This window comes from Candidatus Melainabacteria bacterium (genome assembly GCA_003963305.1).
Classification (GTDB): Bacteria; Cyanobacteriota; Vampirovibrionia; order Obscuribacterales; family Obscuribacteraceae; genus PALSA-1081.
This window is the reverse complement of sequence record RXJR01000013.1, coordinates 1-57,671: the sequence shown is the minus strand read 5'-3', so window position 1 is coordinate 57,671 and position 57,671 is coordinate 1. Positions and strand designations below refer to the sequence as shown.

Sequence of the window (57,671 nt, the reverse complement as noted above, 5' to 3'; positions counted from 1 at the left end):
TCTGGGAAGTGGAAACAAAGATCCTGGAGCATATTGGGGTATGCCGCGCCCAGACCGGGCATGACGAAGGCTAATTTGCCTTTGCCGACGCTTGAGTCTTTGACGTGATATACATCGGCCAGGCAGGGCGATTCGTCTTTGCTCAGTGCTTGCAAAACGCCGTCTATTTTGTTTTTCAGGTCAGCTAGAGAAGAAGCGACTATGGCTGCGCATTGTTTATCGCCGCGAACCTTTCGTGCTTTCGTGGCTAGTGTGTAGGCAATATTGCGCAGAGGCTGAGTGGTTTCGCCAGCGAGATAAGTTTGCACTTCTTTCAAAACGCTTATTAGATCTTGCTGTGTTTGACCGGCAAAAAGGCAAAGTTCCGTTTCCCATTCCTGCAATAAACTTTCTGACTCGCTCTCAAAATCGCTATCGTGCTCTTCCAGAATTGTATGCGCGTTTACACCACCGAAGCCGAAGGCGCTTACGGCAGCGCGGCGAGGTGAACTGTAGCGAGCCCATTTCGCTTGTTCAGTCTCTCCAACATTGGCCGGTGTTTTGGAATGAATCCAGGTTCTCGTCTTTGAGTTGATATAGCAAGGCGATTTCTGCCAATCAATTTGTCTGGTTGGAGTCTCGACGTTGAGTGTTGGAGGCAATATCTTGTGATAAAGCGCCAGTGCCGTTTTGATCAGTCCTGCCACGCCACTGGCTGCCTGTGTGTGACCGATCATCGATTTGACGGAGCCGATTGCGCACCAGGGACTGTTGGTGCTTTCACCGAAGACTTTGTGGATGGCCTGGATCTCGGCTGCGTCACCTGATGGAGTGCCCGTCCCGTGCCCCTCGAGGAGCCCTATTGTAGTCGGCGAAACGCCTGAATTTTCGTAAGCTCGTTTCAGCGCCAGGGCTTCTCCATCCACAGACGGAGCCAACATGCTCGTGCCCTGCCCGTCGCTTGAGCTGGCGATGCCGGCGATAACGGCATAAATTCTGTCACCATCTGCAATGGCGTCTTCATAGCGTTTGAGAACCACCATTCCCAGACCTTCGCCAAGCAGTGTGCCATCAGCCTTATCATCGTATGGACGAATCTTTTCTTGTTTGGAAAGAGCGCCCAGTCCACAGAACATCTGATAGAAGACTGCGAAAGAGTTGACGTGTATGCCTCCGGCAAGAGCCAGATCGCAGGTGCCGGAAAGTAAATCGTTGACGCCCATCTCCACCGCAATCAAGGACGATGCGCAGGCTGAGTCGAGAACGGTGCTTTTGCCTTTAAATCCAAGACGCCCGGCGATTCGCCCAGCCAGAATGTTCGGCATGACGGCCGGTATCGTATCTGAACTGCAGTTCTTGAGCGTTGCGCGTAGCCCTTGCTCAAGCAAAATCATTTGCTCTGGCGAATACTCCGGATGCAGGCTCTTAACTACATCCAACACCTGGTGAACGGTTTCCCCGTGATAGATCATGTTCATGCTGCCGCCGCCGGGAGCGGATGTGCGGCCTAAAATTACTTCGGCGCGGTTGCCGTCATATTGCTTATTTGCGTAACCGGCATCGGCCAGAGCTTCGGAAGCAACACGCAGCGCCAGCAGTTGGTCCGGATCTGAACCGGAAATACTGTTTGGCATGACACCATACTTGAGCGGGTCGAAATCGGCCAGCTCGGTTATGAACCCGCCTCGCTTGCAATAAATCTGTTCGAATGCTGTCGGGTTGGGGTTGTAGAACTTATCCGGGTTCCATTCTTCGGCGGTAGCATCTCTGGTGGCATCGAAACCGTTGACGATGTTTGCCCAGAACTGAGCCAGATTGGCAGCGCCAGGAAACAGGCAGGACATTCCTACTATTGCGACTTTATTGGTTTTCGCGGAGGCTTGCGTACTGTTCGCCTGCCTTCCTGCCGGTTTCATTTGGTCGTACCCAACGGGCTGGCCTGGCTCGCCAGTCTGTTCAGTGACTTGCTGCCAACGCCGCCGAGACCTTCTACCAGCATTACCATCTCTCCGTTCTTACGGTAGATAGCCAGCTCGCAAGTCAGTTCTCTTGCCGATGCACCCGGATTGATGAAGATGCGACCGTACAGCTCTTCTCCGCTGCGGATCTTGCCGAGCAAATGAAGTGTGCGGAAACCGGTCGGCAGTACCGTTATATCAAGGTGTTGTCGTGCCCAGACACCAGCGAGTTGCATTGAACTGTCAAACAGAACCGGATCGATAATCCAGTTGTCGCCGTTGGTTTCAGCGAAGCAGGTGCGCTCATCGGCCGCTTGCACGGTACCCAGGATGCCTGTGCTGCCCAGAGCACGGATGTCCTTGATACCCTGGAAGATCGGGCCATGGAAGAGCCAGTTGCCGTAGATGTCTTTGGTGGCTGGAACCTCTTCGATTTGATCTGCGATGTCGGCTAGTTCATTTACATCGTTGAACTTTGTCACCACATCTGGTGGGCAGTGTTCTAACCGTTGTACTTCACCTGAGTCAATTCTGGACAATTCCATCACAGCTTTGAAGTTGGTGCGCTTGAGAGGAGCACCTGTATTCAAGGCGACCTTGACCTTGACACCCAGCTCTGAGCGACTGACTTCGTCGGTCACAACAGTGATCTGTTTGGTTGGAGCATCGAAGACTATTCCTGATGGAATGTCCATTCGATGAACCTTGCGCACTCCGTAGCCAGGATAAGCTGCCGTGGCGGCTTCAGCCATGAGTTCGAGGGCAAAGGCCATCGGCATTACTGGAATGCCGTCGAAGGTGTGGTCGTTTAAGTAGAGGTCGTGTTCAGGATTCAAATCGAACGCAAACTCGAAGCTGCCAGGTTCGGGCATCGTTACTGTCGATTGATAGAGGCGCGGTCCGACCGGGGTCGGCAGTGCGGCGTCTCCAAGCAATTCGGCGACGAGCAGTACTTCCACATCGCCTTTCTTGCCGAACTCGATCTCTTCTATGAAGTACGAGCGTCCAGCAGAAGCGTCTATCATCGCCCAACCATATTTGGCGAAGATGCTCTCCAGTTCAGGCTGAGCCATGCCACCTTTCCATGGTCCCCACATGATCGAGGCAACGCGAGCTTTAGTCTTCTTGTCGAGGACCATAGCCAGTTTGTTCACTGTTTCATTGGCTGCGACGTAGTCAGTCTGACCAGCATTACCAGTGCGTCCGACCACCGAGGAGAAGAGGAACATGAACTGCAGGGTATTCAGATTGAGTTTCTCGCTCAAAATGAAGCTGCTGTCGATCTTTGTGCTGACGACTTTTTCAAACGACTCGACTGTTTTGTCTTTAGTGAAGCCATCTTCGATGATGCCGGCTCCATTGATGACGCCGTCGATGTTGCCATGACGCTTGTAGATGTCTGCAATCAAGTTGCCGAACGTTTCAGGATCGCGTACATCGAGAGAGTGGTATTCAACTGCCGAACCGAGTCTCTTCAGCTCAGAGAGCGTGTCTCTTATTTCTCTTTCTTTGAGCAATTTTTGATAAACAGTTTCTACTGCGGCAATGCTTACTGCTTTGCCTTCAGCTTTGAGCTGTTCCATGATTGCCGCTTTCAGCTCTTTTGTCGACTCAAGACCGGCTGTGGCTGGGTTTTCCTGCGCTGATGGTTCAGGCAGGCGTCCAACCAGAATCAACTTGGGTTGATATTTTTCTGCCAGCTCCAGTGCCAGTTCCGCGGTGATACCACGAGCGCCACCCGTGATTAAGATAACTTTTGAGGAGTCTAGTTTGATATTGCTGCACTCAGCATTTTCCAGGCTGACTGCAAAGCTCTCTACGGCATAGCGTTGGCGCTTTTCGTCATACCCGGTTTCAACATGGGGATCTTTGTTCGCTAATTCTTTTACGAGAATTTCGGCGACAGCAGCTGCTGAAAGCTTCGCTGAAAAGTCGATTGCTTTGCAATTTGATTGAGTCCACTCTTTGGCGAGCGACTTCATCAGACCAATCAGACCAGCTTGCAGAGGTGAGAACGAAGTAGTTTCGGTGAGTCCGAATTGACCGTCGATTCTGGCTGCCGTGATGAATTGTTTCTTGTTATCTGACTGCTTAGGATTGAAGTCAGGTTCCAGAGCTTTGGCTATTGCAAACAACTGGCTGAGAACTTTTATGTCTTTAGCCTGGTCGTTGACGTCGAAAGCTCGCAGATCGATGAAGGCTGCGATCTCACCATGCTCTTTCTTCACCTTCTGTACTGCGGCAGTCAGTTCTTCCACATTGTGGAAGTCTGAGACTGTAATGTCTGCGCCTTTAGCAGTGCCGAGAACAACCGCTTTCTGGTTTTGTTTCGTCAATGCTGCGGAGACCGCCTTGCCGTAACCGGAAGCATCGGCGGCGATGAGCACCACTCCTGAGAGATTCAGGGGCTGGTTTTCTAGCGTTGGCAATCTAAATGTCTGAACCAATCCGCGTCGAAGAATGCCACCAGAGACAAGCTCTTCCGACGATTCTGTGACGAGGTGCAGACCACCGTGCCCGTTGCCATTGCCGTTATGTCCGTTATGACCATTTCCACCGTTGTTCAGAGTGGGAAGGTGAAGCAATTGACCTTTGCCGATCTCGGTTGTGTGTCCGTGACCATTGCCGTTGCCATTTCCGTTGCCGTGACCATGACCGTTGCCATTGCCATTGCCGTTGCCGCCTGCATAACCGTTTCCGTTTCCGTTACCGTTGTGGGTAGGAGCTTTTTCTTGCGGTGCTCCCGAGGGCGCTTTGCAAATCCAGTCGATGATGCCTTGCAATGTCTTGGTACCGGCGAGGTCTTCCAGACCGCCTTCCAGTTCAAGCTGTCTTTGTTCCGGCAACATTTTTCGGAAGCTATTCAAAATTTCGACACGCTTAATTGAGTCGATTCCGAGATCTGCTTCCAGGTCAAGGGTCGGATCGAGCATGTCGATCGGGTAGCCGGTGCGCTGGCTGACGATGTCCAGCAAGGCGTTGACGAGAACTTGTGGGTCCTCCTGACCTGCTGCATCATCATTCTGGGCTGTGTTCGCAGTCGTGTCGGTGACCGATGCATCTACCGGAGCAGGTACAACAGCGCTTGCTTCAACTTGCGAGAGTGTATTCAGCAGCTGGGCTGCAGGTACGTTTGGAGTTCCTGCAACGCTTGCAGCTGGTTGCTCGACAGGAGCTTGAGCGTACTGTTGCACTGGAGCTTGCGCATACTGCTGCACTGGTGCTGGTGCATACTGCTGCACTGGCGCTGGTGCATACTGCTGCACTGGCGCTGGTGCATATTGCTGCACTGGAGGCTGAGCAAATGCGGATGGGTAGCCGGTGGCCTGATCTTGCCAGGTTGCCTGTGGTATCGCCTGAGGTGCAGCCTGATAAGGCACAGGCGCAGTCATTCCGCTCTTGTTTTGCAGATACGCCAACATTACTTGCTGCTGCGTTTGCAGGAAGCTGTTGGTCATTTGAAGCATCGTCTGTTGGAACTGCAACATAACCTGATCGACATGCTTGCCTGAGACCGCGGTTGGCATCAGAACCTGCTGCGGCATCACTGGCAAAGGCGGCGGAGTCGGCACCGGCGTTCTCGCTGCTTCTGGCTGGATTTGTTTTGGCTGATCTGCTGGTTTAGATGTATTCATGGATGAGGCTGTTGGGTTCCTTGTTTCGGTTTGAGAGCTGCCCTGGGGCTTGGATACCTGAAGGGATTGGCTGATTGGTTGGGTTGGCGCAGCGGCTGCGGGGGCTGCCTGGTTGCGCTGGGGTTGAGCAGCCTGATTGGCTGCCGATTGGGTTACCGGTGCGGCAGCCGACGATGTCGACGCGGCTGCGCTCTGGGAAATCTGCTTGGTCGCGGGTTGCGTTGCTGCTGTTGCTGCTTGAGCGACTTGTTTTGGTTTGGCGGTTGCTCCAACTCGCTTGATGTGGGCGCTATTGACCAGATACATCAATGAACGGCTGCGCGGTGCTTCATTAGTGCTGAGCGTGCGTCCGAACTTGCGAGCTGCTTCGAATGCCCTGGTGCGGGCGCTGAACAATCTGCCGATATCTATTTTCTGACCATTGGCAGCCAGAGCAGCCAGGCAGTGCAGGAAATTAGTCAAACCGGCGCGACCGGAGTTGACGATTACATACTTGTTGCCTTCTTTGTGAGAGAGAGTGGCATCTGTAAGTCCGCTGAGAACGGCTCCAGGTCCTACCTCTACGAATATTCTGGCTCCGTCGTCGTACATCTTTTGCAATTGAGTGGCAAAATCTACTGGTTCGACGATGTGTTTGGTCAGTCTGGTTACGACCGATGCTTTCGAGTAGATCTGCGAATCTGTATTGCAGTAGACGGGGATGCCTGGTTCGGCCAGAGGGATATTGGAAAGTGCGGTTTCAAGCGGTGCCTGAGCGTGCGTCATATGACTGGAGTGAAATGCCTGCGATACCGGTATCAGTTTCGCTGCCACACCATGTTTTTTGAAAGCCTCTAAGGCATTTTGAACGGCAGACTCTTCGCCTGCTACAACACACTGCTTGGGTGAATTGATGTTGGCGAGCGTGACTCCGGGAACTTCACGCAATACGTTGGTCACTTGTTCTATCGGTCCAGAGACCGCAGCCATTGTGCCTTTGCCGCCGCCGTTCTTTTCGGACAAAATTCTGCCTCTGATTTCAGAGATTTCAAAGAGTGCAGATTCTTCGAAGACACCAGCGGCGTGCAGAGCGACATATTCTCCGTAGCTGTGACCTGCAACCATATCTGGTGCTACGCCAAACGAGCGCAACAACTTGAACATGCCCAGGTCTGCGGCTCCGATTGCCGGTTGCGCCACGTGAGTGTTAGTCAGAGCTTCCGACTGAGCTGCCTTTTCTTCATCGGTGAAGGAGGGAGGTGGATAGATGAGCGTATTGAGAGGCTGACCAAATTTATCCGCCAGCACTCTTGAAGCTCTTTCGATCGTGTCGCGTACTTCTGGAAACTGGGTCGCCAGTTCACGCAGCATATCTACACTTTGTGAACCTTGACCGGGGAAAAGAAAAGCGACTTTGCCTTGAGCAATTTCCGGTTTCTGTTCCAGATCTACAAAATAGATGCCACGCGGATCTTTGATTTCCGTGCAGTTGGCGTTGAGCAGATCGCTCTTGGCGCGTGAGATCTTGTCGAGCAGATCCTCAGCACTTGTGGCGACGATGGCCACGCAGAGTTCTTGAGTCTTGGCGTCAGTGTGACGCTCAAGCTGCCTCAGATAGGCAGCCTGCGCAACTTCTCGCAGAACAACTGTCTCTTCGGCCTTAGCGGCACGTTTCACTATGTCAGCTACAGACTCGAGCGACTTCATCAGTTCGAGTCTGTTTTTGCCGTGCAAAACGAACAGCTCGGACGGCCAGCCGTAAGTGGCTGCTTTAGGAGCGCTATTGGTGGTTGGAACATATTCTTCGAGCACGGCGTGGAAGTTAGTGCCGCCGAAACCGAAGGCGCTTACGCCAGCGCGTCTGGCGCTGTCTTTGTTATTGATCCACGGACGAGTCTCGCTGTTGATATAGAACGGACTGTTTTCGAATTCACAGGATGGGTTTGGTTTTGTTACACCGATAGTCGGTGGCAAGACTTTGTGGTGCAGAGCTTTAGCCACTTTGATTAGTGACGCCAGCCCGGCTGCTGCTTTGGTGTGACCGATCATTGTTTTGACGGAACCAACTGCACAACCTCGTTTTGGTGCTCCATGCCGTTCGAAGACTGTTTTCAGTGCTTCTATTTCTGCTCTGTCACCAGCCACGGTACCAGTGCCGTGTGCTTCAACCAGCGATACGGAACTCGGCGAGAGACCGGCATCTTCGTATGCTCTCTTCAGTGCCAGCATCTGCCCGGCTGGACGCGGTGCTGTGAGGCTCAAGTCTCTGCCGTCGCTTGACCCGCCAATTCCTTTGATTACGGCGTAGACGCGGTCACCATCACGTTCAGCGTCGCTCAGTCGCTTTAAGACCAGCATGGCGATGCCTTCACTGATTACGATACCATCTGCGGTGACATCGAAGGTTCTGCAGCGTCCCTTGCCTGAGAAGGCGTGGGTTTTGCTGAAGCTCAGGTAGTCACCCGGCTGGTTGTGCGTGTCAGCCGCAGCGAGAAATACAACATCGCTCTGTTTGTTGCGCAGTTCACCAATGCCTACATGTAATGCAGCCAGAGACGATGCGCAGGCCGCATCGATTGAGAAGTTGACTCCGCCCAGGTCGAATCGATTCGCTACCCGACCGGCGGCTACGTTGCCGAGGTAGCCTGGGAATGAATCTTCGGTCCACTCGGGCAATGCTTCTTGCAGTTCAGCCTTGGCACTGTCGGAGAGGTTGTTGAGCTTCCATCCCAACATCGAACGCAATGAATAGAGCGCCGTGATCGGTCCGTGCCCGGCGTTTGCCAGCACAACTGAAGTTTTTTCGCGGTCGAAGCCTCTTTGCGCATAGCCGGCGTCTTCGATGGCGGCTCTGGTTACTTCCAGGAGCAGCACTTGCATCGGATCGATAGAGTCGAGGCTGCTTGGTGGAATGCCGTACTTAGTCGGATCGAACTTCAAGTCTTGCAGGAAGCCGCCCCACTTCGAATGAATTTTGTCGCGAGCGAGCGGATTGGGATCGTAGTAGTTTCTCCAGTCCCATTGCTCAATTGGAACTTCAGTGATTGTGTCTACCTTACTTAAGATGTTTTCCCAGTAAGTTTCCAGGTCATTTGCTTTTGGAAACAGGCAGGCCATGCCCACGATGGCAACGGCTTCAGAGGCTGTTTTGCCGCCATTGCCGTTCGATTCGACGCTGGTTACAAGCGGCTTGCGAGCAGCCACGTCATTGATGATATCGGCACCACCATTGGCGACAGTCTCGTGCAGGTCGGCTATCGTGCACACCGAATCGTGCATGGTGGCTATCTGCCCGATCATATACATGCCGTCAGCCCACTGTTTTTCGGGAGCCAGAGTTTCCAGATTGCTGGCCGTCTTGTTCTCATTCGTGAGTTCGGCGATTGTGTCTTCTTTGCTTGCGCTGGCTTTGCGTGTCAGACCTTTGCTGGCGATGCGCAGGCGCCCTAAATTCATCAGTTCGAGCTCTTCACGAATCTCGTCTCTGTTTGTGTTTTTTAGAACCAGTTCCTGGCGTTTGTCGTCAAAAGTCTTTTTGTATGGTGAGTTGATGCAACGAATGGCATGCCCCGGTCCTGTTTCGAGTAGCACTGTTTTGTTGCATTCAATAGCAGCTTGCTGGAATTTCTCTACGATGGCACCAGTCTCTACTGCTTCTTTAGTGAACAGGTAGGCTGTACCCATCAAAGCTCCCACGCGCACTCCACGTGCTGCCAGGGTGGCTGCCATGGCTGCCACCATCGCGGATGACATGGCATCGTGTACGCCGCCGGCGAACAAGACGTGATAGAGAGAGGCATCGTCACGGGGTCCCAGCGAACCGAGAATGCGATCGATCATCGCTTCCCAGAGCGTGAAACTGGCGCGCGGTCCAACGTGACCACCACACTCCTTGCCTTCGAATATAAAGCGTTTCGAACCCATCTCGATGAATGATTCGAGCAACATGGGCGAAGGTACATGCAAATAAGTTTTGATGCCCATGTCTTCAAGCGCTTTAGCTTGATCTGGGCGGCCGCCTGCAATCAAGGCGAAAGGCGGTCTGTATTTGCTGACCACTTCCATCTGTTCCTGACGCAATTGTTGCGGCACGAAACCAAGAATGCCCACGCCCCATGCCAGAGCGCCCAGCTTTTCCTTTGTTTCGGAAACGAGCACGTCACATTCATTTTTGCGCATCAATGCCAGGGCAAGAAATGGCAGCCCGCCTTCCTTTGAAATTGACAGTGCGAAATCTGCCGTGTCTGAGACCCGAGTCATGGCGCCCTGTACGATCGGATAAGTGGTGCCGTGTGATACTGCCAGTGGTGAACCCTGGCGCAGCGGTTGTTTCTCGGCTGCCAGTTTCACATGTTCGCGCACGGAGGCTTTAATAGCTTGTGAGACGCCGGCGACGGTGGAGAACTTCTGTCCAAAATCAGTGGCAAAACAGATGTCTTGTCCGAAATTCCAGACGCGGTCGAGCGGACGCGATTGTTGATTGTAATCGGCGATGTTTTTCCAGATGGAGTTCTGCTTGCCTTGAACAGACTGTTCGATTGCGCCCGCGACTCTTGAGTAGAGGCGATATTGCTCATCGCCTGATGTGACGATAGCGGTCTCAGTTCCGTCCAGATTGGCAATTTTCTGCTTCAGCTCGAGCGGCAACGATGATTCTTTGGTGAACAATAGCTGCGAGTCGAGAACAACCCCGACTGCTCCGGCTACATAGGCTGCTGCGGCAGTGTGGATGCCCATGCCGCCCTGTCCGTAAAACGGTAACTTGACTTGCTTGGCGAATTGTTGAAGCAGTACGAACGATGTTTCGTCACCGATTCTGCCACCGGCCTCGTGCCCTTTGGCGATTACGGCATCGGCACCAGCCTGCTGAGCCAGCAGAGCTTCTTCGACTGAAACAGTCTCGACGATCACCTGCAAATTGTGTTTGTGCAGTGCTTTGATTTTTTTCCTGGCGTCTTCTGCTTTTGCAGGCAGGTTAGTGATTACTGCAGCAAGCTGGCGTTCTTCCAGTTTGCTTTCCAGCGCACTCAATAATTTTTCTACCGCTGACTCTTGTTTGGTGTCGTATTTGATACCAGTCTTGCCGTCGCCGGAATTGATTATAGTTTCCAGCACTCGGGCAATCACGTCACGCACATTGCTGTCTTCGAGATTGACTAGTTCGAGATTGAGAACACCCAGATCGCCTGCTCGAACGGCGGCGGCGGCGATGCCTGCGTCAGTCAGGTAACTCTCGAAGTTCTCCTGCCGCTGACTCTCTGCCACTCCATTCAGCCCTAAGGCGCTGTGGTTTATGGCGATGATTCCAAAGCTCGACATCTGCGCTAGCCTCTTGTTGGTCTCTTACCTGGCAATAGGGTGGGTCAAGCCTTTGTGATCTCTTCGATGACAGCGGTCTGGGCCAGGTAATAAACCTAAGAAGTATAGAGGGCCTGCAAGGTCGGTCCATTGGACAGTTTTTAACAAGGTCAGCTGATTCGATGCCCATAGTGACGGGCATACACGCTCGTCTTAACGCGGTTAAATAATCACTACTTCGCTGGGGCTTCTCAGCTCGTAATCGATTCCGCGCCAGCGAATTCTGTTCGTTAATACAGAATATAGCGTCATCCACGGCAGAACGATATGCGCAAGTGGTAGAACGAGTGAAAATTTCAAAAGTGAAGATTGAAAAGCATGCTCCATAAGAGCGCGCTCACTTGATTTTTGAGCTGAATTTAGACCATTAAAGTCCTCTTCTTTTGCGCTTAATGAAAGTACGCGATACCAGAGGCGTTGGGCTTTGAGCAAGAAATAGACTTCGATTGGCAATAAAATCAGCCCGGCTATGCTGGCTGCGATTAATTCTGTCGAACCTGTTAGAGCTGCGGTCACGATTGAACCGACCAGAGCCAGCAGCCAGACCACTAAAATCACCGCTCGGCGAATGGCGCGACGCCAGAGTTTTGGGTAGTAAACCTTCGTTAATATGAGCTGCCGATTTGTCCATTCAACAATTTCTGGAATGGTCGCATCTCCGTCACTGGCTACCAGGCATTGTGGTACGAAGCGCACTTTCAGCCCTATATCTTTTACTGCTGTTGTCAAAGATAGGTCGTCATCAGCCGATCGGTCCCAGTGTTGTGCCACTTTGGCGTCGTCAAAGGTCTTTCTGCGAGTCGCCATGGCGCCGCCCCAGGCGAACGCGTAGTTGGGGTCAGCCAGCTCCCAGGCTGACATGCGGTTCCACAGCGAGCGTAACAGTGATGGCCAATCGCCTTTAAAGGGGATGTAAAAACGATATCCCGTGGTTACGCCGACGGTCGGGTCTTGCAAATGGGCGACAAGATATTGAATGAAGTCATGACGTGCAATCACGTCGGAATCAACGAATACAAGAACTTCCGTGTCGTCTGATATTTCTTGCAAGGCACGTAACTGATTGTTGATTTTTTGTCCGCGAGCTTGATTTATGCCTGCGACTACCAGTTTTGTCGGGATTGCCTTCTGTGATTCGCAGACTCTCTTGAGCACTGCATAGGCGGGGTCGCTTTCCTGCGCTACAGCAAAAATGACTTCAAATCTGGGTTTTCCGTCGATACCTATATATCTCTGCTCGAGGAGTTTGACCATATTTTCTTCGAAGCCGCGATCCAGTCCTTTGCAAGGCAGGATAACCGAGACTTTCGGCGCATATTCAAGCGGCGGTTTGAATGCCAATTCTCTTTGCACATAGCTGAACATTCTGTTGAATGAGACGATCTGTGCAATCGTTGCAGCAAGAGTGATTAGAGCCAGTAAGGGAAGCATTTTTAAAACTGCGCGAAATAATTTTGGCGTCTGGGAGCGCCATAAAACGTATAGTCAAGTATAGTGCTAGACTTTCGGATGCTCATTGGTGTTGAGCTAACAAACATTTCAGACAAATTTTTCGAGCATGTTTCGCACTTTGCTTTATTCGGCATTCGGTATCCTCGGCTCGCGCGAGGCAAAGGCTTTGGAACAAGCCAGTCTCGACCCGGCTTCTGCTCAACTTGAAAAGTTGATGGAGATAATTTCTGCCAATGCAGAAACCGTATACGGAAAAGAGCACGGTTTCGCATCAATAAAAACAGCAGCCGACTTTCAAAATGCTGTTCCCATCAACGAATACGACACCCTGCAACCTTACATCACGCGTGTTTCGGAAGGGGAGCAAAATGTGCTCACCCGTGAGATGCCATTCATGTTTGCTACTACAAGTGGCACTACAGGCGCTCGTAAGCTGATTCCAATTACTCGCAGCTATGTCAAAGAGTTTCGCAAAGCCTCTGTGTCGTCCGGGTATCACTTGTTGCGGAGTTTTCCGGGTGTTGCTAAGGGTGTGACGCTGTCAGTCTTTTCGCCAGCCGAAGAGGGGCGCACCCCGGCTGACATTCCGTATGGTGCAATCTCAGGGCGCCTTTACCTGGAGGAGCCGCCCCTGGTGAAGAAGTATGTGTCTCCGCTGCCCTACGAGCTTTTTTTGATAAAGGATTATGAGAGTCGCTATTACAGTTTATTGCGTTGTGCGCTCATGTTGCCGATCAGTTCTATCTATACATTGAATCCGAGCACAATCGTTGTTCTGGCCAGACGCCTGAATGTATATGCCGACCGTCTCATCGCCGATGTCGAGCACGGCACTCTCAAGCCGCCTGCCGAGTTGCCCGAGCAGATCATGGTTGCCTTGCAGAAATTCTTGAAACCAGATGCGAAGCGCGCCGCTGAATTGAAGCAACTGCTCGCCACTGGTGATTTCAAGCCTCGGAAAATTTGGAAAAATCTCAGCTTGATTTGTTGCTGGACCAAGGCCGCAGCAGCGTTCTACTTGCAAGATTTGCCGGAATTTTTTGGCGACCTGCCTGTCTGTGATATCACCTATGGTGCAAGTGAAGGGCGCGGTACAGTCTCGATAGCACCGGGTAAACAGTTGTTGGCGCTGCGCTCACACTTCTTTGAATTCGTGCCGGAAAACGAGATGGGGTCTGGAAAACGACCACTTCTGGCGCACGAGCTGACGACCGGCGAAAACTACTTCATTTTGTTCACTACAGCCGGTGGTTTATATCGATACAATATCAATGACATTGTCAAAGTAGCTGGATGGCACAATAAAGCGCCTTTGATCGAATTTTTGCATAAAGGCGGAAACATCAGTTCTTTTACGGGCGAAAAGTTGACCGAGTCGCAAGTAACTGAAGCCGTTTCCGCAGCGATCCAGAAGTGTGGTTTGAAATTGCGGTTTTTTACCGTCATTCCGAAGTTTCGCCCTGAGCCTCACTATGAGCTCTGGTGTGAATCGTTCGATGAAGATTGCGCCAGGCTGCTAACGCCTGAAGTGACTGAGTCTTTGCGTCAGGAATTCGATAGACAGTTGCGTTTGAAGAATATCGAATATGATGCCAAACGGCAATCTGGCCGACTTGCCGATACTACTGTCGAGTTCTTAAGAGTGGGCGCTTACGAAGAGTTGCGCAAACACCTGGTAGCCGGCGGGGTTCCGGATGCGCAGGTGAAGATAAGTCACCTCAATCCTAAAGAGGATATTCTCAAGTTTCTCGAGAACCTCAAGCAGAATCAGCTTGCCGTAACTCAATAAGGTTGCGATCCGGTTGCTATCCGACTGCCAGGTTTGGACATGATATGACTGAGTTCTGATTTCCAGTCGACTGTCTACTGTATGCCGAAAAAGTTCTTGAACCCGTATGTGATCATGTTTGGATTCTCACGCAGTCTGCGTCTGCAATAAGCACCTGAAACTTTGGCTGTGCCGAAGGGAAGATACATGCGCACAGGAACGCCAGTCGACTGCAGCTCTTTCAAATACGGCTGATCGGCTAGAGCGGCACTGGCAGCCAGGTCTGTGAAATATTCGCCGCTGCGCAATTTTTGCTGCACGTTTTGACGCGGTACGCCTTGCAGCATCTGATGCTCGAAAAGTGTCGCAGGCACTTTGTCGGGAACAGCAACGCTTTGATAGAAATTCTCGATGCATTTTGTGTCGTGCGTTGCCAGCTCTGTGTATACGCCTTTGCCGAGCAACTCTTTTGCGTATTGCACGACCAGATCTTTCATGACGCGTTTATCTGTGTGCGCAATTTGGGTTGGTTCATTGTATATGCCGATCACTAACCGTACACGCATGCGTTCATCGAAGCGCTTGATGTCATTTTCGGTTCTGAACAGGCGTGTTTGCAGCACTGTGCCGAGATTTGTATAACCGGCGTTGATCAATGCGAAAAATGCTTCCAAATGAAAGTTTGTCCAGCGGTGATCTTCGGCTTCGAGTGTGACTTGAATATCTTTCTTGTGAGCATAGTCGACGACTCGTGTGATGCGGTCGAAAGCATCTTCCTGCGCCTTTTCGCTTTCTCTTCCATGTTGTGGAGCCATGGTGCTGAACATAGATGGCTTCATTGATACTGTCAGGCGATCGCGAGGATTGGTCGCCTCTATCTGATTTGCTTGCACAGCGTCGAAGAGCTCTTTGTAGGCGTCTACGTAGCCTTCGCAGTGCGCTGGAGTTGGTGCGTCTTCTCCGAGAATGTCCAGGGTGCCGCAAAATTTGTTTTCGGCGTAGATGCGGTGGGCGATTTTAATGGCTTCGTCGGCACTCTGCCCTGCCAGATAGGGCTTGGCTAGGGTCAAAACTAACCCTAGCGGGATCGTGTCGAATATCGTCTTCGGCGGCGGTGTGAGCTTCTGCTCCATTTCAACTGTTGACTCTGCTGACGGTTTCGGAGGTGATTGCACTGGCATACTGGAAGCTCCTGAGACACAAATGCATAAGACGCAAACGCATTATATGGCCTCGGCGCTTGATAGCCTTCCTCTATATGTTTTTGTTTAGGTCTCCATGCGATTTTGTTGTCTAGATTACATCAATCCTGGTCCGGCAGTCCCAGCGCGGAATACAAGAACTTCATCATGGGCGCCCGCCTGATTAGCTCGGGCATCATAGATGGGGTATCTCCGGTGAACCTGGAGAGGATGAGAATGTAGTTATTATCTTCACCTGAGCTTTCCCTGGGAGCGACATAGCACAGCCGGTAACCGGGTGAATCCATGCTGGTAAGGAGTATGCGGCGAATTTTCTGTTCTGAAAGTTGCTGATATTTCACCGATTTATGTGTGTGCTCAAGGGCTGCTCCGCGCATTTTGCCTGCCATGGACTTTGCAACGGCGACTATCTGGGCCTCAGATTGAACGATTTCGGCCGGAACTCTGGCGACAATCAAATCTGCTTTGCTGGCGGTGCCTTTAGCGCCGACATATACGTCGATGGCAGGGTCCTGCTTGCTGTACTTGATCCACGACCAGCCTTTGTCTTTGATCGAGGCGCCTACCGGGCGCCCGTACATCTGTTCGAATTCTAGAAATTCGCTGCCTAAACCCGGCACTTTCGGTTGTGCTGCAAATTTGGTCAGTGCCGATCTTGTATCCGTTCCGGTCGCGGGTGTCGATTGTTTGCCGCTTGCTGAGAGCGAGAGAGCCTTTGCCGTCATCGGTGGTTCCGGCTTCTTGTATTCAGGCTTACTGTTGTCGGCTTTGTAGTCAGACTTACCTGATTCAGATCGGCTGTGGCTGTCGGGTTTGTATTCAGATCGAGAAGTATCGCGATGGGCTGTCTTTGACCGGTTGCCCTTCTTTGACGACTGGTAAAAGCCCCGAGATAAGGCAGTGACAGCTTCATCGTCTGTCATTGTGACTGATTCCAGTTTGGGCAGGATGAGCAAATCTTCGGTGCCGGAATCATCGACATCGCCGACGCGACTCATCAACTTGCATTCCACTATTGGCCACTGATACTGGTCGATCGGTAATTCGTATGGCTCAGGTCCGTGAAAAATCAAGTTCAGAGCTTGATTTGGAGCCAGCTCGTAGCGTAATTCGCGGCGCGCGATCATGACATGGCCCAATCGCAGATCGACAAAACGGCACTGCATTTTGATTGCTTTGCCGGTTAAATCGTTGCCGCTGATATTTTCTACTCGCACGCAAAGAGACGGATGGTAACCAGTTGCGTCGTGCGCCCAATAAGCTACTGCGTTTGTGACGGCAAGTTTCTTCGGCTGATTTGTGTCGCTCTCCTGGGCCACGGCGGCCAGGCATGTTGATGGGGCAAGTTGCCAATTCCGGCTGCCGCGCATTATCTGATTTGTCAGTTCTGTCGCCAGGCCGGTGCTGATCAGGAGAAGCGCTCCTGATGATGTAAGAATTTTGCCAGTCAGTATCGAGCTCTTCTTTTGCATTAACTACGACTTGTTTGGAGGGTTTTCGAAATCAATTACTTTGGGCAGCCCCGGATCGCAGAATTGTGCCTGCTTGATGTCCTCAGTTGCAAGGACGTCGGTGCCGATCAAGTGATATACGAGCGCTCGGCAGAGGTAGTAGGAGGCGTTATTAGGGTTGTTCATCAGCGCGTCGGATAAGTCATTGACGGCATTCTCGTATTTTTTTAGTTGAATATAGGCCCGCGCTCTTTTGTAGAGGAGCTGCGGATTTTTCGGATCAAGTGAAATCGCCGAGCTGATGTCACCAATCTGGTTTGCTCCGGCAGCGAACAGTGATGCACGCAAATGTAGAGCCGGAGGCGTGTTTGCGCTGGCTGAGCCTGGTGTACCGGTGGACGAACTGTCGGGTGTTGTCGTATCGGTGCCGGATGTGCTGCTGGATGTGCTGCTGGATGGCGTTGCACCAGATGCCGTCACATTTGGCGCTGACGAAGTGGCACTCGCTGCTGATGTTGAGGCGGAAGTGGAGTCATCATCAATTGAATTAGTCAGTCGGCCTGAGGTAAAGACTGTTTTCTGACTGACAAGTGCAATCTTGATGGGGTTGAGAAGCAGCAGTGCTTTGTAATCAGTCAATGCTTTGTCAGCCTGGCCTAGTTTGGCATAGCTGTTGGCTCGCCAGAGAAGGGCATCTTCGTTGCGTGGTTTCAGGTTCAGTACCTGGTTGAAGTCGGCAATCGCCAGCTTGTAGTCGCCCAGCTCATACAGGCACTGACCACGCTTTAGAAAAGATCTGAAGTCGGTACCGTCATTGGTGACGGCCTGATCGAAGTTGTAAATTGCCGACTGTATGTCGTTGAGCGCCATCGATTTTATGCCGGCCAAGTATTGAGAACTCTGCGCCAGAACCGCCTGCGTCTGGAAGAGAGCCACCAGCGTTACCGCCGGTAAGATTTTTTGCCAGCTGTTTTTTATTGTCATGCCGTTGCTGCACCATTTGTTCGTCAGTATTATCCTAACCCGCATCGTCTTCGCATGCTTATTCTTGCCAGTTTATCGTCACTCTCGCTTACCTGTTTGGGGCTCTGTGGATGCCTCGCCAAAGCTACCAGGCAGATTCCGGCAGTTCCAGGCAACGCCAGAGGTACCAGCTTGCTAGAGTGCGGTAGGGCTTCCATATTTCAGAATGCTCAAGAATTTTCTTGGGCGTAGGTAAATCGGGCAGTCCATAAGTCAGACCGAACCCCTTGCGAATCCCGTAGTCAGTGGCTGGCATGACGTCCATTCGCCCCAGGCGAAAGATAAGCAACATCTCGACGGTCCACTTGCCTACGCCTCGTATACTGACAAGGCGATCGATGATTTCCTGGTCCGGCATTTTGTGCAGCTGCGATTCGGTTGGCACCACTCCTGATACCGTCTTTTCGGCCAGATCGATGAGTGCCACTGCTTTAGCGTTCGAGCAGCCTGCTCCGCGCAAAATTTCGACGGGTGTTTTCAGCACTGAATTTGCGGTCATTCCGCCGGAATCGGCATACAATGCCTCTACTCTGCCGAAAATTGTCGCGGCAGCTTTTCCTGAAAGTTGTTGATAGATGATTGACTCCGCCAGCGCCAGAAAAGGGCTCTGTATGTCGTTAGGCTTGAGCGTGCAGGGTCCGACATTTTTGATTACTCGAGCCAGCTGCTTGTCAGCCTTCTTCAGTGACTTCAGCGCTTTCTCAAGCTCGGCATCAAACTCAACTGCTTTGCTATTTTTCGCCGTGCGCGACATGGTGCGCCCATCCGTGTTTGTTGCCGAAGGTCTCGTAGTTGTATTTTGTTTTGACAGGAAGTTTTCTTCCAGTCTTTCGTTCAAAGGCTTTTGGCGCAATCCGCAAAATCGCTTCAAACTCTGTCTCTTTAGGCATGTGCTGAGGCTCGGCTACAACTTCCTGGAAGAAATCGCGTCCGTTTGCGACCACGCAGCAGCGAACGCGCAAGAACCAGTTACGTGCGAAGCGATGGGCGGGACCACGGTAGGCATCTTTTCCTAACTGTCTGGCAAAAATTTCACCGTCGAGGCGATGCAATTTTTCCGAGAGAATGTCATTGAAGGTGGAGATATCTTTCTCGGAACGCTTGCTCAGATAATCGACCGCCGGCTCGATGACGGATTCATCGTCACCCGCACGCTCCCAATCAAGTAGATCAATCACGTTCCAGAAGTCGTGCTCGCCAAATTTGCCGTTTTCCGAAGACGAAGGTGTGCGTTCGATGGGCAGATCAAGCATTGAGCGCAAGCCGTCCGGCATGACGGAAAAGTCGTCGTCACCACCACTGGTGTCATCCCAATCCCCTTCCGGAACGAACGGCTGCGCGGGCTTCCACTTGGCGCGGCATGTGGGTGCCAGTTCTCTGAGTTTCTCAGTGCCTTCCTTGGTGACTGCAGTATTGAAAACATAGAGGCGAACCAGTGATTTGATTTTTGCCAGGGTCAGCAAACCTTCATTTGTAATCTTCGTGCCGCTCAGACCAATCTGCACTAGATTCTTCAAAACAGTGATGTATTCGAGTTCATCATCGGTCAAATCGGCGCCGCTCATCCACAGTTCGCGTAAATCCTGCAGTTTCGACAGTTCTTTGACGCTCTGACCGGTTACGTGACAGTGGCTCAATCCGAGCCCCTGCAATGAGGTCAGGTCTTTGAGATGTGTCATGCCGGCGTCGGTGATATTAGTGGAGGTCAGCTCCAGCACTTTCAAACCGGAGAGGTGCTCGATATGCGAGAGGCTGATGTCTGTTATCTCAGAGCGACTCAAATCGAGAGTATGTAAATCATCGCGGTGCAAATCAGCCAGCGGTGCCAGGCTTCCCGAACCTTTGCCGCTCATCTTCAGTTTCAGTTTTTTGCCGGCCGGCACAACAACGTTCGCGCGTGCTTCTTCGAGCCATTCCCACTTGATAGGCTGGTTTTCGGGCGTCACGATGAGCCCTCGAACCTGGCTCAGCAACTGCCATTCTTCGGGCTGCGATTCGTCAGCGACGAATAAACTGCCTATCGAGCGACGGTGTGGAAATTTGACCGTTTTCTCAGGTATTGTCATGGCGCTCATTATCCGATCTTCCAGTGCGTTTCGTCCTTAATACTCGGCTGACAAAAAGAAATTCTCGCACCTGACAATTGGAGTAAGGTTGGAGCAACATTGTCGGCCAACATTGTCAGGCTTGTGCGTCCTGTGATGATATGCTTTTACAGGTCGGAGAGGGGAAGTCTAAATGGATGAAATTGACGCACAGGGCAGGCAGCTGTTAGTTGATAGACCTGCTTTGACTCGTGGACGGCTCAGCGTTTATCGTGAGGCAACTGGCGAAGATCACTGGTTCCCACGCCTGAACGTGACTTTGAAGAAGGCTGGAACCGACGACGTGCTCTGGCAGTGGACTACACATACTCTGCCCATCGACGATGAAGAACCGCCACCCTATGGCGAAGATGTTCTGCTGGAAAAATATTTTGAACTGGAAACCCCGATCAAATCGCCGCGCGGCTTGGAAGTAGTGTTCATGCTCGGACCAGGTGCTACTCGTCGGGGCACTGTTGAACAATTCTCAGCAGCGCTCTACCTCTATCCTGATTCATTCGACGATCGGGGTATTCAGGTAGGCGTGCTTGATTTCACCCAGGGACTCAACTCGGGTGGTGTGCCGCTTTATTTTCGAGTCAACTTTCCCTGGTAAAAGTGCTGACTTCGATACAAGAGAGGTTGGATGCCTTCCAAGACTGCAACCTTTAAACCGAAGCTTGATCTGACTCCATATCTTGATGGTGTTGAAATCATTTCGGTTGCAGTCGCTTATGACGGATCGCTTCTGGTTGTCTCTACGACCGCCGATAAGAAGGATGTCGCTTTTGGTCGGGTCGACAATAGCTTTGCCAGCTTTCCCAAAACGCGCAGCAACGAACCTTACTCAGTTGCGATCATGCGATTCTCAAGTGAGCTGATTCAGAACACCATAGTCAGCGATGTCGAACAGTCTTATCCAATAATCCAGACGTTTCCTGACGGTTCATTTCTGCTGGTTGGAAGTCGATGTCGCAATCTTCCCTCGGGGCCAGAACTAAATGCGGCTGTTTATGGGGCTGATGGCAAGTTGGAACACAGATTTTGTGCTGGCGATGGCATTGCTGACGTGCAAATTTCTGAACATGGAGAGATCTGGGTATCGTATTTCGACGAGGGGGTCTTCGGCAACTTTGGTTGGAATGAGCCAATTGGTTCATCGGGTTTGAATTGCTTCAATCGGTGCGGGGAGATAGCCTGGCGATTCAGTGCTCCTGAAGGATTAGATGAAATTGCCGATTGTTATGCCATGAATGTTAACGGAGATGACGTGTGGTTGTGTTACTACACTGATTTTGCCTTCGTTCGAATAGACAAGAACAAGAATAAACATGTATGGAAAAACGACGTGTGCGGAGCTGGAGCCCTGGCTGTAGAAGCCAATCGTGTTTTATTGTTTGGCGGATATGGCGAAGACAAAGCTCGATGTATTGTGCAGACATTGAGCAGCGCCGGTGATTCAAAGAATAAGACAAATTTTTCCGTCCAATGTCCTTTCGAACTGGAGACTACCCGTGTGATGGCCAGGGGCTCAGAGTTGCACGCTGTTCATGAGGGCAAATGGTATCGACTATCGATGGGCGATCTTGGGCTCCAGTCGTGAACATAGAAGCGGTCAGGCGGAGAAGCCCAGGGGTATATCTGTTTACTAAAAAGTGAAAAGAGAGCACTGAGACGAGTGCTCTCCAAAAAATTTGCGTCCGGCGTGACTCGAACACGCGACCAATCGGTTAAAAGCCGAGTGCTCTACCGGCTGAGCTACGGACGCAGACAACCGAAATCAAATCCTATCAATGGATTGTTCTTGGTGTCAAGGTTTCGACTCAGTTTCGATTTGCTTTTCGATAAATGGTTGCAAGCTCTTTGCTACGAAAGCATGACCTCTTGGAGTCAGATGATTGGAGTAAAACTCGCACGTACGCAGCATTGGCTCCAGTTTCTCCATGGCAGCCTCGGCATCGAATATGGGAATTGCATCATCAGCGCAAAGCTTCTTCACGAGACTTACTTCTTCAGGATAAGGAAGGTCGAATCCGTCTTTCGGCGCGGCCGGGTCTGCGCACAGGAACGACCTGGACGGCATCGCCACAACCAGGAATTTTGCTCCATGTTTGGCGCTTTCTGCTTTCATCTCAGCTAAGAGTGAGCCCAGAGTGCGTGTGAGCAGCCCCAGGAAGACATTGCGTTGTTTGTTGACTACCCCTTTGCTCTCCGGGTGGTTCGGTATCGCATCTGGTGGCGTTGTAATGGCTGACTGTGTAGCGGCATCCTTTGCGGCTGTGTTGGCGGCAGCCAGTTGTGCCGCTTCTGCTCTTATTGCTTCTTCTTGTGCCGCCGCAGCGATAGCTGCATCTTCCTTAGCTGTGCTTTCGCGCAGGGCTTGGGCTCGCACTGTCGGGTCGACGGATTCCTCCGGTGCTTGTGGTTTGGCTGGTGGTGGCACATGGTTGACAGGTTGTACCGTCAGCACTGCAAGCGACTTGATGGTGTTTTGCGGAAGTGCAGCCAACCATCCAGGTAAGGCTGCCCATGTATTCTTCAGAGACTTGGCTGGATTTGTGAGGAATTCACTGATTGCTTTGTAGATAGGATCTGAGTGCCCGAATTGCGTTTCGGCCGCTGAAATCATTCCCCAGACATGGCTATATTCGCGGATTGGAGTGATCGCCATGAGAAATTTGGCACGCGGTGTGCGCATCCAATTGGTGACAGAGGAGTTATCTACGACTAAATGTGAGTTCGGCAGGTGCAACGCATAAGGTCGCACGTTTGTGATGGTTTCATCAGGTGGTGACCAGTTTTCAAAAATGTCTCGATTACTGTAACCGAGTAAAACCATGTCAGGGCTGTACTTCCAGACCTTCTTCAGTTGCAGGTATTCTTGCGCCGTTGAGTAGCCGGAGTTGCCGAAATTCAAAACTTCAACCGGGCGATTCAACTTTTTCGTCAACTCTTTGCCCATGCGATAGCCAAAGGTCTTCTCGATTGGTGACTGCAAGCCTTCAACCAGTGAGTCTCCGAGCACGGCGATGCGATAGGTGCCCGCCGGCTTGGCTATGGTCAAACCGGGTTCGCGCATGCCGTCGGCGTTGAAGTAAGAGTAGACGCCAGGACCTTCTTGCTTCCAGTAGATGCGCTTGTTAGGAATGTGGGTGAAGCCAATCTGTTTATCGAGTCTGAAGATTTCCTCTTCGCCCAGGCCTGCTGACGCCATTACTACTTCGATAAGAGAAAGCGCAACTATTTGCCAGGCTACGATTTGAGCTGCAGTTTTCAGCCAGGTCTTTTTCTTCGGCGCCGTTGTCAGCGGCGTCGAGTTGATTCTCTCTTGTGTCGATTGTGGTGTCGATACAACCATCAGTCCGGGATGCCTCAGAATTGGAAATAAACGAAGGGAACAGCTTCATTTGGTTTGGCTGCGAAGAGCAGAATAACGGCAGCGGTCCAGGAAGCAAGACGCACTGGCGTGGAAAATTTCAGGCGGATGTCCTGGGCTGAATCACGCAGCCATGGGAATTTTTCCGGATATTTGGTGACTACTTCGAGCATTACCCAGAAGAAGAAATAGACGCTGAAGAATTGGATAATGCCTGATTTGAACAGTGCCGGCAGCATCGTACATGGTGCGCCTATGTTGAGAAGACTGCGGAACATATTGAACGCATGCGGAATGTCCGGCGAGCGGAAGACCGTGTCTGTGAAGGCAATGAAGAGCAGCGTCAGGAGCAGCCCAAAGGCTTTTCCAGCCGATGTTTCGAGGACACTGCTCAGTGCCTTTGAATTCTTGAGCACGTCTTTCCACACGCGGTTTGCGATCAAGCCAAGCCCGTGCAATGCACCGAAGGCCAGATAGTGCCAGCTGGCGCCATGCCAGAACCCGCAGGCGATCATCGTAATGAGAAGATTGCGTGAACTGAACCAGGTGCCACCGCGAGAGCCACCAAGTGGAATATAGACATAATCGCGCATCCATGTTGATAGCGACATATGCCAGCGTCTCCAGAACTCGCCCAGGTCGACTGACAGATAGGGCAGATTGAAGTTTTCCGGCAATCTGATGCCGAGCAACAGCGCTGAACCTCTGCCGATGTCTGTGTATCCGGAGAAATCGCAATAAACTTGAATGACAAATCCGATTGCAGCGATGGTGGCATCTGCGGCAGACAGCAGTTGCATCGTTTGAAACGGCGGAAAGACAAGAACGCCGATCGGATCTGCAATAGCGATTTTCTTGAACATACCCTGCACGATTAAAGCGCACGCTTCAAAAAACAATGGGGCGCTCCAGGGCTCAGGCACAGTGAGCTTTTCCTGAAAGTCTTGATAGCGCTTGATCGGTCCTGCGATTTGCGAAGGAAAAAATGATGCGAAGGCGCTGAATTCCATGAAAGATGAAATCGATTTGTTGCCTTTATAAATGTCGGCTAAATAATGCACGAACTCGAATACGAAAAAGGAGATGCCGAGCGGCAACACGACGTCCAATATAGGTGCGTCCCAGGGCTTCGGTGCACTGGCGCCGAAGAAGTTGCGCAGCCAGTTGACGCCTTCTACGGCGTTGAGGATGAAGAAATTGGCGTATTTGTAGTAGCAGAGGCAGCCGAGATTGAGCAACAATCCCAGAGAGAGCAGAAGCTTGGCCTTCGATTTTTCGTTCTTCTGGTAAGCAGTGGCAATGCCCTGCCCAAGCCACCATGTGATTGAAGACAACGCCAGCAGGAACAGTCCGTAGACGGGCAACCAGCTCATGTAGAAGAAGTAGCTTGCCGCCACTACAAGCGCGACACGCACACTACCTCTGGTGCGCCAGTAGAGAAAAACTACGACTGGCAAAAAGAGTAGATACTGGAGGCTGCTGAAAATCATTTTCTATAGACGATGCGAAGTGGATTCCGAGTTCGGTCGTTGCAAAGACAAGGCAAGTATACAAGCGGAAGAATCGCAGTTTCAGGCTAGCTCTTTAATGTTCACGCTTTGAGACCGATGGCGGCGATGCTGAACAAAAACTCATATCCGGATCCATATCCTGTTCTTGATCTCCTCAATATCTGTTCGCTATGAACAACCATTAATCAAGAACTATTGCGCTATTAATAATAGATTAGTAGTATTTCTTACTTAAGTTTCCCTGGTCAATTGTTTGAGCTTCGACCGTCGCGCAGTGCTTCTGCGTGCGCCGTCGTCGCATTTATTTTTCTGGAGGTTGTCGTGACAGCTGTATTAAGCCGTGAAGAGTTGAAGAAAAAGCGCGAGCAGTACATCGTGCCAGGAGTCAAACAGCTTTATGCCGACCCTCCTCATCTGGTCAGAGGGAAGGGGCAATTTCTCTACGATGAGAAAGGCAAAGAGTATCTCGACATGTTCGCCGGCATCGTCACCGTGTCAGTCGGTCACTGCCATCCTAAGGTTACTGCCAGAACCGTTGAGCAAGTGCAGACCTTACAGCACACTTCTACTGTGTTCATGACACAACCGATGGTTGACCTGGCTGAAAAGCTCGCCCAGATAACTCCAGGAAATCTGAGCAAGACTTTCGTGACCAACTCGGGCACCGAAGCCAACGAAGCGGCAATCCGCATGGCCAGGCTGGCAACTGGTCGTCATGAAGTGATCGCGTTGCGCCATTCTTATCACGGCGAATCTCATCTCGCTTCCAGCCTGACCGGAAACCACACATGGCGCCCAGACGTCATGCCTGCCGCCGGTATCGCTTTTGCCGCCAACGCTTACTGCTACCGCTGCCCGTTCAAAAAGACACCAGATAATTGCAATCTGGAATGCGCAAAAGACGTCGAGCGCGTTATCCAGACTCAGACAAGCGGCAAACCAGCCGTGATGATCGCCGAGCCGATTCAAGGTGTAGGCGGAGCAATTACTCCTCCGGATGCCTATTTCGGCGAAGTGAAGAAGATTCTCGAGCAGTACGGCGTACTTTTCATTTCAGACGAAGTGCAGACTGGCGTAGGACGCACCGGCAATCACTGGTTTGGTATCACCAACTGGGGCGTGCAGCCTGATTTCATCACAATGGCAAAAGGTCTGGCAAATGGCTTGCCGATTGGCGCTTACATCACGACACCTGAAATTGCAGATCACGGTCAAAAGCAGCAAATCAATACTTTTGGCGGTAATCCGATCTCTACTGCTACAGCCTGTGCTGTTCTCGAAACCATCGAAGAAGAGAAGCTGATGCAAAATGCGAAAGTAGTCGGTGAATACTTGATGGAAGGTTTGCGCGATCTGCAGAAATCATTCCCTCAGGTAGCCGATGTGCGTGGAAAAGGTTTGATGGTCGGCGCTGAACTGGCTGACGAAAACAAGACTCCGCTCACTAAGGAAGCTGCTCGCATCGTTGAGCTGGCTAAAGATGATGGTGTCATTCTCGGTAAAGGTGGACTATACGGCAATACGATTCGCATCAAGCCGCCACTATCTATCACCAAGGAAAACGTTGATACTGCGCTGAAGGCTATGCGCAAAGCATTGGAAGCAACTACAAAGGTTCCTGTCAGCTAAGCGTTGACAACAACTATGAAGGTTCCTGTCGGCTAAGCACGTAAAACGCCGATAAAAAGTGTCCCTAGTTATGCGCTTGTTGAAGCGCACCGATCGAGGAGTGAAGCAATCAAGATGTCTAAAATTGTACGTTGTGGACTAATCCAGACTAAAAACGACATTGTGCCGACCACGGGTGGCACTGACAAAGCTACGATCGAGAAGATCAAAGCGAACATGCTCGAAAAGCACCTGAAGTACACGAAAGAAGCCAAAGATAAAGGCGTTCAAATTTTGTGCTATCAGGAAATTTTCAACGGACCTTACTTCTGCGCCGAGCAGCACAACAGCTGGTACGAATCCGCTGAAGAGGTCCCAAATGGCCCGACCGTGAAGAAGCTTCAGGAAGTGGCGAAAGAGTACAACATGGTTTTGGTTGTACCTATATATGAAAGAGAAGGCAAAGGTGTTTTGTACAACACAGCCGCCGTCATCGACGCTGACGGTACATATCTGGGCAAATATCGAAAAACTCACATTCCGCAGGTCGCCCCTGGTTTCTGGGAGAAATTCTATTTCCGTCCAGGTAACCTCGGCTATCCTATTTTTCAAACCAAATATGCCACCATCGGCGTATACATCTGCTACGACCGGCACTTCCCAGAAGGCGCTCGTGCCCTCGGTTTAGCGGGTGCTGAAATCGTTTTCAATCCTTCTGCGACGGTAGCTGGATTGTCCGAATACCTGTGGAAGCTGGAGCAGCCTGCTCACGCTGCCGCCAATGGATACTTCGTCGGCGCCATCAATCGCGTCGGTACTGAAGCTCCGTGGAACATCGGAGAATTCTATGGCTCCAGCTATTTCTGCAATCCGCGCGGACAGATTATCGCTCAAGCTAGCCGCGACCAGGAAGAGCTCGTCGTTGCCGATTTGAACCTCGATGAGATCGAAGAAGTTCGACATACCTGGCAGTTCTACCGCGATCGTCGCCCCGAGACTTACGAATCACTCGTCAAGCTCTAAGCGTGATTAATGGAATCCCGCTGCAATAAGTTTTGACACAGATATAAGACAGGCATAGGCGAGAGAAAACATGGCTGAACACTACAAACCAAACACCTATAAAGCATGGGAGATGACTCTGGAAGAGCGGTTCCAGGAAGTTTATCCCCCGCTTGAGGAGCGCGAAGCGGTCACCGAAGCAAATCGGTGTTTGTATTGCTACGATGCACCATGTATGGTGGCGTGCCCGACTCACATCGATATTCCCACGTTCATTCGCAAAATCTCGACAGGCAATGTCAAAGGTTCTGCTCGAACAATTTTGGAATCGAATTTGATGGGCGCGACTTGTTCTCGAGTCTGTCCTGTGCAGGAATTGTGCGAAGGCGCCTGTGTGCTGGAACACGACCATAAGCCGATCATGATTGGTCGATTGCAGCGGTATGCCATGGATTACGCGGCAGAGCGCGGTATCAAATTCTTCGAGAAGGGCAAGAGCAACGGGCTCAAGATTGCCGTTGTAGGCGGTGGTCCTGCCGGACTCTCCTGCGCAGGCGAACTCGTGAAACTCGGCTTTGACGTCACTGTCTATGAAAAGAAGAAGTGGGCTAATGGTTTGAGCACTTACGGTATCGTGGTGTTCCGTGAGCCTGTGGAAGTGGCTCTTGCCGAAGCGAAAATGATCGAGGATATGGGCGTTGAAATCAAAACCAACGTCACTATCGGCAAAGACATTACCCTTGATGAATTAGTTGAACAGAACGATGCGGTTTTCGTCTCTGTAGGATTGGGCAACGTTCCTGATATGGGTGTACCAGGTGAAAACTTGCCCGGTGTGCTGGATGGGCTCGACTTCATCGAAGAGACTAAAGTCCAGAACCTTGATTCAATCAAATTCGGTAATCGCATCTGTGTTATTGGCGCCGGAAATACCGCAATCGATTGTGCAACTATCGCCCGCCGACTTGGATCTGAGCGCGTCAACATCATCTATCGACGCTCAGAGGCTGAGATGCCTGCTTATCACTTCGAGTACGAATTCGCGTTGCGCGAAGGCGTCAGCTTTATGTTTTTGACTCTTCCTGTCGAAGTTGTCGGCAACGGTAAAGTCGAGGGTTTGAAGTGCGTTCGCATGGATCTCGGCGAACCAGATGCCTCCGGACGTCGGTCACCAATTGCGATACCAGGTTCGGAATTCGTAATTCCTTGCGATATGGTCATCAAAGCAATCGGACAGAAGAAACAGACACCTATGATGGAAGCTCTTTCGAAGTACGGTGTGAAAGACATCAAGGGTTACATAGCAGTTGATTTCACAACCAATCGCACTGTTCATCCGAAGATTTTTGCAGGCGGTGATTGCATACGCAGCCACGGAGAAGCATCAACTGTAATGGCAGTGCAAGATGGCAAAATAGCTGCAAAAGCTATTTATCGCCAGTTGGTCGGTGAACAGGAAGACAAATCCGAACACGCCAAAAGCGGCTGCTGTAAAGAGGTCGCCGGAACGCACGCTCACTAATGTCCGCCCCTGCTGCGCAGCTGAGACAGTCGTTGCAGCGAGCTTCCCTACAAAAAAACGTCAAGCCTGAAGGAACGTAAGATGGCAAATTTAGAAATCGACTTTCGTGGTATCAAATCTCCAAATCCTTTCTGGTTGGCTTCTGCGCCGCCGGCTAACTCCGCCTATCAGGTGCAGAAAGCCTTCGAACAGGGTTGGGGTGGTGCAGTCTGGAAGACAATCGGCGCACCAGTTCTCAACGTTTGTAATCGCTACGGAACCATCGACTACAAAGGTCAAAAAATCATCGGACTTAATAACGTTGAATTGATCAGCGACAGACCGATCGATCTAAACCTCAAGGAAATTGCCGAGGTAAAGCGCAACTTCCCGAACCACGCAGTTGTGGTTTCTGTAATGGTGGAATCGAAGAAAGAAGTCTGGCAAGAAACAATCAAGCGCGCCGAGGAAACTGGTTGCGATGGTTTTGAATTGAATTTCGGTTGCCCACACGGCATGTCTGAGCGTGGCATGGGTTCAGCCATGGGGCAGGTGCCTGAATACACGTGTATGGTGACCGAGTGGGTCATGGAGGCCGCGACAAAACCGGTAATCGTAAAGCTGACCCCGAATATCACAGATATCGTTCAGCCAGCCAGGGCCGCAGTTCGAGGCGGTGCGACGGCTATCTCGTTGATTAACACCATCAACAGTATCATGGGCGTCGATCTCGACACCTTCGAACTCAGACCGAACGTAGGCGGTAAAGGCGGCCACGGCGGTTACGCGGGACCAGCGGTTAAACCGATTGCCTTGCATCTGCTCAGTGCTGTCGCCTCCGACCCTGAAGTGCAGAAGGCTGGACTGGCAATTTCCGGCATGGGTGGCATCGAAACCTGGCAAGATGCAGTTGAATTCATGCTGCTGGGCTCAACCAGCGTGCAAGTCTGCACCGCAGTCATGCACTGGGGCTTCCGTATCGTCGAAGACATGATTGAAGGCATGTCCAATTGGATGGACGATAAAGGTTTCAAGAGCTGCAATGACTTCATCGGCAAGTCGTTGCCGAGGATCTCGAACTTCGGTGACTTTGATCTTGGCTTTCAGTCTGTCGCCAAAATCAATCACGACAAGTGCATTCAGTGCAATTTGTGTTTCATCGCTTGCAATGATGCTGCTCACCAGTGCATCGATTTGAAGGACGCGAAAATCACCAAAGAAGCTAATGAAAGACTCTGGCCGGTAGTACGTGAAGTCGACTGTGTCGGGTGCGCGCTGTGTTCAACGGTTTGCCCGGTAGACGATTGCATCACGATGGTGCAAATTGACACGGGTCGTCCGCATACGACATGGAACGAGATTATGAAGTCTAAACCGGAAGTGACGCAAGACTGGCAGAAGATGGAAGAGTACCGTAAAACGGCGAACATCCACGTTCACTAGAGGGATGGAGCGCAACCGTTCCGGCTGCAGAACTTAGTGCCCGTGCTGCTCGATATCTTGAATCGCCGTAGAAGTAAATTCTTCCTGGCGTTTGCGCCTTTGTTCGTCTTCGGCAACCATTTCTTCAACGGACTTTTGTTTAACAAAAGCTCGCAATCGTGTGGTGCTCTTCGACGGTCCGGTTCGAGTCGATCTCAAGCCGAGGCTCGTGTTCTCGCAGAGGTTTCCGTCCATATCATGGTCGGCCTCAGGCAGATGATTCCGAACTGTCCGCAGGCGGTCGCGTTCCGAATCGTCGACCTTTTTGAATTTTGATAGTAAATCGTCCACAAATTTCATCTGTACGCCCTCACAAGAGGTGCCTGGAACCTGTCGATTTGACAGATCCATCACCGAGAAAATTGTTGGTAAGTGGTTTCCAGGAGCACAGCGCGGAATATAAAAGCACTCCACATTACTACTGTACCCTAAACTCAACTTTTCAGTCAGAACCAACCGTCAAAAGGCTAATTTCCGGCCCTGAAGGCTATTAAAATCGGGCTCGGGAATGACCGTAATGGCAAAGTAGTTCAGGCTTACGGCGTTTGCACCAATTTTGGTGGCAGAAGCAGCAATTTTTAGATAAAATCCTCTTTCTTCTGGAAAAACCCCCGAATGCCATTTAATGATTCACTCGATTTCGCACCTTCGTTAGCGAAACTCCGCGGAGAATCGAAACCATTTCATGTCATTTTGTCCGGTTATCTTCGCTCATCGAGAACCTTCGAGCTTTATGCGACGCTCGAAAACCTTGAGGGGCTTCCGTCCCGCCTGCTTCCATTTGAACTTGTAGGAAGCGCAGGAATCGAATCCGACTCAGTCGTTCGTGACTGTTTGACTGAACTCTTTCAATCATTGCGAGAAGAAGAGAACTTCGGTTCAATCATGGTTTCAGACCCTTTTAAGCGAATTGTGCAGTCTTTTGTTGACGAAATTAGTCTCCAGGCGAAACGATGCGGTGCGGTCAATGTTGTTCTGAAAAGGGGTAATCGCCTGTACGGAGACAACTTTGATGGACAAGCTTTCGTTTCGGGTGCCGGCCAAGCTCACGGACTTGATTTCGAAGGGAAGAAGATGTTGTTTTTTGGTTGCGGTGGTGTCAGCAGTGCCGTGGCTACTCAACTTTCAGGAGACTTGAAGCGAGTTGGGCTGGTTGATTTGAATGAAAGAGACGCCAATGCGCTTAAGCAGATATTGCAGTCACACAACAGTGCCATTGAGCTGGAAATATTCCCCGCTCAAGGTAACCGCGACTTTCGTGACTTCGACTATTTCTACAATGGCACTGGGTTGGGAAAGTCCGACGAGAAATCACCAATTACGAGCGCTGACCTTTTCAATGGCAACGGTATCGCATTCGATGCCAACTACACGCCATCGATGACACCTTTTCTCAAGCATTTGAGAGGGCTCGGTTTAGATTCGATCAACGGTTTGAGTCACATGCTAATGTGCACGAGCATGCATTTGAGCGCTGCCACTGGTCAAACTGTTTCTTATGCAACGGTGCGACGAGCGTATGAAAAAATGGATCACCGGTGAAACGTTCTTTTATCTTAGTGCTTCAGCTTTCCGTCTGGCGCGGTCTCTAATCTGACTTGCCTTCTGGTCGATCTCACGCTGCATCTGTGCGATTTCCTCAGTTGATAGCGAAGTTTTAACTGTCCCATCCGGATAGATATAGCGCTGATTCGCGTTGGCTTCAGCCTCTTCTTGCTTTTCCTTCTCTTGCTGCTTCATGCGGGCAACTTCTGCTTCTCCATCAGCAATAACTTTGGCTCGACGCGCTTCCAGGTCTGCACTACCTGCGTGCTCTGATGACTCGTCTGAGGTGCTATCACTTGCCGTCGTTTGCTTTGGTGTAATCATCTGCACTGGCCTTGGTGGCGTCGGTGCCACCGGAGCGGTCAACTTTGGATTCGTTCCAATGTAGGAAAGCGCAGTCATGCAATTGGTTTTAATATCCGCAGGAGGATTATTGGCAATGCATTTTTGATAACTTATTTTTGCGTTGGCAGAGTCTTTCAACTGTATGTAAGTGTTGGCAAGTTGATAATGCGCCTGCCATGACTTTGGTTTGACTTGTGTCGCTTTTATCAGGTGTGTTTTCGCGCCGGAGAAGTCTCCTGCTGAGTAGGCAGCGGCACCTTGTGCATACTCATCGGCCAGGCTGGGAGCGGCAAAAACAATTCCAGCTAATGTTGGAGCTGCAATGGCAACAAAAACATAGAATTTGCCTGTCGACTTCATGCGACATCCTCTCGGTTGTAGTGTTCAAGCTATTCTACCTGACTGTCTGATTAACACTGCAATAAATTTTGCAGTTTATAAGTGTCAGCTCGTTTCATCGGGCGTCCGGTCACTGATGATATCTGCACTACATCGCGGTCAGCCCATTGATAAACGGTAATCTCGACCGGGTATCCCTGCTCGATCCACTTAAGATGCACAAAAGAGCCTTTCCTGTTTTCGACCAGTTCTGTTTCAATTCCTTCGTAGCCCCATTTTTGTAGAGCATCGATCAGCTCTTCAAAATCGTCACTGTATGCGTGCAAGTCGATGTCCGAACTCAAGCGAATCTCGCCCGACAGCGTGCTGCCAATCAGATGAGGATCGCAATCTTCGATTACCGTCATGATTGCCAGTGCAATCTCGCGCATTTCTCTGACACGTCTTTTGACTTCGTCCGGACCAAGTTCGTCTTCTGTAATACGGCGAACCCAGCCGCGAATCTTTTTATTCGATGGCAGCCGCGTCTGACCAGTGAGTCCAAGCATCATCATGGCTCGTTCTTTGGCATGCAGATACTCATCTTCTGAGCCTTCTGCCATGAATCGAGCTGCTTCCTCTGCGAACCGTCGCTGAGTGTGTCTTCTCATTTGAAATCCAAGCCGCGGCTTGTTCTCGGGAAATTTAATTGGAGTAGTTTAACACGCCAACTCGGCTGCGCGCAAAATGTCGCATAGTCGGCGCAATCAACGAATTTCAGTGACCTGTTTGCTGCTCTAGCAAATCTTTCGAGTCATGGACTATTGCGTCTCTATTCCATACTGAATCCCACATTACTAGATTGCCTGCAGCCATCGGTACAGTTGAAGCAGCAGCGCGGCTCATGGCACTTTCCGATTGTGCAAAGTGTCCAGATGGACCTAAGTGGCTGAACATATTACGGACCGATGACCAGGCATTTCTTACTCGTCCAGCACCTTCACTGTAATAGTTTACGGGCATGATTCCGGGTTTGAGGTACGGGGCAATAAAGAGTGCGCCGACCAGCGGTTCGAAACTCAGCATCTTGTTTTTAAACGAGTCACCGTAGCTTATCAACTCGCCTGTGTTGGCGTTGTACGCTCTGTCGAGTGCCGTGATTGCCTGGTATCCCTCAGCTCCTGCCAGTGCTGAAGCGAATCCGGTCAGGGTGCTTCGGGCGCCGATTTGACCCGCGGTGGCAGTGGCTAGATTTAGTTCAGTTGGGTTTACGATTGCAGGAATACCTCTGGCAACATTTAAGGGCGTAGTTATTATTGATTTTGCACCTTGAATCAGGACGTTCGATGATGGCGATGACAGAGCTAATCTGGTCAACTCCGCGCTTTTGGCTGCGTTTAAGCCAAGGTCGACTGAGTTCACGATAGTTCCATCCTTAACCAGGAGAGCTGTTGAATCTATGGCCGAGAGTGATTTTGGAATGGCCAACTTATTGGCTGTATACAACTCTTTGAGTGCTCCAGAGGTAAGCGCACCTTCTGTGCCTCGCACTTCAGCGACTCGCAGTAGCGCCGCATCTGCAGTTGCTCCTTTGAAGAAGACATCTGTTAACTTGCCTTTCACACCGGCAATAATTCCGATTTCGGCAACGGATGCTGCACCGTGTATGGTGCTATTCAGCCATGTTTCTGAATCGCCGGTTAACAGCTCATGTCCGTAATGTCTTGCAACTGTAGCGCCACTGACCATTGTTCCTGCCATTAAAACTTTTCCGGCCGCGCTTAACATGCTCGGATTGACTTTAGTGACAGCTGCGACACCGAAAGCAGCCGCACCTACTGCAAAATCAAGAAGATTGTCGGACCAAAATCCATCTGCGGATGCTTTTTCCTTTTTCAAATTCTCCGGCAGCATTCGTTTTGCCGTTGCCGATACAGCATCAAACAGTGGGTCTGTTCCCTTAACTGATACATCGACGTGCAGATTCTGTTGGTAAACTGCTTTGGCTGAATCAAGCATGGACAGCGCCCGCTCTGGCTTGAGCACGCCATTTTGCTTTTTGTCTTCATCTCGTGGCTGCGCACTCACATAGAATGATGCGGCTTCAATTCTCGTCAGCGCTGGAAGATACCCAAAACCCGGTCGTTGAAACGTTTTTTCACCGACATAGTCCTTCTGCAGTTCTTCCAACATAAGCTGTTGTTCACGACTCAGTGACGGGTTGGAAAGGTCTCGTTGCAACAATTCTTGCGCCGGCTTTACTACGTTTTGAGGCATGCGGTCCGATGCGTTGATTGCATCTTTTAGAGTCGCTTCGCAGGTCGCGAATTGTCTGGTCTGCAGCAACGTTGCTGCGTAAAGGAATCTGAATTGCACACCTAGTTGTGCATTCTTTAGCGTTTGATCAAGAATCTGGTGACCTCTGAATCGCTCATCTGGTGTGACATCTGAGCCGTCCATTTTTTTGCCCGTGGTTAGAACATCGGTAAGTGTTTTGAGAACCGTGGCATTCTGGGTATCGTAGCTGGCGTCAGCAGCAGCAATCGCATTTTGGTAAAGCTTCTTTGTGTCAGCGGTCATACCGTTTTGTGCAAGGCTTGCTTCGGCTGCCTGCAGCATGCCGAGTGGATTCTGTGCGGAATCAGGCCTCGCCTGACTGTCCTGTGGTCGAAAATTTTCGCTTGGCGTGGTTGGTGAATAAGCTCTTGCCGACTCAATTGCAGCATAGGACGGCAGCCACGGGGCCGCTGGTACTATCGCGTTGCGAACCATGCTTTGTTGAGCGTTGCGGGCGATGTTTTGCCAGTAACTGTCATTGTTTGTCGCCGCTTGTCTCGAACTGCTTTCCAGGCTGTTGTCAAAGCCGTCGCCCATCGCAAATACCCCCTGCGAAGTTGAAAAATATAAGGTGCCGTTCGCGTGTCTATACGAGGTTCGAATATTTTCGACACTCTCGAAAAATTCAAGCTGAGTTGACAAGGTTCTGTTATGATTTAGTTGACTGACCCGTCAGTCATTTAATTCGCTTAAGGTAAGGAAGAGAGCCGCAATGAATAAGTCAGCCCAGCTCGCAGCACCCAAGCGGGCGCCTGGACGACCTAAAGACGACTCACTGGCCGCCCGGCGCCAGGAAGAGATATTAGAGGTCGCGACTAGAGTTTTTGCCAGCGAAGGTTACCAGAACGCAGACTTGCAGGAAGTCGCCGACGTCCTGGGAGTGGCCAAAGGCACGCTTTATCGCTACTTCCCGAGCAAGAAGGAATTGTTTCTTGCCTGTGTCGACCATGGGCGTAATCGCCTGGGCGCGCAGGTGATGAACAGTTTGACGGAATCCGACGATCCGCTGCAGACGATCGGAGCTGCCATACGAGCATTCTTCGCGTTTTTTGATGCTCATCCTGAGCTGGTTGAATTGATCATTCAGGAAAGAGCTGAATTTAGAGATCGAAACAAACATACGTATTTCTTTCAATGCGAAAAAAGCGAGGACGATCCCTGGGAAGCCCTTATTTCTGAGCCGATTCGGGCGGGACGCATGCGCAGCGTGCCGGTTAAACGAGTCACCGATGTTCTCAGCAATCTCGTTTACGGCACCATGTTTTCCAACTATTTCACGGGGCGCCACGAGTCGCTCGAAGCTCAAACAGACGACATTCTAGATGTTGTTTTCAACGGTTTACTCATTGATCGAAACGGGGATCTCAGGAATGGAATTTGATACCACTGCAACTAAACATGACGAGCGGGCGGATGTTTCTAATTCCTCCACAGTGAAGTCTGGCGACATTCCGGGCTTGCCATCGTCATTGACACCAGATCTAAAGGCCGGTATGAGGGCAATTTCCGTAAGCTCTCCTGGGAAAAAGATGGCTCTCGTAATCGGACTTGTGATCATCCTCATAATTGGTGTTGCCGTTGGCTTTGCCGCGTTTAAAAAGGCACCGGCACCAGTGGCAAAAAGTAAAGTTCCAGTGCTCACCGTGACTGCAGAAAGAGCGGCGCTTAAGGCGATGCCGCGTGTCGTGAAAGTAAATGGCACGATCTGGCCGTGGGACCCGCTGACTATCGGCTCACAAGTTAGCGGACTGAGCATCCAATCTATCCTGGTGGATGAAGGGCAGGTCGTGAAAAAAGGCCAGGTTTTGGCTCGGCTTGATTCATCCGTTTTGCAGGCGCAACTAGATCAAGAGAAAGCCCGTCTGGAAGTCAACCAGGCCGCGTTGGCAAAGGCAATTCAACCGAATCGCGTTGAGGATATCAACGCGTTGCGTGATGCGATGTCGCAGGCTGAAGCAAGCGTTGCGCAGGAGCGTGCCGGTCTGAAGCGTGCGCAAGCGAATCTGCACAATGCTCTCGAAAATTCCCGACGTTATTCGGATCTTGCTCGACAGGGCGCCGTCAGTGCGCAGGATGCGGGCAACCGAGATACCGACGCTAAACTGGCAGATGCTGATGTTCGCAGTGCAGAGCAGCGAGTTCGGGCTGCAGAATTTCTGCATTCGCAAGCCGTTCAGCGCTATCACATGGCTGCTGTGGGCGGGCGGCGTGAAGACATACTGATGTCTCGCGCGAATGTTGCTGCTTCGCAAGCGACCGTTAGACAGTTGGAAGCGCAAATCGCTCAAACCATAATTCGCTCTCCGGTCGATGGTCTGATCATGAAGCGTGATGCTCACCTTGGTGATATAGCTTCCACGAGCAAGTCGATGTTTTCGATTGTTCGCGACAATAGGCTCGAACTGCGGGCTCAGGTTTCCGAAGAAGAGCTAGCCAAGCTCAGCCCGGGCATGGAAGTAGATATCACTGACAGTGCTCACAGTCACGAAATTAAAGCAGTAATCAGAGAAATAAGCCCGCTCATCGATCTGGAGACACGGCTTGGTACTGTGCGCATTGATGTGCCTTCTTCTGCCGGTTTTAAACCAGGCAATTTCGTGCGGGGCGATATTCGCGTTGGAGACAGCCAGGTGTTGACCGTGCCGAGTCAAGCTGTTTTGACAAAAAACGATGAGTCGTTCGTACTGGTTTTAAATCAGGAAAACCAGGCGCAGAGTCATATCGTTAAAACAGGTAACCGCAACGCCAACCTTGTTGAAGTCCTCGATGGATTGACGCCGTCAGATACTGTCATCGTCAAAGGATCTGGCTTTGTCAAAGATGGTGACTATGTGCGTGTTGGCGTGGCTAATTAAGGCAGTCGAAGCAATTTAGAAGATTTGGAATCAAAAGATGAGCAGTTGGAATTTATCGACATGGTCAATCAAAAATCCCGTTCCAACCATTGTGTTGTTTCTGGTGCTCACTGTTATGGGGGCAGTGGCGTTTGTTGGTCTGGGAATCGATGAGAATCCGAACATTGATGTGCCGATTGCATCAGTGACCGTAACACAGCTTGGTGCTGCGCCTACTGAACTGGAAACTCAGGTGACCAGGAAGATTGAGGATGCTGTTGCGGGCATTGGAAACATCAAACATATAACCTCTATAGTGTCGGATGGATCAAGTACCACCAGCATCGAATTCGTGCTTGGCACCAACACCGATCGCGCAGTCAATGACGTGCGAGATGCTGTCGCGAAGATTCGGCAGAATTTACCCCAACAGATCAATGAACCAATCATTCAACGTCTCGATTGGGTTGGCGGTCCTTTTGTCACTTACACCATTGCTGCAGACAACATGAATGCCGGTCAGTTGAGCTGGCTTATCGATAACGATGTGTCACGTGCGCTCCTCTCCGTCTCCGGCGTGGGTCAGGTGCAGCGCTCGGGTGGTGTTGAGCGCGAAATTCAAGTAAATCTCGATCCGACTCGATTGCAGGCTGTTGGGATAACCGCTGATCTTGTGAACATGCAAATTCGTGCCTTGAATATCGATCTGCCGGGTGGACGCGGCAAAGTCGGTTCTGCTGAACAATCTATTCGTACTCTTGGCAGTGCTATGACGGTTCAGCAACTGGGGGCGATGGAAATTGTTTTGCCGAATGGCAAGCACGCTCGTCTCGATACGCTCGGTCAAGTTACTGACGGCACTTCGGAAGTGCGGCAGATGGCTTTGCTTAACGGCAAACCGGTTGTGGCTTTTTCAGTGGTGCGCAGCACCGGCAGCAATATTGTTGATGTCGAGCGCGGTGTGGACAAGAAAATCAGTGAGCTTGAGAAGTCTATTCCCGGCGTTAAGTTCACAAAAATCAGATCGAATGGAAAGTATGTAGAGGAGTCCTATCACGCATCGCTCGATTCTCTGGTGCTGGGGGCTCTTCTTGCCGTTATCGTGATCTGGCTGTTTTTGCGAGATTGGCGGGCAACCTTCATTTCTGGTCTTGCCATTCCGCTTTCCATTATTCCAACTTTTGCTGTTATGCAATGGGCGAATTTTACTCTCAATGGAATGTCTATGCTGGGTCTGGCTCTCGTAATCGGCATCCTCGTCGATGATGCGATTGTTGAAATTGAGAATATCGTTCGTCACTTGAAGATGGGCAAGCCACCTTTTACAGCTGCTATTGAAGCTGCCGAAGAAATTGGCATGGCTGTGATTGCTACGACTATGACTATCGTCGTAGTCTTCGTCCCCGTAGCATTCATGGGCGGAATTCCAGGACAATTTTTCAAGCAGTTTGGTTTGACGGTAACTGTGGCTGTATTGTTTTCGCTATTAGTAGCTCGCATGATCACGCCGATGATGGCTGCTTACATGATGAAAGATGGGCACGATGAGACCAGAGCCGGGTCCAGCAAAATGACCCGTTTTTACGATCGTATGTTGCTCTGGGCGTTGCGGCATCGAGTTATCACCGTGGCTGGTGCCATTGTGTTGTTTGTGTTCAGCATTGTTCTGTTCCGTTCCATGCCTACGTCGCTCATTTCTAATGTGGATCGTGGCGAACTGATTTTGAATGTCGAACTGGCTCCTGGTTCTGAAATCGCTGAAACCCGCGCTGCTTCAGAAAAATTGACGGCGATAATAAATAAGCATCCTGAAGTCAAGAAAGTTGTTGCCTTCATAGGCACACCTTCATCCACAAGAGGCGGTGGTATCTCAGGTGGTGGCGTTGTCAACACTTCAACGCTCTACATAACACTGGTCGATAAGACTAAGCGCAAGATTTCGCAGCAGGCTTTCGAGGATCTGCTCAGGTCCGAAATCACTTCAGTAGCTGGAGTCAGGCTCACATTCTCGCGGGCTGGAGGTATGGGGGGCAAGCCGGTGCGTGTGGCCCTTACGAGTCAGGACCCGATCGTTCTCAATCAGACTGCTGAAGCAATCAAAGATCAGATGCGCACCGTTCCCGGTTTGAGCGATGTTACGACCAGCGCTGCCCTGTTGCGACCAGAGATTCTCGTTCATCCTGATTTCGACAAAGCTGCCGCGCAAGGCGTATCGGTGCAGTCTATCGCCCGCACGGCCTTAATTGCTACGCTCGGCGATTCGGATGCCAACCTGGCGAAATTCAACTTGAGCGACCGGCAAATCAATATTCGTGTTCAACTTGATCCTCGTTACAGAAATGACTTACAAACGATTGGCCACCTTCAGGTGCTCGGCACAGGCAATCGACTGTTGCCATTGAACAGCGTTGCCAGAATTGAATTCGGAACAGGACCGTTTCAAGTGGATCGATTTGACCGTCAGCGCCAGGTGACTCTGGAATCCAGTCTGGATGCCAATGTAACGCTAGGCGAAGCTTTGAAAAAGGTGCATGAATTACCGGCTTTCAAAGGTATGCCCGAGTCGGTTAAGGAGCAGCCGTTGGGCGATGCTGAAATCCAAAGGGATGTGTTCGCTGGTTTCGGCACTGCTATTGGTGCGGCTATACTGTTGATTTATGCTGTGCTGATTGTTTTGTTTGGCGGTTTCTTGCATCCGCTGGTGATCATGATGTCGTTGCCGTTGTCTTTGTGTGGTGCGCTTATGGGTCTGGTTCTTTTCAATCAATCAGTGGGTCTCTATGCCCTCATAGGTATAACCATGTTGATGGGGCTGGTCACTAAGAACGCAATTCTGCTGGTCGAATACGCATTGATGGAAATAAAGAAGGGCGTGCCGCGACAGCAAGCGATTATACGAGCCGGTGAAACTCGTATGCGTCCTATTTTGATGACCACCATTGCCATGATTGCCGGAATGTTGCCGATCGCGATGGGGATCGGAGCCGGTTCGGAGGCCAGGGCACCGATGGCAATTTCAGTGATCGGTGGTTTAATCACCTCCACACTGCTCACACTTGTCGTCATTCCAGTGGTGTTTACCTATGTCGACGATTTCCAAAAGTGGCTGCTTCATCTATTTAATCGATCCGAGGCGTCTCCAGTCGACGCGGCTAAAAGTTCAGACACTGTGGGATCCACGCGACACTGATTGTCATTATTTGGGGAGCGGGAGAGTGTATACTGAACCGCTTTGCGGTACTATTTCTTTACTGTGGTTAGCAATCGATATTCCCTGGCAAATCTGAAACAAGCTGCACTCGGAGCAGTAGTGCTTGCGGCAACAGTTTCTGTGTGTTGCAGTTCTGTGTTCAGCGCTGACGCCAACAGAGGTGGCAAAGCAGCAACCACGGATGCAACCAAGACTGGCGCAAAGCCTGCTGGTGCAGATGCAACCAAGGCTGGCGCAAAGCCTGCTGGTGCAGATGCAACCAAGGCTGGCGCAAAGCCCGCTGGTGCAGATGCAACTAAGACTGGCACAAAGCCTGCTGGTGCAGATGCAACTAAGGCTGGCACAAAGCCTGCTGGTACGGATTCAACAAAGACCGCTGCCAAATCTGATTCAGCGAAGCCCAAAATGGGCTACAAGCTTGTCATGAAGGTCAATTATTTCGGACGCGTCGAGTGGACGGTCAGCCCGGATGGCTCTCGCCTTAGTTCTCCGATCTTAGCCATTACTTGCAGACCCCCTTTGTTCGAAACGCATCTCTACAATACAGAGACGAAAAAGGTAAAAATCTTCGACAAGAAAGCCGGATTTGACCGCATTGGCGCAATGATGGAAGGTGGTTTGACTTCGCTACATTCGAAGTACAAGTACAGCCCCTGGAAAAAGGTGGGGGAAGAATTGGTGGCGGGCCGCAAATGTACGAGATACACTCGCAACATGCTGAATGCGCAGCAAGATCAATTTCGTTATGCCAAGTATGTTGAAGATTACTGGGTGACACCATATTTTGACCTTCCCCATATTGATGACCTGTGCGCACCACTCCAACGCATGACGAGTCGAAATTTCTCGCAGATGAGAGGATTTGGTCTGAAGCACATGGCGACCTGGCAAGTGTTCAGGCGCGGCGTAGCAAAACCGGAAGTGGACGATAAGTTAGTTTATTTGCAAACGCTGGAATGCAGAAAGGAACTGATCGATCCAAAGATATTTGAAATGGGAGCGAATTTTACACCAGTCAAGGACGAGGGTGAGATTCTATTTTCCGATGACGGTGCTGGTTTCGCCGGTCATTTCTGAGTCATTGCCGGTGCCGTTGCTGCCGCTGTTTCTGGTGTCGTCGCTGGTGTTGCTGCCGCTGTTAACGCTGCTGCCGTTGTTAGCGCTGCCGCCGATGCTGTTGATGTTCCCGCCGATGCTATCGCCTCCGGCTTTTGCCACTTGAGCGAAGATTCTCCACGCGTGAATCCTGTTCGTGGCCGCCTCCAGCAATCGTCCTTTATCCATCAAATACTGAGAGTAATTCAAGAGAACCACTCCTTCGTATGCGCTATCTGTTCCGAATTCTTTGATGCGCTGTAAAAGCTGTGTGTACTCTGAATCCAGATCTGCAGTCTTATTTAAAACGTGATTGAGGAAAACGTAGTTGGCCAGTGCTACAGTTTCGTTGCGATTGGAGTTGTGATCGCCTACGACGTGGCTCCATTGCGCTACAGCCATTTTGTACAGCTTGACTGAGTCTTTGAGGGCTCGCTCGTCCGGCGTTCCTTTTTCGACTGAGGCTTGATAAATACGCTGGTAGGCAGTGGCCATTCTGCTCAAGAGCAACGTGAAATCATAGTTGCTTTCGAGATTAGCAGGCATGTTGTAGAAAGTGAATGGCAATGTGTAGCTATGGGGCTGCGTCCAGCACTTGTAGGCATCGCCGAGATACTGGAGCGCCGGAGTCCACTTACCTTGAAGATAAAAGATCGTGCCCAATTTAGAGGCAAGAATCGATTGATCCACATAATCTCTTTGTCCGCCCACCGCAAGTTTGTTCATCATCTCGCCTACGATGCGAGCGGCGTCTTCGTACTGCTGCATGTTCAAGTAGCAATCTGCCATTGCCATTCTCAAGGTCATTGTGCGCAGCGCCAGATAATCGTTGTATTTTAAGCTGTACTTATAAGCCAGCTCATACATTTCTAACGCCGATTTCCACAGGTGTCGTTTCGCTAGATACTCGGCAGGGCCAGACAGGTAATTGATTATTTCAGTGGTTTCAGCGTGTTTTCCATCCATCGAGGCCGCCACGCGTGCATGGTACATGACGTCGAATCTTGCTTTGGCGTCTTCTATTGCTTCCTTGTTTGGTTTTAGTGCTTCTCGGTCTTCGTCCCACATCAGAGCCACCTTGGAAGATGGGGAGTCCGCAGCAGCCCAGTATAAAGCGGCTAGCTGGTAGGCGAAAAATGCGGCGCAGAGAAAGCCACTAGTGGCGATGGCAACAATAATCTTGTCTCGCTTGGTTCTAGGTTTTCGTCGCAGCCAGAAAAGCTGCCAGGAATTAGTAAACCTGCTGACCAAGCTGGTCTTTTGCTGCAGGCTGAAGGCTTGCAGTTCGTCACGCAACTGGTTCATGTTTTGATATCGTTGCGACGGATCTTTGGCTAGAGTCTTGAAGACAATTCTTTCCAGCGGCGGTGGAATATGCGTTAGAGGCGCTTTCATCGGCGCTGGAATTTCGTGGAGATGGTTATATAGCACCTCCATAGTGTTATCACCGCTTATGGCTGGGCGTCCCGTCAGGGTCTCGTACATCAGGCATCCCATCGAGTAAATGTCTGCGCGATTGTCGAGCTTTTCGCCTCTGCACTGCTCTGGGCTCATGTATAGAGGGCTGCCGAACACTTCGCCTGTCTGGGTTAGATTGACTGCTTCCGCGCCATCTTGCGGAAGCATTTTGGCTATACCGAAGTCGACGATGTTGACGTGATCTTTCTGCCCGTCTTTCTCCAGCAACAAGATATTGCTTGGCTTCAAGTCTCGATGAATGATGCCTCGTTGATGAGCATGAGCAAGCGCATCCGCAACTTGAATGAAGATGTCTACAGCGCGATCTACGGGAACGAAGCCATAGCGCTCTAACTCATCTGCGATTGATGAACCTTCCACATAATCCATGACGAGATAGGGTTCGCCATCAGGGGTGGTGCCAAAGTTGTGCACGGCGATGATGTTTGGATGCTTTAAATTGCTCGCTGCCTGCGCTTCTTGCTGGAAACGCTGCAGGCTGATTGCATTCAAAGACAGGTGTGGGAGAAGCGTTTTAATGGCAACTGTCTTTCTCATCAGGAGATGCGTCGCCTTGTAGACAAAGCTCATCCCGCCTTTGCCTATCAGTGAAACGATTTCGTATTGGTTGTCTAAAGTTTGCCCGATCAGTGTGGGAATTAAGTGAGATCTAGTCTCTCGTAGTTCGTCGGCGGCATCACTCTCGTCATCGTCTGAAACGAACGCGTGTTTCTTGGAACCGTTTCCAAATGATTCGTTGCGCGTTTTGTCTTCCGAGAAACCTTTCTGCGACTGCTTCTGCGATTCGTTTTGTTGTTCTTTCTGTTTGTCTGTTTTCAATTTTTCCTGAGCTTCGTTTTGTGTTGGCGCCTCGAGCACTATCTGCGGTGACGAAACTCGTGTTGCCGCATCTTTCTTAGCCGCTCTCTCCGACTCTGATGTTCCTTCCGCCTTGATGCGGTGGCGGCTTGTCACCTGAATCAACTCGTGAGAAGTCGCAGTTACCAGTTCGGACGATAGCTTCGTTCCATCGGCTGGGCAGAAGGCAATGCTGGGGTCAAAAACTTGACCACAGCTGCTGCAGGCTTTGCCGACGTTTTTTTCCAACTCAAGCGTCTCTTTGCAAGGGGGCGCCGCACGGATGGCTTCGGCGGCTAGCTCGACCCATTTAACATATGCCCCGTCAGAGCTGAATATCCCACTGTCTATGCACTAAGATCCCCTGACATCAGCCCTGAGCGGTTCAGGCTGGAGTTCGACAAAGCGTCTTGCCTCTAACGTAACTTTAGCTGCTTTTGGCTTAAATGCCCGCTATGATCGGGGCATGTACGAGACTCTGATTCGCCCAGCTTTGTTCAAAATGGACCCTGAACGTGCACACGATCTGGTTCATAAACTGGCGCCCCTTTTGGCTCTCAGCCCCTTTCGGTTCGAATTTCAGTCGCCCCACCTGTCAACAAAATTATCAGGCACTGTCCTGAAAAACCCTGTCGGTCTTGCTGCCGGTTTTGATAAAAATGGACGGCTTGTTGAAGTTGCAGATAGGCTGGGATTTGGCTTCGTCGAGGTCGGTTCTGTCTGCGCACGGTCTACTGGTGGCAACCCCAAGCCTCGGCTATTCAGGCTTCCGGCTGATGAGGCTGTAATTAACAGGTTGGGATTGAACGGAGACGGCGCCCAGGTTGTGGCGTCTCGTCTGGCTTCGGCGCGTTTCGCTCTGCCGACGGGGCTGAATATTGCCAAGACAAATCTCCCTGAAGTTCAAGGAGACAAGGCAATTGAGGATGTCCTGACCACTTTTGATTATGTGAAGGCACTTCCACTTGCCTATGTTGCTTTCAATGCCAGCTGTCCTAATACACACGAAGGCATTATCAATGAGCGCCAGCAACTCAATGACATCATGAGTGAAGTGCAAGAGAGAAACAACGCCGGTCTTCCGGTATTCATCAAAATGTCTCCCGATAGTTCAGATGAATTGGTCGAGGATATAGTGGCAATCGCAAGCACCCACGGTCTCGCCGGGTTTATTTGCGGCAACACGTCTGTCAGTCGAGATGGATTGAAGACCAGCGCTTCTCGCATCTCCGAAATTGGAAACGGTGGACTTAGCGGCAAACCGCTTAAGGCAAAGGCTTTCAAGCTGGTTCAGCGCGTCGCAAAAATCAAAACAACTGAGCAGCAAATCATTGCCTGCGGCGGAATCTCAAGTGGGCGAGATGCGTTTGAGTTCCTGGAAGCGGGAGCTACTGCCGTTCAACTCTACACCGCTCTTGTCTATCATGGACCTGCCGTTGTCTCGCAGATCAATCGCGAACTCTCGGCTTTCTTGTCTGCGCGAAAAAATGTGCCGCCAGATATGGCGGTTTCCTCCTAATTCTCTAGACCCAGCTCGTAGCTCCTTTGGTTTAGTGAGGGAGTTATGCGTCACAAAGAGAAGTTCAAGTCTGCATATCGCATCGTTTCAGATCCATTTGCTCAGGAAGATGAGTGGGTTGCTGCAGCATTAACTCTGCCAGCCGTTTCTAAGACCGAAACAAGAGCAACCAGAGCTTCGGTTTTGGAACAAGCCAGGATGATTTCCAATTTTAGAACGGTGGTTGCGCTGCTAGTGATGACTGTTTCATCAGTCTTGCTGGTGCGCGGCGGTTACGACTGGGGTTACAAACTGGTTGACGTAATGTTTGGTCAGCAGCGTGCTTTCAATCAGGGTATCGTCGCCAACTTTTCACTTGCCCACCTTGTTTTTCCAATTTGTCTGGGCATTTTAGTGGCTGGCCGAACTCGAGCGAAACACTCCACTAGAATCTTCTGGATACTGTTAGTAAGCCTTGTCGGAGCGGCGCTCTGGGATTCGCTCATCGATAACGATCTGTTTTTTCGCGCGGGCGAAATCGGTCTGGCAGCTTTCGTTGGTGTGGTGGCATACTTCCTGACTCGATGGAACCGGGCTCGACTGCGTGTCTCCAGTCTGAATTTGCCGGAACTCTGGAATTTGCAGATTCTTGGCACTTTGATAGCTTCGTCGACAGTGCTTGCTTTTACCCTGACTGAGCGTTTGTTTCCAGTTGAATTGTTGGCTTACGCGAGCACCATTGCTCTGGTCAGCTATTTCTCAAGATCGGCTGTCAGATCGAAACGTCCTGAGTTTGAAAATGCATTGCTCGTTCTCTCTCCGGTTTTCGTCTGCAACGGTTTGAACTTGATTCTCAACGTCCTATCAATGCTTTTCGACTCCATGGGATTTGGAGGCGACCTCGGCTGGAGAGCCCTTCTTTCTGCCTTCCTCATCAATTGTGTGGCCTACCTGGCTCTCTATATCGGTTTGAGAGTGCCAAAGTCCATGCCAGAGCGGGCAGCCGGAAGCAGGTTAGTGCTGAGATAAAAGGTGAAAAACCCTAATGTTATTTATGCTGAAACCCTCTTTACAACTTTGGCTTCAGCCCTCATGATCGATTAATATCCCTTACTGGTCAGAGCTATGCGTAAAAGATACTTACTTGCCTCACTGCCGCTCCTGTCAGCTGCGCTTCCAGCTCACGCTTGTGTGTCTGAAGTGCCGACTTTCAGCGTCCAAGATTTGTCGGCTTTCGCCTTTGCCTTTGCGTGTGTCGCTTCTCTCATGATGCTTGGATATATGCATCTGCCGACAGTCGCGAAAACCAGGATCAAGCAAGCTATGGCTGTATCGATAATGGCTCTGGTTGGGCTGGTAGTGCTGGGCGCGACCTGGATCTTTGCCGCACCGACGGTAATGAGCTGGATGCAGCCGGCTCCTACGCCTGCCAATCTTCGTCCGCTCAAGAGCGTGCCTGTCGCGCCACCTGCGAATCCGTTGATGGTGACGTTCTAAAGTTCAATCCGATTTCTGGTGCTACAAGCGACTTCTTGATCTGAGGTCGACTTCAAATCTTGACACTGATTGGCTCAGATGGGAGACCCACCTGCTTTCCATCTTCGTCGATGCCGATTACCTGTATCTGAGTTGTTCCTTCCGGCAATTTCAGATCGGCGATCGGCATCTCGCCTTGCAATTCGCTCTTTGCCAGCTCTTTTGCTACGTTGCCGGTCGGGCCTGAGGCGACGTCTAATTCAGAGTATGGGTCGAAGACTAGATTCGGCTTGCTGACCTTTATGATTACAGATGCGACGCCAGGGCGGCTCGCCTGCCATCGTACTTTAGTGCTTTGCGCTTTCGGACGCACGACCGTTCCAGGAGTACCGTATGTGGTGCTGTCGTTGTCGATGCTTATCGATGGTTTCAGTGTTTCATCGCTGCTCAGTTCTATGTTTTTCAGGTCGATACAGTAGTCGCCGGATGGCATTCTCAGCCCGACCGCAGTGGGTGAATCATTCAGGCTCCAGCCTCGGTAGCGCCCCAGCCAGACAAAGTACTTGCCGTCAGCAGAGCGCTGTATCAAAGCTTCGTGGTCGGTTTGACCGGGATGATTCAGACCTGTCGATTTCCAGACGAAGCGGCATTTGTCCAATTCTGAGTCGCTGCCGTGCACTTTCATATTGAGTTGTGCGTAATTCTGGACGAGGGGATTTATGTCTTTTACGGGCAACCAGAATGTCATCGTGGGTGGTGCCCCTTTCTTGCGTGCGCGGATAGCAGGATAGAGACGTCTGAACTCGGAATGTATCTCCATGCCTGGTAGTCTGTCTGACTGCACACGCCATTCTTTGTCGACACCAGACCAGGCGCTGTCAGGGTCGATGGTGGCACCCAGAAAGTTAGATTCCGAAATTACTTTGGCGCTGTCAGCGCCGAGAGTCGTAATGTCCGGGCGTTTTGAGAATTTCTCAAATTCTCCTGTGGACGGATTCCAGATCACTTTTGCCGCTACTTTCTTATCTCGCAAAAGGTTGTTCACTTCGGTCGGCCATAGATAATCGTGACTTCCAGAAACGACCGGCTCCACACTGATGAATCTGTTCGATGTGTCTGTCGGCGCAAACGGTGGTCGGCAGATCTGCTCAACGTACCATGAACGTGTGACCAGACCGGCACCCTGGTAATCAGGCGGAAGATTCAGAAGCAGTGCTCTTTCTCCCGGCTTGAGCTGAGCCGAGATTTCTGTAAGCTGTCGTCGGAATGTCTTCATGTGATTGGAGGCAACCTGCCAGGGTTTTAAGTTGACCTGCAGTATGAATGACCAGCAAACAAAGACAATCAGCAGTGCTGTCATGCCGACGTATGACCACATGCGTGTAGCGAACCTTCCTATCGCGTCTGTTGCCGGTATGGCACAGAGCGCTATAGCAATGCACAGAGGTGCAGACGAGGTGAAGAATAAGCGGCTGCCAACGAGGTTTGGATAAATGTGCCAGATTTGAAAAGTCGGTAAAATAGCCAGAACAGCCCAGAGCAGCAAGAAGCTTACAGGTACGAGCAACTTTCGTGAGTTCAACAGCCGCAGTAGTGCTGCTGCAAAAATTATGCCGAAGCCTGACCAACAGGTTTTGATTAATAGCGGCGAAAACGTGAGCTCTTCATTCAAGGGCAAAAATACTTTTGCCATGCTGGGTCGATCGGCAAAATTTCTCCAGCTGTTCAAAACGGTCTTCAGATCGGTGCTTCCGTAGCCGCCTATATCTGCTCCCAGAATTGTTCGCCGTAAAACCCAGAATCCGGCCAGTTCGATCCAGAACAGGAAAGCAATTTTTAAATCGCTTTGAATTATTTTTTGCGTTAGTGTTCGCGTGCTGTTCTTCGCCGGACCAATCGGCAGGAAGCATGCCATGGTTTGCACGATAGGCAGTGTGACAGCCATTTCTTTGCTGCCTAGCGCGATGAAAAAACAGACCAGTGCGGCCAGTAAATATGTGCGATCTCGCACCAATCTGAATCGGAGAAAGCAAAATACTGAGGCAAAATAAAAGACGCTGCAAAGCAAATCGACTCTGCCGATGATCCACGTCACAGATTCGACGTGCAGCGGATCTACTGCAAACAGCAGTCCGGCCCAGATTGCCACTGACGCCCTGGAGCGATTGCCGTACATTCCCGTCAATTCGAGCGCAATCAGGCTGACAAAAACCGCACAGGTGGCGAACATGACAATGTTAGTCATGTGGTAGCCCGCGTAGTGCAGACCAAACATTGCGTAGTCGGTGAAAAAGCTCAGTGAAATGAACGGACGGTACGACCGCATTACGTCAAGCTTCGCCCAGTTGCTGTAGAAGTTCGATAGGAAATCGGCGGCGTCTCCGTGCCAGGCTCGATAGACGTAATCGACATTGTTGAAGTCGTCCAGAAGCAAACCAACATTTAAGCTGGGATAGTAGTTGACAAAACATGCCACCAAAATCAGCAGAATGCCCAGGACCATTTGTACTTTCAGTCGTCCCAGTTCAATTCTGTTGGGCGGCAAGATGAAGCCCTGTTCCGAATCTGTAGAGGTGGTGGCTTGCATGGTCACTACTGTTTCTTGATGTCCTCGGCAGAAAACTGCAGATCAATTGGGTCGGATGGAAATCCACAGAGTTTTCCGTTCTTGTCGACTGCGCACACTCTGATTTCGTAAAAGCCTGGTCTGTCCAGTTCCTGAGCCGGTAGACTGAACTGACCTGACTTTTCAGTGGTCGATTTTGTCAGCAATGCTTCTGGTGAAAGCGTCTTGTCTCTGAATGTTCCTGAGTAGTGCTCGAACCAGGAATCTGCTTTGGAAATTTCAAAGACAGCATGGTCGGCGCCCGCAACTTTTGAAACGTCGTAGGTGAATGGACCAATTATTCTGCCGGGGCGGGAAACGCCGCCGACGTCTTCTGCTACAGTGCGACCGTCTTTCTTTGGTTCCGTCGTGTCTGGAGCGATAGTTGGAATCGCACTTTCGCCGCTGAGCAGCGTTACCTTTTTGATTTTCACGCCATCTGGTAAATCGAATTTCAACTGATGAATCGACTCGCTTCCCACCCAATTCTTATGCTCAGAAACTGTAAATCGCAGCTCTTTTGGCTTGTCAAAGGCTTCTGCAATGGTTCTGCTGTCGCGGAAAATCGGATCCTTTTCGGTATTCCAACTCATAGTCAGCACGTTCGACGCTTGTGCACCCTGTTCGTCTCGATCGGCGCCGGTGCTGTCTGAGTCGGAAGAGCGTGTCGTCGTCTTAGTTTGAGCGAGCTGTACATCGACGAAATCGACGGAAGATGATGAGATATCTATTGGTGGCGAAACGAGAAAAGTCTCATTACCACTGCTTCTGGAATCGGTGTAATCCGAGCCCTGAATTTCTTTCTTCAGCGGTGTACTGGCGAGCGACAAAGGTACAAGGACGTGTTTTCCGCTATCCCAGCGCGTGAATTTATACTTTGAAGAGTCTGCCAACAGTCGACGCAATCGGGAAATGTTTAGCAAGTCTGCGGAGCCGAATGTGATTGGCTCGAATGTGACAACGCTATCTGAAAAATCTTTTGAGCTGAGTGGCGGACGCAATAAAACACTTAGAGTGGCGGCGTTGTAAATCATATGCGCGCCAGCAAATTTTTGAGGAATATTGAGGACAACTAGTTTGCGTCCTTCGTTTTCGCGGGCTTCAAACCAATGCTCAATTGCCGCTCTGAAGTCTCGGACTCCCTTGCTTGCCTGGGCCCAGGCGCTGTTGTTCTGGTATGTGATTTGCATGCCTGTCCACAAGATCAATACTGAGACAATGCTTGAAAGCAGATTGATGAGCTTGCTGCCGGCACAATTGATTTCAAAGCGCAGTGGGGAGATTAACAAGGCTGCAAGTAAGCAAAGCGGTGCTGTACCGAGGTAGATGAACCGACTTCCCTGAAGTGTTTCGGTTAGATTCCAGACCTGATATGTGGGCAGCATTGCAATTACAAACCAGCCAGCTGCAAACAGCAGCCTGCGCAGATATACAGATAGTGCGCCGTCTCTGAAAAGCAGTGCCATTCGAGCCACTAAAAGAGCAGCAGCAAGTTCATAAAACAGTTTCAACGAGCGCACCAATTTGTGTGCGGTGCCACCTGGCAGCTCTATGTTGAGAGGCAGCAACACCCGGCCAAAAGAGCCGTCTTGAAACCAGCGTTTGAAGAGAGATGAACTCAATCCCTGACCAATAGATCCTGCGTAGCCACCAGATATGGTTCCCAGTGAAGCGGTGCGCACGCCCATGTAGATAGCTAGAATCAGCCAATATTGCCAGGTCGCTTTGCCCGCCTCTTTGATTCGCTCGATAAAACCGGATTTTTCCGATTTGATTAGTTCAAGTAGCACGAGCGTTGGTGGCAAAGTGATTGCCATTTCTTTTGAGAGCAAAGCGAGTACGAAGCATGAATAGCTGAGTGCTCGACTGAGTGGGGGGCTCACCAGGTCACGGGCGCGCAGGTACATCCACAAACTTGCCAGGAGAAAAGTTGTTTGCACGCTGTCGACTCGGGCAATAATCCAGCTCACCACTTCTGGGTGCAGCGGACAGGCGGCGAAAAAGGCACCGGCCAGAAAACCGACGCAGTTTGATTCTGCTGCCGTCTTGAAGCTGAATAACCGTCGTGTGCAGAGGAAAAGCAGGATGCTCGACGCTATTTGGTAGAGCAGGTTGGTGATGTGATAGCCGACGGGATTAGCTTTCCAGAATAAGTAGTCGAGAGCCAGGGTCAGCGAAATGAGGGGTCTGTAGAACTGAGTGCCCTGTGCCTGCACCCAATTTGTATAAAAGTTTTGCAGGAGCAGATCGGCGTGACCGTTGAAAACCTTGACCAGATAAGGCACATGAACAAAGTCGTCAGCTAAGAAGTAGCCATTGATCGTGCGATGAAAACAGTAGAGATTGATGAGTACAATCGCCAGGCACAGCAATGTATCGCGCAATACAGGCTTTTTGAACGGCGCCAGCAGCACACATGCAAGTGTTGAATTTTGTTGAATATCTGGCGCTAACGGGGCACCGGTGACTGTAGTCAAACTTATTCTGCTAAGTTAGATAGTGTAGTGGAATCGCCACCTATTATAGGCTTGCCAAGCTCGTAGATTCCTGTTTGGAGTGAGGTACGTAAAGCATTTTGCTGGATGACTGCGGGAACACTTTGCCGTCATTTATGTCGATCTATTTATGGGGGATGAGCTGGAAGCAGTAATCTGCGCAGCTCAATAGGTATCTTGACAGACCGCCGTTTTCTAAAATTTCCGGATGGATTTCTCTGGGGTGCTGCAACATCGCACTTTCAGATAGAAGGGCATCCTCACGAAATGTCGAATCGCAGCTCTGACTGGTCTGAATGGACCACTCTGGACGGCAAAATCTCAGATGCGACAACTGCCGATCGAGCCTGTGATTTCTATAATCGTTACAGCGACGACATTGAAATATGTCGCAAGCTTAATCTAAATGCGTTCAGGCTCAGTTTGAATTGGCCTGCGCTTTGCCCGGAACCGCCTCAGGACGGTAAGCCTTACACCCTCAATGCCGAGTCTGTCGCCTACTATCGTGGGCTCCTCTCTGGCTTGAAAAAGGAAGGTATTACGACATTCGTCACTCTCTTCCATTTCACTCTGCCACGCTGGCTGAGTGACGCAGGAGGTTGGACTTCGCCTCTTTCAATTACCGAGTTTGAGCGATTTGCGGCACTGGCGGCCGAAGCATTCGGCGACCTCGTCGATTACTGGATAACTCTGAATGAGCCGCTCGCGTATGCCTATCAGAGCTTTGTCACCGGCGCCTGGCCGCCCGGATTTCGCAACGACTATCTGAAAGCCTTTCAGTGCATTCGTTACATGCTCGAGGCACATGGAAAAGCTTATGCTGCTTTGCACAAGCAAACGCCGGGTAAACCGGTCAGTTTCACCATGCACTGGCGACCCTTTACGCCAAAGCATCGCTGGAATCCTCTCGATCACATGGTTCGCTACTATCGAGACTACGTCTTCAATTTGATGTTTCCTATGGCGGTGCAGACAGGCAATTTACAATTTCCATATCCGCTTAGCACTAATGCCGAGGTGAAGAAAATCAGCGGTGAGATTCCGGGTCTCAAAGGCGCTATGGACTGGATCGCCGTCAACTATTACACGCGTGAACTTTCCGAATTTACCTACAAGTGGCCGATTGACATTTTCGGAACTGCGTCAAGCGAATACGAACTCGAAGTCAATTGCATGGGCTGGGAACATTACCCGGACGGGCTATATAAGACTTTGATTTATGATTTGAGTCCGTTCAAATACAATTCCAACGGCACTCTGCGCCCGATAGTAATTACTGAAAATGGGTTTGCAACTGCCTTTGCGCATGACCTGGATGAAGGAGATTGGTCGCTGGCAGACGATCAACGGATCAACTATCTGACTACTCATTTGTCGGCGCTGCACAATGCAATTGAAGATGGTGCCAACGTAAAAGGATATATGTACTGGTCTTTGCTCGATAATTTCGAGTGGGCTGAGGGTTTGCGTCCTCGCTTTGGATTGGTTCGTGTCACCTACTCGACGCAAGAGCGGACGTTCAGGCACAGTGCCTCGGTCTATGCAGAGATTGCCAAGCACAATGGGCTGCACGAATAAAAATTTCACAAGTTTAGGATAGAATCCTGAAACATCCAGGTGGAGTTGGCATGAAGTATTCGAATAGAACTTTGGTTACCCTTTGCAGTTTCTTTTTCTTGCTTGCAGGCGTCTGTTCCATCAGCAGCTTCTGCAGTCAAGTGGCTAAGGCGGAGGAAGCGCATGCAAAAGTATCGACTGAACAGCCCTATGTGACCGCTGCGTTGATCGCGGATACGACGGCTATTCAGGCTGGAAAACCGTTCAAGTTGGGCGTAGAGCTGACTATGAAGAGCGGCTGGCACACTTATTACAAAGAAAGTGGCGATGCGGGCTTGCCCACCAAAATTATCTGGAAGCTGCCTCCAGGATTCACTGCCGGACCGCTTCTCTGGGAGAAGCCATCAAAGTTCAGCGACAGTGGAATAGTCACCTACGGTTATAAAGACAAGACTTTAATTGGTGCCACCATAACGCCTCCAGCGGCGTTCAATGGTGACAAGATCGACTTCAAGGTCGATGTGAAATGGCTTTCCTGTGCCGAGATCTGCGTTCCAGGCGGTGCGTCAGTTTCGCTGTCGGTACCCGTCGACAAGAATGGTTCGAGCGCTGCCGCTGCTAATGTGGAGCAGTTTTCCAAGCTCGGTTTTGAGGGATCTGTTAAAGACTTGAGCCTTGATGGAAGCAGTAGAGATCTGTCTTCGCTTCGCGGCGACGGAAGTCCCGACGGCACTCAAAGTGGCGCTGCGGTATCGTCTACGGTGCCTCAACAAGGTGGCACCGGTCATCCGCGAGCGCCGGATGGTGTTTCTGTGCTTGATCAGAAGTTCACCGTTGAAGGTTCTGCAGACAAGCCGCAGAGCCTTCTAGTTTATTTGGGGCTCGCATTTGTGGGTGGCATCATCCTCAACGTAATGCCGTGCGTATTGCCAGTCATTGCTATCAAGGTCTTGAGTTTTTTCGAACAGGCTAAAGATGAGCCTCTTCGTGTTCGTTTTCTGGGATTGACGTTCACAGCCGGAATCATTTCATCATTCATGGTGCTTGCCGCAATCGTCATTGCGCTGCAAGCAACTGGAAACAGCGTTGGATGGGGATTCCAATTTCAATACCCGGGTTTTCTGATTGCTATGTCATCGCTGGTTCTATTGTTTGCGATGAGTCTGTTTGGTTTGTTCTATGTTTTTGTTCCTGGTCAAACCGCAGTTGATCAGCTCGCCAACAAAGAAGGCTATTCGGGGACTTTCTTCAAGGGTGTTCTGGCAACAATTCTCTCCACGCCCTGTACAGCACCATTCCTGGGCACTGCGTTAGGATTCGCCTTCTCGCAACCGTGGTGGGTTGTGGCGTCAATATTTTTCACTATAGGTGTGGGAATGTCATTGCCTTACCTCCTGCTCACGGCTCAGCCTGGCTGGATGAAATACATGCCGAAGCCCGGCGTTTGGATGGAGAAGTTCAAAGAATCGCTCGGCTTTGTATTGCTTGCTACTGTGGCCTGGTTGCTCAGCGTTCTTGGTGCTCAACTCGGTATCGAAGGCATAATCAGCACATCTTACTTTCTAATTGCGCTGGCATTTGCTGCGTGGCTGGTCGGTCGATTTATTGATTTGACTAGCGAAACAGGGCGCAAAGTAACTGTTTATTCCATTGCGGGGGCAATTACAGCAATTGCATTCTACGTATTCGTCTATCCGCTGCCAGGAATAGGAATGAAAGCCCAACCTGTAGAGAAAGCAAACACCAATTCACCAATCAAGTGGGTTCCTTTCAGCGTCGAAGCGTTAGACAAAGAGATCGCTGATCACAAGACCGTGCTTCTCGATTTCACAGCCGATTGGTGTTTAACCTGTAAATTCAACGAGAAAACTGTTCTGGATAGCGAGCCGGTCGTGAATAAAATCAAGGCACTAAATGTGGTGCCGATGCAGGCTGATTGGACTGTGCAAGATCCTGAGATTACAAAGCTGCTCAATAAGTTCAATCGTTCAGGCGTACCGCTCTATGTAATTTTTCCGTCATCCAGACCAGACCAGCCAATTGTTCTTCCTGAGGTAATTAATCAGCAATTGGTTCTCGAGAAACTGGAAGAAGCTGCTAAGTGATAAAATTAGCTCTCTTCACACATCCACAAGAAGGATAGTAATCATGACTTCACCAACCGAAGCCTCAACCATGCCTGTTGCTGGCGAAAAGGCACCCGAATTCAAAGTCGCCGCTTATCCTGAAGGCGAAGTATCCTTGTCGGATTTCCGCGGCAAAAAGAACGTTATCCTTGCCTTCTACCCCAAGGACAACACTCCCGGCTGCACAAAAGAAATGTGCGCATTCTCTGAAGACTATTCCAAGTTCGAATCAGCCGATACTGTTGTGTTCGGCGTTTCCAGTGACTCTCTCCAGAGCCACGATAAGTTCGCCAAACAGTACAGTTTAAAACAGAAATTGTTGGCTGACAGTAAGGGCGAAGTCGGTAAACTCTATGGCACCATTGGTGAAGGCAAGACAAATTCAAGTCGCGTCTTGTTTGTCATCGATAAGGCTGGCGTGATTCAGGAAGTTATTCAGGGAATGCCTGACAATGCTAAGCTTTTGGAGACTATCTCGAAGCTTAAGTAGTCGACTCGACTCACGCACCACAGTTAACTAAGGTAGACCTTACTTACTTCGACGTAGTTAATTCCATGCATTGCAGTTGCCAGTTGGTGGCGCTTCTGATGCATGGATTTTAAGCACAGTAGCGTGTTCTAAGCACGAATGTGTGCGTACGAGGACGTGCGCCTACCACGACAACGACCGGCTTTCTGGGTATTTGTGAATGCGCTATCCGTGAATTGTGTCGTGAATAGCTTCCAGAAGACCATCGATTTTGCCGACGTCGTTGTTATCCAGAAATACCGCCAGAATGCCTACATCTACGTCGGTCAACACTGTCGTTTTTACGTCGGTTACTAGCACCATCTGACGCAATTTCCCAATTTCCAGCTTCTTGGTAGCGAGGTTGCTTGTGCTCAAGCATGCGACTGAGAGGACGCCCAGCGTGTCTTTATCCATGCCGGGACCAGCTGTAGATGCAATCACAAGACCGTCATGTCCGACGATGATGCTGCCGTCTACGCCGCTGTATGAGTCGATTTTGCTCAAGAGCGCTTTGATGCCTTCGCCCCGCGCTGCTGAGATAACACGGGCCGTGGTCAGACCACTTCCAATAGTGCCACTTTCGCCGGCCTTGATAATGTTTTCTACCGCTTGCACTTCGATAAGCAGTTTACCGATAGTCTTCATCGTTCCAGCAGTCTCTGACTGGAACTCAGTGCCTCCGGGCTTACTCGACAGGCGCCCGAATTCTTTCAGTTCTTTTGCCGTCTTACGACTTGCTTCCGACTGCGGGCTTTCTTCAGCGGCTGTTTCTGAGCTCTCTTTAGCGGAAGGCTCTGATTCTTTTGAAGTTTCTGTTGGCGCTTCGTCTGAAGATTCCGCTTTGGCTTCTGCTTCTGCCTTAGCTTCTGCTTCTGCCTTGGCTTCTGCTTCTGCCTTGGCTTCTGCTTCTGCCTTGGCTTCTGCTTCTGCCTTGGCTTCTGCTTCTGCCTTAGCTTCTGCTTCTGCCTTAGCTTCTGCTTCTGCCTTAGCTTCTGCTTCTGCCTTAGCTTCTGCTTCTGCCTTAGCTTCTGCT

The 57,671-nt window shown here is 50.7% G+C and carries 36 protein-coding genes and 1 tRNA gene (1 of these 37 running past the window's edge); 18 read left to right on the top strand and 19 right to left on the bottom strand.

The genetic code is table 11. The features are described from left to right. The 3 genes from EKK48_14965 to EKK48_14955 all read right to left on the bottom strand — a co-directional run. On the bottom strand, positions 1–1,895 hold the 5' end (the start) of the coding sequence (locus EKK48_14965; protein RTL41029.1) for a 4'-phosphopantetheinyl transferase superfamily protein. 3,163 nt of this gene lie to the left of the window's left edge; only the first 1,895 of its 5,058 coding nucleotides appear in the window; the start codon lies at positions 1,893–1,895; its stop codon lies off the left edge, out of view. Further along, on the bottom strand, positions 1,892–10,870 hold the full coding sequence (locus tag EKK48_14960; protein ID RTL41028.1) for an SDR family NAD(P)-dependent oxidoreductase: 8,979 nt from the start codon (positions 10,868–10,870) through the stop codon (positions 1,892–1,894). Before EKK48_14960 ends, EKK48_14965 begins: the two co-directional genes overlap by 4 nt. 201 nt (positions 10,871–11,071) lie before the next feature. Next, the gene (locus EKK48_14955; GenBank protein ID RTL41027.1) at positions 11,072–12,340 is read right to left on the bottom strand and encodes a glycosyltransferase family 2 protein; all 1,269 of its coding nucleotides are present in this window, start codon (positions 12,338–12,340) and stop codon (positions 11,072–11,074) included. Positions 12,341–12,467: 127 nt separating this feature from the next. Here EKK48_14955 and EKK48_14950 point away from each other — a divergent pair, with 127 nt between their 5' ends. Beyond that, positions 12,468–14,150 carry a GH3 auxin-responsive promoter family protein gene (locus EKK48_14950; protein RTL41026.1) on the top strand — a complete coding sequence of 561 codons (1,683 nt, stop codon included), beginning with the start codon at positions 12,468–12,470 and terminating at the stop codon, positions 14,148–14,150. A 74-nt stretch (positions 14,151–14,224) separates the two neighbouring features. Here EKK48_14950 and EKK48_14945 read toward each other — a convergent pair whose 3' ends face one another. The 5 genes from EKK48_14945 to EKK48_14925 form a co-directional block, all read right to left on the bottom strand. Beyond that, positions 14,225–15,310, bottom strand: coding sequence for a hypothetical protein (locus EKK48_14945; GenBank protein RTL41025.1), 1,086 nt, complete (start codon positions 15,308–15,310; stop codon positions 14,225–14,227). A 122-nt stretch (positions 15,311–15,432) separates the two neighbouring features. Then, positions 15,433–16,803 (bottom strand): hypothetical protein, encoded by a 1,371-nt coding sequence (locus EKK48_14940; protein RTL41024.1) that lies wholly within the window; start codon positions 16,801–16,803, stop codon positions 15,433–15,435. 3 nt (positions 16,804–16,806) lie between these two features. Continuing rightward, positions 16,807–17,811: a tetratricopeptide repeat protein gene (locus EKK48_14935; GenBank protein RTL41023.1), complete on the bottom strand. Its 1,005-nt coding sequence runs from the start codon at positions 17,809–17,811 to the stop codon at positions 16,807–16,809. Positions 17,812–17,890: 79 nt separating this feature from the next. Next, positions 17,891–18,559 carry a DNA-3-methyladenine glycosylase 2 family protein gene (locus tag EKK48_14930; GenBank protein ID RTL41022.1) on the bottom strand — a complete coding sequence of 223 codons (669 nt, stop codon included), beginning with the start codon at positions 18,557–18,559 and terminating at the stop codon, positions 17,891–17,893. Next, positions 18,537–19,880 (bottom strand): DUF4240 domain-containing protein, encoded by a 1,344-nt coding sequence (locus EKK48_14925; GenBank protein ID RTL41021.1) that lies wholly within the window; start codon positions 19,878–19,880, stop codon positions 18,537–18,539. Before EKK48_14925 ends, EKK48_14930 begins: the two co-directional genes overlap by 23 nt. Positions 19,881–20,043: 163 nt before the next feature. Between EKK48_14925 and EKK48_14920 the strand changes: the two genes are divergently transcribed. Both EKK48_14920 and EKK48_14915 read left to right on the top strand, forming a co-directional pair. Next, positions 20,044–20,505, top strand: a complete 462-nt coding sequence (locus EKK48_14920; protein RTL41020.1) for a hypothetical protein — start codon at positions 20,044–20,046, stop codon at positions 20,503–20,505. Positions 20,506–20,535: 30 nt separating this feature from the next. After that, a complete protein-coding gene (locus tag EKK48_14915; protein ID RTL41019.1) occupies positions 20,536–21,492 on the top strand; it encodes a hypothetical protein in 957 nt (318 codons plus the stop codon). Positions 21,493–21,584: 92 nt separating this feature from the next. Here the strand turns inward: EKK48_14915 and EKK48_14910 are convergent. The 3 genes from EKK48_14910 to EKK48_14900 all read right to left on the bottom strand — a co-directional run bounded on the left by EKK48_14910 (position 21,585) and on the right by EKK48_14900 (position 24,755). Continuing rightward, positions 21,585–21,657 (bottom strand) — tRNA-Lys (locus EKK48_14910). Between the two features lie 42 nt (positions 21,658–21,699). Beyond that, positions 21,700–23,247, bottom strand: a complete 1,548-nt coding sequence (locus EKK48_14905; protein ID RTL41018.1) for an SGNH/GDSL hydrolase family protein — start codon at positions 23,245–23,247, stop codon at positions 21,700–21,702. A gap of 14 nt (positions 23,248–23,261) precedes the next feature. After that, a complete protein-coding gene (locus EKK48_14900; GenBank protein RTL41017.1) occupies positions 23,262–24,755 on the bottom strand; it encodes an MBOAT family protein in 1,494 nt (497 codons plus the stop codon). Positions 24,756–25,097: 342 nt separating this feature from the next. Here EKK48_14900 and EKK48_14895 point away from each other — a divergent pair, with 342 nt between their 5' ends. From EKK48_14895 to preA, 4 genes are all read left to right on the top strand, one after another. Further along, a complete protein-coding gene (locus EKK48_14895; GenBank protein RTL41016.1) occupies positions 25,098–26,405 on the top strand; it encodes an aspartate aminotransferase family protein in 1,308 nt (435 codons plus the stop codon). Positions 26,406–26,519: 114 nt separating this feature from the next. Next, positions 26,520–27,407, top strand: coding sequence for an acyltransferase (locus EKK48_14890; GenBank protein RTL41015.1), 888 nt, complete (start codon positions 26,520–26,522; stop codon positions 27,405–27,407). A 112-nt stretch (positions 27,408–27,519) separates the two neighbouring features. Beyond that, the gene (locus EKK48_14885) at positions 27,520–28,908 is read left to right on the top strand and encodes an NAD(P)-dependent oxidoreductase (protein ID RTL41046.1); all 1,389 of its coding nucleotides are present in this window, start codon (positions 27,520–27,522) and stop codon (positions 28,906–28,908) included. 81 nt (positions 28,909–28,989) lie between these two features. After that, entirely contained in the window at positions 28,990–30,330 is a 1,341-nt protein-coding gene (preA, locus tag EKK48_14880) for an NAD-dependent dihydropyrimidine dehydrogenase subunit PreA (protein RTL41014.1), read from the top strand. A gap of 33 nt (positions 30,331–30,363) precedes the next feature. On the opposite strand, the gene EKK48_14875 is transcribed toward preA, so the two are convergent. Next, a complete protein-coding gene (locus tag EKK48_14875; GenBank protein ID RTL41013.1) occupies positions 30,364–30,669 on the bottom strand; it encodes a hypothetical protein in 306 nt (101 codons plus the stop codon). A 315-nt stretch (positions 30,670–30,984) separates the two neighbouring features. Here EKK48_14875 and EKK48_14870 point away from each other — a divergent pair, with 315 nt between their 5' ends. After that, positions 30,985–31,911: a hypothetical protein gene (locus EKK48_14870; GenBank protein ID RTL41012.1), complete on the top strand. Its 927-nt coding sequence runs from the start codon at positions 30,985–30,987 to the stop codon at positions 31,909–31,911. A 9-nt stretch (positions 31,912–31,920) separates the two neighbouring features. On the opposite strand, the gene EKK48_14865 is transcribed toward EKK48_14870, so the two are convergent. The 3 genes from EKK48_14865 to EKK48_14855 form a co-directional block, all read right to left on the bottom strand. Continuing rightward, positions 31,921–32,619, bottom strand: a complete 699-nt coding sequence (locus tag EKK48_14865; protein ID RTL41011.1) for a hypothetical protein — start codon at positions 32,617–32,619, stop codon at positions 31,921–31,923. 50 nt (positions 32,620–32,669) lie between these two features. Further along, complete coding sequence (locus EKK48_14860) at positions 32,670–33,248, bottom strand: hypothetical protein (protein ID RTL41010.1); 579 nt, start codon at positions 33,246–33,248, stop codon at positions 32,670–32,672. A 106-nt stretch (positions 33,249–33,354) separates the two neighbouring features. Further along, positions 33,355–35,451 carry a hypothetical protein gene (locus EKK48_14855; GenBank protein RTL41009.1) on the bottom strand — a complete coding sequence of 699 codons (2,097 nt, stop codon included), beginning with the start codon at positions 35,449–35,451 and terminating at the stop codon, positions 33,355–33,357. Between the two features lie 175 nt (positions 35,452–35,626). Here EKK48_14855 and EKK48_14850 point away from each other — a divergent pair, with 175 nt between their 5' ends. The 4 genes from EKK48_14850 to EKK48_14835 all read left to right on the top strand — a co-directional run bounded on the left by EKK48_14850 (position 35,627) and on the right by EKK48_14835 (position 42,036). After that, positions 35,627–36,295: a TetR/AcrR family transcriptional regulator gene (locus EKK48_14850; GenBank protein RTL41008.1), complete on the top strand. Its 669-nt coding sequence runs from the start codon at positions 35,627–35,629 to the stop codon at positions 36,293–36,295. Continuing rightward, entirely contained in the window at positions 36,237–37,769 is a 1,533-nt protein-coding gene (locus tag EKK48_14845; protein ID RTL41007.1) for an efflux RND transporter periplasmic adaptor subunit, read from the top strand. The genes EKK48_14850 and EKK48_14845 overlap by 59 nt, the downstream gene beginning before the upstream one ends. A gap of 37 nt (positions 37,770–37,806) precedes the next feature. Beyond that, entirely contained in the window at positions 37,807–40,938 is a 3,132-nt protein-coding gene (locus tag EKK48_14840; GenBank protein RTL41006.1) for an efflux RND transporter permease subunit, read from the top strand. A gap of 63 nt (positions 40,939–41,001) precedes the next feature. Next, positions 41,002–42,036 carry a hypothetical protein gene (locus EKK48_14835; GenBank protein RTL41005.1) on the top strand — a complete coding sequence of 345 codons (1,035 nt, stop codon included), beginning with the start codon at positions 41,002–41,004 and terminating at the stop codon, positions 42,034–42,036. On the opposite strand, the gene EKK48_14830 is transcribed toward EKK48_14835, so the two are convergent. Then, complete coding sequence (locus EKK48_14830) at positions 41,995–44,619, bottom strand: serine/threonine protein kinase (protein ID RTL41004.1); 2,625 nt, start codon at positions 44,617–44,619, stop codon at positions 41,995–41,997. The two genes, EKK48_14835 and EKK48_14830, sit on opposite strands and share 42 nt — an antisense overlap. 217 nt (positions 44,620–44,836) lie before the next feature. Between EKK48_14830 and EKK48_14825 the strand changes: the two genes are divergently transcribed. The 3 genes from EKK48_14825 (at position 44,837) to EKK48_14815 (ending at position 47,365) form a co-directional block, all read left to right on the top strand. Continuing rightward, positions 44,837–45,889, top strand: a complete 1,053-nt coding sequence (locus EKK48_14825) for a quinone-dependent dihydroorotate dehydrogenase (protein RTL41003.1) — start codon at positions 44,837–44,839, stop codon at positions 45,887–45,889. 45 nt (positions 45,890–45,934) lie between these two features. Next, positions 45,935–46,897: a hypothetical protein gene (locus EKK48_14820; protein ID RTL41002.1), complete on the top strand. Its 963-nt coding sequence runs from the start codon at positions 45,935–45,937 to the stop codon at positions 46,895–46,897. Between the two features lie 96 nt (positions 46,898–46,993). Next, the gene (locus tag EKK48_14815; GenBank protein ID RTL41001.1) at positions 46,994–47,365 is read left to right on the top strand and encodes a hypothetical protein; all 372 of its coding nucleotides are present in this window, start codon (positions 46,994–46,996) and stop codon (positions 47,363–47,365) included. 52 nt (positions 47,366–47,417) lie between these two features. On the opposite strand, the gene EKK48_14810 is transcribed toward EKK48_14815, so the two are convergent. Beyond that, a complete protein-coding gene (locus EKK48_14810; GenBank protein RTL41000.1) occupies positions 47,418–49,931 on the bottom strand; it encodes a hypothetical protein in 2,514 nt (837 codons plus the stop codon). 5 nt (positions 49,932–49,936) lie between these two features. After that, positions 49,937–52,426, bottom strand: a complete 2,490-nt coding sequence (locus EKK48_14805; protein ID RTL40999.1) for a hypothetical protein — start codon at positions 52,424–52,426, stop codon at positions 49,937–49,939. 174 nt (positions 52,427–52,600) lie between these two features. Between EKK48_14805 and EKK48_14800 the strand changes: the two genes are divergently transcribed. The 3 genes from EKK48_14800 to EKK48_14790 are packed head-to-tail and all read left to right on the top strand — an operon-like array spanning position 52,601 to position 56,617. Beyond that, on the top strand, positions 52,601–54,022 hold the full coding sequence (locus EKK48_14800; protein ID RTL40998.1) for a glycosyl hydrolase family protein: 1,422 nt from the start codon (positions 52,601–52,603) through the stop codon (positions 54,020–54,022). 50 nt (positions 54,023–54,072) lie between these two features. After that, a complete protein-coding gene (locus tag EKK48_14795) occupies positions 54,073–56,106 on the top strand; it encodes a hypothetical protein (GenBank protein ID RTL40997.1) in 2,034 nt (677 codons plus the stop codon). A 43-nt stretch (positions 56,107–56,149) separates the two neighbouring features. Continuing rightward, a complete protein-coding gene (locus EKK48_14790) occupies positions 56,150–56,617 on the top strand; it encodes a peroxiredoxin (protein RTL40996.1) in 468 nt (155 codons plus the stop codon). Between the two features lie 204 nt (positions 56,618–56,821). Here EKK48_14790 and EKK48_14785 read toward each other — a convergent pair. Next, the coding region (locus EKK48_14785; GenBank protein RTL40995.1) for a roadblock/LC7 domain-containing protein at positions 56,822–57,671 on the bottom strand (850 nt) is incomplete at its 5' end.

Excerpts from the sequence above, each read along its gene's own strand:
- EKK48_14875 (RTL41013.1), bottom strand. The coding sequence starts at position 30,669 with ATGAAATTTGTGGACGATTTACTATCAAAATTCAAAAAGGTCGACGAT.
- EKK48_14795 (RTL40997.1), top strand. The coding sequence starts at position 54,073 with ATGAAGTATTCGAATAGAACTTTGGTTACCCTTTGCAGTTTCTTTTTC.
- EKK48_14870 (RTL41012.1), top strand. The coding sequence starts at position 30,985 with ATGCCATTTAATGATTCACTCGATTTCGCACCTTCGTTAGCGAAACTC.
- EKK48_14855 (RTL41009.1), bottom strand. The coding sequence starts at position 35,451 with ATGGGCGACGGCTTTGACAACAGCCTGGAAAGCAGTTCGAGACAAGCG.
- EKK48_14850 (RTL41008.1), top strand. The coding sequence starts at position 35,627 with ATGAATAAGTCAGCCCAGCTCGCAGCACCCAAGCGGGCGCCTGGACGA.
- EKK48_14810 (RTL41000.1), bottom strand. The coding sequence starts at position 49,931 with ATGCAAGCCACCACCTCTACAGATTCGGAACAGGGCTTCATCTTGCCG.
- EKK48_14960 (RTL41028.1), bottom strand. The coding sequence starts at position 10,870 with ATGTCGAGCTTTGGAATCATCGCCATAAACCACAGCGCCTTAGGGCTG.
- EKK48_14920 (RTL41020.1), top strand. The coding sequence starts at position 20,044 with ATGGATGAAATTGACGCACAGGGCAGGCAGCTGTTAGTTGATAGACCT.
- EKK48_14790 (RTL40996.1), top strand. The coding sequence starts at position 56,150 with ATGACTTCACCAACCGAAGCCTCAACCATGCCTGTTGCTGGCGAAAAG.
- EKK48_14860 (RTL41010.1), bottom strand. The coding sequence starts at position 33,248 with ATGAGAAGACACACTCAGCGACGGTTCGCAGAGGAAGCAGCTCGATTC.
- EKK48_14865 (RTL41011.1), bottom strand. The coding sequence starts at position 32,619 with ATGAAGTCGACAGGCAAATTCTATGTTTTTGTTGCCATTGCAGCTCCA.
- EKK48_14940 (RTL41024.1), bottom strand. The coding sequence starts at position 16,803 with ATGCAAAAGAAGAGCTCGATACTGACTGGCAAAATTCTTACATCATCA.
- EKK48_14820 (RTL41002.1), top strand. The coding sequence starts at position 45,935 with ATGCGTCACAAAGAGAAGTTCAAGTCTGCATATCGCATCGTTTCAGAT.
- EKK48_14950 (RTL41026.1), top strand. The coding sequence starts at position 12,468 with ATGTTTCGCACTTTGCTTTATTCGGCATTCGGTATCCTCGGCTCGCGC.
- EKK48_14840 (RTL41006.1), top strand. The coding sequence starts at position 37,807 with ATGAGCAGTTGGAATTTATCGACATGGTCAATCAAAAATCCCGTTCCA.
- preA (RTL41014.1), top strand. The coding sequence starts at position 28,990 with ATGGCAAATTTAGAAATCGACTTTCGTGGTATCAAATCTCCAAATCCT.
- EKK48_14900 (RTL41017.1), bottom strand. The coding sequence starts at position 24,755 with ATGATTTTCAGCAGCCTCCAGTATCTACTCTTTTTGCCAGTCGTAGTT.
- EKK48_14845 (RTL41007.1), top strand. The coding sequence starts at position 36,237 with ATGTTGTTTTCAACGGTTTACTCATTGATCGAAACGGGGATCTCAGGA.
- EKK48_14945 (RTL41025.1), bottom strand. The coding sequence starts at position 15,310 with ATGCCAGTGCAATCACCTCCGAAACCGTCAGCAGAGTCAACAGTTGAA.
- EKK48_14825 (RTL41003.1), top strand. The coding sequence starts at position 44,837 with ATGTACGAGACTCTGATTCGCCCAGCTTTGTTCAAAATGGACCCTGAA.
- EKK48_14925 (RTL41021.1), bottom strand. The coding sequence starts at position 19,880 with ATGAGCGCCATGACAATACCTGAGAAAACGGTCAAATTTCCACACCGT.
- EKK48_14905 (RTL41018.1), bottom strand. The coding sequence starts at position 23,247 with ATGGTTGTATCGACACCACAATCGACACAAGAGAGAATCAACTCGACG.
- EKK48_14930 (RTL41022.1), bottom strand. The coding sequence starts at position 18,559 with ATGTCGCGCACGGCGAAAAATAGCAAAGCAGTTGAGTTTGATGCCGAG.
- EKK48_14890 (RTL41015.1), top strand. The coding sequence starts at position 26,520 with ATGTCTAAAATTGTACGTTGTGGACTAATCCAGACTAAAAACGACATT.
- EKK48_14935 (RTL41023.1), bottom strand. The coding sequence starts at position 17,811 with ATGCGGGTTAGGATAATACTGACGAACAAATGGTGCAGCAACGGCATG.
- EKK48_14955 (RTL41027.1), bottom strand. The coding sequence starts at position 12,340 with ATGCTTCCCTTACTGGCTCTAATCACTCTTGCTGCAACGATTGCACAG.
- EKK48_14885 (RTL41046.1), top strand. The coding sequence starts at position 27,520 with ATGACTCTGGAAGAGCGGTTCCAGGAAGTTTATCCCCCGCTTGAGGAG.
- EKK48_14915 (RTL41019.1), top strand. The coding sequence starts at position 20,536 with ATGCCTTCCAAGACTGCAACCTTTAAACCGAAGCTTGATCTGACTCCA.
- EKK48_14815 (RTL41001.1), top strand. The coding sequence starts at position 46,994 with ATGCGTAAAAGATACTTACTTGCCTCACTGCCGCTCCTGTCAGCTGCG.